Consider the following 49090-nt stretch of genomic DNA (forward strand, 5'->3'; position numbering starts at 1 on the left):
TCCCACGCTGGGTACGGAAGGCGTGCTGACCGCCTATTACGGCAATCCGCGCCAGGTGTTCGTCACGGGGACGGTGAAGTTCTGAGGACGACGCCAACCACATGATCCTCGTCATTCCCGCGAAGGCGGGAAGCCATTGGCCTGTGCGCTGGGGAAAGGACCGTAGCACCTGCGCGAATGGATCCCCGCCTTCGCGGGGATGACGATGGATCTCGACTTCCCTCCGAACAACGAGGGCCGCTAGGCAGCGTTCACCATCTCCGGCCGAGGACTCACCATGCCCCCGCACCCCAACCGTCCCGCTGCCCCACGCGGCCTCGTCCTCGCGATGCTGCTGCTCGTCTACATCTTCAACTTCCTCGACCGGCAGATCCTCTCCATCCTCGCCCAGCCGGTGAAAGCGGATCTGGGGCTCGACGACGGGCAGCTCGGCATGCTCGGCGGCTTTGCCTTCGCTTTGCTCTATTCCACCCTCGCCATCCCGCTGGCGATGCTGGCCGACCGCACCAGCCGCAGCTGGGTGATCGCCGTCTCGCTCGGCGTGTGGAGCGCCTTTACCGCGCTGTGCGGCACCGCGCAGACCTTTGCGAGCATGTTCCTCTACCGGCTCGGTGTCGGCGTCGGGGAAGCCGGCGGCGTGGCACCCAGCTATGCCCTGATCGCAGATGCGTACCCGGCCGAGCGCCGGTCGCGCGCGCTGTCGATCTATTCGCTGGGCATCCCGCTCGGTTCAGCGGGCGGGGCGCTGCTCGGCGGGTATATCGCCCAGACGGTGGAGTGGCGCACCGCCTTCCTCTTCGTCGGGCTCCTCGGATTGCTGATCGCCGTGCCGTTCAAGTGGATCGTCCGCGATCCGCCGCGCGCTGCGCCCGCCAAGGACGCCGTTCCCCTTGGCCGCGTCTTTGCTATCCTCGCCGCAAAGCCCAGTTTCTGGCTGCTCGCCTTCGGCGCGGCGGCGGGGTCGATGTGCGGCTATGGTGTCGCCTTCTGGCTACCGAGCCTCATCCTTCGCAGCTTCCAACTCAATCTGGCGCAGGTCGGCCAGTTCTTTGGCGGACTGCTGCTCACCGGCGGGGTGGCCGGCATCCTGCTCGGCGGCTGGCTGGGGGACCGGCTGGGGCAGCGGAATCGCAAATGGTATGCGCTGGCGCCTGCGATCAGCTACGTGATCGGCCTGCCGCTGTTCGTGGCCGGCGTGCTGGCGCAGAGCTGGCAGGCGGCGTTCCTGCTGTTCCTCGTGCCGCAGGCGCTGGTCTATGTCTGGCTGGGGCCGGTGCTCACCGCCGTGCAGCACCTCGTGCCGTCGCACCTGCGCGCCACCGCCTCGGCCTCGTTCCTGCTGATCAACAACCTGATCGGCCTGGGCCTGGGCAGCTGGGTGATCGGCCTGCTTTCCGCAAGGCTGACCCCGGCCTATGGGCCTGCGGACGGCCTGCGCTATGCGATCGCGGCGGGGCTTGGGCTGTATCTCGTCGCCGGCATCCTGATGGCGCTGGCGAGCCGGCGGCTGGCGCGCGACTGGGTCGATTGACGGCCCGATTCCCGCTCCCGCGTGGTTACTTCTATAATAACCACATGAGCTATACCCCGACCGACCTCGTCAAAGCCGAGAAGAATGTGGTGCTCGCCGAGCGCCACATTGCCGCCCAGCAGGAAGTCCTCGCGATGATGCGCGCCGCCGGCAGCCCTACCGAGGGCGCGCAGGAACTGCTCGCCAAGTTCGAAGCCGATCTCGGCCGCGCAGAGCGCATCCGCGACTGGATCGCCAGCGGTCTGGGCGAGCGCGGCCGCGAGCAGCGCGCAGCGGCCTGATTACCGCTCGCGCGTCGCGGCGAACTTCACCTTGTTGTAGCGCTCCGCAATATATCCCACCTCCCAGGCCGATTTGGCCAGGAACACCGGATTGCCGTCGCGATCCTTGGCGAGCGCGCCGCGATTGAGGTCCAGAAACTCCTTCATCGCGGCGGGATCGTCGGACGAAATCCAGCGCGCGGTGTCATAGGGCGAAGGCTCCAGCACCGCGCCGACCTTATATTCGGCATCGAGCCGGCTGAGCAGCACGTCGAGCTGCAGCTGGCCGACCACGCCGATGATCCAGTTCGATCCGATCTCCGGATAGAAGACCTGGATCACGCCCTCTTCGGACAGATCGTCCAGCGCCTTGCGCAGCTGCTTGGTCTTGGTCGGGTCCTTGAGCGCCACGCGGCGCAGGATTTCCGGCGCAAAGTTGGGCAGCCCGGTGAAGCGCACTGCCGCCCGCTCGGACAGCGTGTCGCCCACCCGCAGCGTCCCATGGTTGGGGATGCCGATGATGTCGCCGGGAAACGCCTCGTCGGCCAGTTCGCGCTCGCGGGCGAAGAACAGGATCGGCGAGTGGATCGCGATCGGCTTGCCGTGCCCCGTCGGCGTCAGCTTCATGCCGCGCTTGAAGGTGCCCGAGACCAGCCGCATGAAGGCGATACGGTCGCGGTGGTTGGGATCCATGTTCGCCTGGACCTTGAACACGAAGCCCGTCACCTCGTCGCGGGTCGGCTCCACCGGCGCCGGTTCGGCCGGCAGCGCGTGCGGCGGCGGCGCGAACTCGGCGATCGCCGCGATCAGCGAATCCACCCCGAACTCCTTCAGCGCCGAGCCGAAATAGACCGGCGTCATGTCGCCGTTGCGATAGGCCTCGCCGTCGAATTCGGCATAGCCCGCCTGGGCGAGCTCGACATCCTCGCGCAGCTTGGCGAGATTGTCGGCGGAGACGATCGCATCGAGCTGCGGATCGTCGAGTCCGGTCGTCTGGATCACCTTGCCGTGGAATTCTCGGGCATCGCCCTCGGGGAGCAGCAGGCGCTTGGTTGCGAGGTCGTAGATGCCCTCGAAGGTGCCGCCCATGCCCACCGGCCAGGTCATCGGCACCACGTCGAGCTGCAGCAGCTCGGCCACCTCGTCCAGCGTCGCGAACACCTCGCGGCCCTCGCGATCGACCTTGTTGACGAAAGTGATGATCGGCACGTTGCGCAGACGGCAGACCTCGAACAGCTTGCGGGTCTGGCTTTCGATGCCCTTGGCGACGTCGATCACCATCACCGCCGAGTCCACCGCCGTCAGCGTGCGGTAGGTGTCTTCCGAGAAGTCCTCGTGGCCCGGCGTGTCGAGCAGGTTGAAGGTGATGCCGTCGCGCTCGAACGTCATCACCGAGCTGGTGACCGAGATGCCGCGCTGCTGCTCGATCTTCATCCAGTCCGAGCGGGCACGGCGGGCAGCGCCGCGCGCCTTCACTTCGCCGGCAAGGTGGATCGCGCCGCCGAACAGCAGCAGCTTTTCGGTCAGCGTGGTCTTGCCCGCGTCCGGGTGCGAGATGATGGCGAACGTACGACGATCGGAGGGGGACATACGGGTGCTTCGAACGGGAGGGAGAATCGCGACGCCTTAGTCGGTGGCGGGATTTTTAGCCAGCGGTGCGTGCTGGCCCGGTTGTCCCTCAGTCGACCAGCGTGACATCCATTGCGAAGCGTCGCGTCTCGCCGGGGGCGAGCCGCTGGATGCCGGGCTTGTCCCAGATCTCGCCATCAAAGCCCGCCGGGTCGGCGAGGCCCCACCAGGGCTCGACGCAGACGAAGCGCGCACCCGGCTTGGTCCAGATGCCGAGCAGGCCGGCATCCGGGAAACGGATGCGCAGCTGCGGCCCGTCCTCCGCGCCGTACAACAGGCCGCGGCTGGCGAGCTGGTCCCAGATCAGCGCATCGGCGGTGAACAGGTCGTCGGACAGCGGCAGATTCTGCCCCTGCACCGGGCTGGTCCGGCGGTCGGACGCGATGCCGCCCTCGCCGATGTAGCGCAGCCCGGAGAATTCGGGTTCGTCGAACAGGATGCGATGCGCGGAGCGGGGGCGGCCATAGGGCAACGGCCAGGCAAAGGCGGGATGGAAGCCAAAGCTGGCCGGCATGTCGCGTGTATCCTGGTTGGTCACCGCGATCTCGATCCACAGGGTCGCCTCTTCCAGCCGGTACGTCGCATCAAGTGCGAAGGCGAAGGGATAGACGACGCGCGTGTCCGCATCGTCGACCAGGCGGAACGTGACGCGGTCGGCCGCCTGTGCCACCAGCGCGAAGGGCCGGCGCCGTGCGAAGCCGTGCTGCGGCAGGCTATAGTCCCGCCCGTCAAGTCGGTAGCGATCCCCCACCAGCCGCCCGACGATCGGGAAGAGGAGCGGTGCCCGCCCCGACCAGAAGGCGGGGTCGCCATCGGTCATCAGTTCACGCCCGGCCGGATCGCGCAGCGACGAGAGTTCGGCCCCATGCGGGTTGATGGCGGCGGTCAGCCGCGCGCTGGCAATGTCGATCATGTCGCTCGAATAGCCGGTGCCCGCCGCCAGGGGAAGCGCTCAGAACCCCCAGCTCAGCCGCACCGCGCCGCCGATGTCATTCGGCACATTGGCGAAATTACCCGGCTGCCGGCGCAGGAACAGATTGCTGCTGATATCCCCGTCCAGCACGTTCCAGCGATAGCGCAATTCGTAATCGATCTCGCGCCCGACGGGAGCGAGATTGATCCGCGCGTTGCTCCAGCTGGTCACGCTCTGCGTCCCGTAATCCCAGCCCTGCGGCAGGCGCACGCCGATCCCGCCCTGTGCCACGCGCAGCGGCTGCGCGACCCGCAGGCCGATCGAATCGTCGCCGAACACACCGTCCTTGCCCAGATCGGCCGCCCAGGCGTTGGTGCGGATCAGGCCCGATCCCTGGAACCCGCCGCGCAGCTGCGCATCGGTCCAGCCCTTGCGCAGCGCCCCGCCCAGGCTCCAGCCTCCGCCCAGCCCCCAGCGCAGGCCCAGATCGGCGAACAGGCTGCTCGCCCGCGCGGCACCCAGCCCGGCGCCGAAGCGCGCGCCGAGCACGGTGCTGTTCTCCGCCAGCCGGGTGAGGCCAAGGCTCGCGTTCAGTCCACCGAAGCGCCGGTCGACCGCGATGCTGGCGCGGCCATAGCCGAACCGCTGCCAACGCCCGCGCAGCGCGGCGATCTCGGTCGCATCCTGGCTCAGCACATCACCATATTCGCTGGCCATGGTGATGCCCCAACTGCCCAGCGCCTGACGTACCGCCGCCGATCCACCGACGGCCACGTCGAACCCGGCGCCGCTCAGCGGATCGCGCGCGATCAGGAAGGCCGGATCGGCGCGTCCGGCAAGCTGCGCGGTCAGGGCGTTCCCGCTCTGCGAGGCACCGATTGCGAACTGCACCCTGGCGCCCAGCCGGCCGCTTACTGTCGTCGCGAGCATCCGGGCGATTCCGGCATCGCGGGTGGTGATGCCAAGCCGTTCGATTCGCACCGAATCGGTCGTCGGCACCAACGAAACGGCGACGTGCATGTCGCTCATCCCGACCGAAAAACTGCGGTCGCGCGTCGCCATCAGCGTGGAAAGATTGCGGGCCATCGGCTGGCGCTGGATCGTGCCGCCCACATCGGTTTCGAACGCACGCTGAAATGCATCGAGCACCACCATGCCCAGTGCGCCCTGCACCGCATCGCCCATCGGCGCAGAAAGCGTGCCGTTCACCGTCGTCGATACGGCAGCCGTGCTGCCGGCGACCGACATGGTGCCGACGGGCTGGAAGGCCCGCGTGAGATCCAGCACGCCACGGCCATAGATCGCGTCCGTGCCCGGGTCGCCCATATCGCGTGCGGTGGCGTAGAGCAGATCGACGATCTGCTTGCCGGTAAGGTTTGGAAAGGCCTGGGCCAGCAAGGCGATCGCCCCGGAGATCTGCGGCGCGGAGAAGGAGGTGCCCGACCAGAGAAAAGCGACGTTGTTGGCATCCGGGGCGCGGACCTGCTCGCCCACCGCCGCCAGGTACACGCTGGCCGAAGATCCGGCGCGGTTGGAAAAATCCGAAATCACGTCGCTGGCATTTACCGATCCGGCGATAATCACCAGCCCGCGCGCGATCGCGGCGTTCATCGCAGGCGAGGTGAAGGCATCGGGATTGGCCGCCCCGTCATTGCCGGCGGAGAGCACCACGATCACGCCGGCCGCGGTAGCGCGATCGATTGCCGCGCTCAGCGACGTCGATGCGCTTTCGCCGCCGAGCGAGATGTTGACCACGCGCGCGCCGGCGGTGCGGGCACGGTCCAGCGCGGTCGCGATTGCGCTGGAATCGAATTTGCAGGTCGAGGTGTCCGATCCGTCGCAGCTGCCCGCCCGGTCGGCTCGCTGCACCACCAGCTGCGCATCGAAGGCGACACCATGCGAACCGCTCGCATTGCGCCGTCCCGCGATCGTGAAGGCTACGGCGGTGCCGTGCCCCCCGACATCGTCGATCGTGCCATTGCCTCCCGTGTCGCTGGAACTGGCCAGGATGCGGCAGCTGCCGGTCCCTACCCCGCCGGAGCAGTCGCCAAATTCAAGGCTTTGCAGATCGATGCCCGAATCGATCACCCCCACCTTCACGCCATTGCCGGTGGCGCCGGCATTATAGGCCACCAGCGCGCGCATCGACAGCGCTCCCACCGAAGCGCGATATTCGCTGGTATCGTAGTTCGTAGACGTCGGCGTCGGCGTCGGTGTTGGTGTTGGTGTCGGAGTGGGCGCCGGTGTGGGTGTGGGTGTAGGCGTAGGCGTAGGCGTAGGCGTTGGCGTTGGTGTTGGTGTTGGTGTTGGTGTTGGTGTTGGTGTTGGCGTTGGCGTTGGCGTTGGCGTAGGCGTAGGCGTCGGAGTGGGCGCAGGCGCAGGTGCCGGCGCGGGCGAAACACCGCCGCCACTGCCACCACCGCCGCTGCACGCGCCCAGCGCCACCAGGCCGCCGACCGCTGCCGACTGCATCCATCGCATACCCAACGCCACGCGCTTACCCCATCCTCTGCCGCATCGGCCCATGCATAGCCCAGCAATGGTTGCGGCTTATTTACCAACGTCAGCCTCGCGCTGCTGGCGTCTTGCGGCCGGGCAGCCCACCCCCTACAGGCCGCGGCGATGCTCGCCCAGCTCTCTCACATCCGCAACTGGATCTTCGATCTGGACAACACGCTCTATCCCGCGAGCGCCAACCTGTTCGCGATGATCGATGCGCGGATCGGCGAATATGTGCAGCGCCTGCTGCATTGTTCGGCGGAAGAGGCGCACAAGGTGCAGAAAGCCTATTTCCACGCCCATGGCGCCACGCTGTACGGCCTGATCGAAGAACATGGCACCGATCCGCACGACTATCTCAATTATGTCCATGACGTGGACATGAGCGTGCTCGAGGCGAACGAAGCGCTGGTCGAGGCGCTGGCCCGCCTGCCCGGCCGCAAGCTGATCTTCACCAACGGCGATGCGCCCTATGCGCAGAAGGTGCTCGACCGGCTGGGCCTGGCCGAGACGTTCGAGGCGATCCATGACATCCACGCCACCAGCTATCGCCCCAAGCCGGAGCCCTTGGCGTACCAGGGCCTGTGCGATGCCTATGGCCTGGACCCCCGCGAATCGCTGTTCGTCGAGGACATGGCGCGCAATCTCGGGCCGGCCAAGGCGATCGGCATGACCACCGTCTGGATCGACAATGGCTCGGAACAGGCGCCCGACGCCGACCGCAGCTTCATCGACTATACCATCACCGATCTCGGAGCCTGGCTCCACAGCATCTTGGAGAGCTGACATGACCGATCTCGCCGCGACGATCGACGCCGCCTGGGAAGACCGCGCGAACCTGAGCTTCGCCACCGAAGGCGCCGTGCGCGAAGCCGTTGCCGAAGCGCTGAACCTCCTCGACCGCGGCGAAGCCCGCGTCGCCGAGCCGACCGCGGAGGGCGGCTGGCAAGTCAACCAGTGGCTGAAAAAGGCAGTGCTGCTCAGCTTCCGCCTCAACGACAATGTCGTCGTCCCCGGCCCCGAAGGCACCGCCTGGTTCGACAAGGTGCCCTCCAAGTTCACCGGCTGGGGCGAGGCCGCGTTCCGCGACGCCGGCTTCCGCGCGGTGCCGGGCAGCATCGTCCGCCACGGCGCACATATCGCCAGGGGCGCGGTGCTGATGCCCAGCTTCGTCAATATCGGCGCCTATGTCGGCGAAGGCACGATGGTCGATACCTGGACGACGGTGGGCAGCTGCGCGCAGATCGGCAAGAACGTCCATCTCTCGGGCGGCGTCGGCATCGGCGGCGTGCTCGAGCCGCTGCAGGCCGATCCCGTCATCATCGGCGACGGCGCGTTCATCGGCGCGCGCTCGGAAGTCGCAGAGGGCGTGCGCGTCGGCGAGGGCGCGGTGCTGTCGATGGGCGTCTATCTCGGCGCCTCGACCAAGATCGTCGATCGCGCGACCGGCCAGGTCTATCGCGGCGAAGTGCCGCCCTATGCGGTGGTGGTGCCCGGCACGTTGCCGGCCGAAGACGGCAAGCCCGGCCTCTACTGCGCGGTGATCGTCAAGACGGTCGACGCCCAGACCCGCAGCAAGACCGGGATCAACGAGCTGCTGCGCGACTGATCGCGAACGCCCCCTCGCACCGGCGAGGGGGCGTCTCGCTCATTCCATCTGATCGATCAGTGCCTGGATCGGCGCGAAGGCGAACGCGACCGAGCTGTCCGCGACGCCGTACGGAATGAACAGGCTGTCGCCGTGGCGGATCGCGCCGCAGGTGTAGACGACGTTCGGCACATAACCTTCGCGATCCTGATCGGCGGCGGCGAGCAGCGGCGCCTTCGAACGGGCCAGCACCTTCGACGGATCGTTCTTGTCGAGCAGCGCCGCGCCGATCGAGTATTTGCGCATCGCGCCCACACCGTGGGTCAGCACCAGCCACCCGTCATCGGTTTCGATCGGCGGGCCGCAATTGCCCATCTGCACCAGCTCCCAGGGGAAGCGCGGCTTGATGATCAGCTCGCCGCCTTCCCAATGGGTGATGTCGTCCGAGCTGTGGAGGAAGATGTTCTCGCCGTCCTGCCGGCCGAGCATCATATATTTGCCGGCCACCTTGCGCGGAAACAGCGCCATGCCCTTGTTGCGCGCGGCAGTACCGCTCATCGGCACCAGGTCGAGCGCGCGCCAGTCGCGGGTGCGCAGCAGCTCCGACTGGATCACCGATCCGTTATAGGCGGTATAGGTCCCGATCCATTCGGGCGTGCCGTCGTCATGGGTGAAGTGGCAGATCCGCAGATCCTCCAGCCCGTTCGATTGGGCACGGGTGATCGGGAAGATCACGGTGCCCGACAGCGTCGAATCGCGGTGGCGATAGACCGTCACCGGCCCTTCCGGGGCGCGCTCATCCGGCTCGCGGGCATCCGCGGCGGTGGCGAAGGGCGGCTCGGGCGCCAGTGTCAGTTCGTTCTTGTCGGTGATGATGCCTTCGCGGAACGCGACCGAGGAGATGTGCCCTTCCCCGACCGCGCGCAGCGACATCAGGATGCGCATGCTGCCCGCGGGCATGCCGGACTGATCATAATGCGGCACGGCGCTGGGGTTCATCAGCGCGGCGGCGGCATAGCTGTACTCGTGGCAGAAATAGGCGCCGAGCAGCTGGCGCTTTTCATCGCCGATCGCGGCACCGTCGAGCTTCAGCATTGCCTCGATCTCGTCGTAGCGCGTCATGAACACGCGGCGCGTCTGCCAGTGGCGCGCCTCGAAGTCCTTGAGCACCAGATCGAGTTCGGCGCGCGCCTCGCTTGGCGACAATGCGAGCACTTCGTTGACGATACGCTCGGTGCGGCTGGGCGCGCCGCTGCTGTTGGAGGCCCAGGCGATGTGAAACGGGCGCACCACGACGCGCGAAGGATCGGCGCGCAGGCGCAAGCTATGGTAAAACAGTTCCGGCATCAGCAACCCCCGGGGAACGCACGCTTATCGAGCGCCGCCCCCCGTATCGGTTCAGGCGACGGCGAGTTCCGGTCCTGCCACGCTTTTATTGCCCTTTGAAAGGGCCGAGATCGCACAATTCGCCAATTGGAGCGCCAGAATCGACTCCGCCCCCTGGTTGCGGTTGAGCCCGGTGGGCATCAGCCCGTCGAAACAGCCGCCATCGGCGACGCTGGCCAGCGGCGTATCGAGATCGTTCGCCCCCAGATACCAGCGATAGGCACGCATCGCCTCGTTTGCCCAGTGCCGGTCCTCGGTCACGTCATGCGCGGCGAGGCAGGCGTCGATCGTCGCCTGGGCTTCCAGCGGCTGCTGGTCGAACGGCAGCGGATCGGCATATTCGCGCCCGAAGCTTTCGGTGCCTACGGCGCGGAAACGGCCTTCGGGCGAGGTCTGGCGCTCGACGATCCAGGCCAGCGTTTCCAGGCCCGTGTCGATGAAGTCGCGCCGCCCGAGCACCTGGCCGGCGCGCAGCAGCGCTTCGGGCAGGCGCGCATTGTCATAGGCGAGCACGATTTCGAACCAGCGCCATTCGGGGCGACGCGCGGTTTCCAGAAGCGCGATCAGCTCGTTGCCGAAGCGCGTCAGGATCTCGCGCGACAGCGGATGGCCCGGATGTGCCTCTGCCATCGCTGCGGCGCCCAGCATGGCGAAGGCGTGCGCGCGCGGGCTGCCCAGATCGAAGGCGATCGAGGCGGTTTCGTCGAACAGCACCGATGCCCAGTCGCGATGCTTCTGCGCCCGCGCATCGCGCGCGGTGACGCCCAGCGCCCAGATGGCACGGCCGTTCGAATCCTCCGAACCCTCGTCCTCGCACCAGCTGCGATCGAAGTTCATGAAGTTTCGAAACTTGCGCTTGTCGGCATTCCACGCATGCTGGACGAAGCCGCCAAAGATGGCGGTCCAGCGATCGCGCACGGTCTCGTCGATGCCGTCGATCTTGCTCATCAGGATCAGCGCGCGGGCATTGTCGTCGATGCAATAGCCATGGCGGCGATCGGGCACCGAATAGATCGAATGCTGGAGCATGCCGGTCGCGTCGCTCATCCGCTCCACCGCCGTGAGGACGGGGTGGAGCGGCGCCAGTTCAGTGGACGATCGGGCGATGCGGCTCGGCTTGTCGTCCAGGATTGCGTCGATCTCGCCCAGCGCGCGCTCGGCGAGCCGCGCCCACAGCATCGTGCGGCCGCGCGCATAGGCACGCTCCGCCAGCGCGTGTCGGCCCGCCTCGTTGCCCAACAGGCGATTGATTTCGCGGGCGAACGCCGCGCTGTCGCCGAAATCGACGGTGACGCCGTGACCGTCGGCGAGGATCTCGGTCGCGTGGATGTACGGCGTCGAAATGACAGGCTTGCCCATGCTGACGGCATAGGAAAGCGTTCCCGAAGTGATCTGCGCCGGGTTGAGATACGGCGTCACGTACAGATCTGCCGCCTGGAGGTAATCGAGCAGATCGCTCTGCTCGACGAAGCGATTGACGAACTGCACGTTGCGCCCCAGCCCCGCCGCTTCCACCTGCGCGGCCAGCCGCTCGCGATAGGCTTCGCCTTCGTGCAGGACGAGATTGGGGTGAGTAGCGCCGAGCAGCACGTACAGCGCCTGCGGATGTTCGGCGACGACCGCGGACATCGCTTCGATCATCGTCTCGATGCCCTTGTTGGGCGCGAGCAGGCCGAAGGTGAGCACCACATCGCGCCCTTCCCAGCCGAATCGGCCCTTGAACGGCGCAGTGTCGCAGAAGGGGCGATCCGGCACGCCGTGCGGAATGTTCACGATCTTGCTGTCTTCCACGCCATGCACACGCGTCAGGATTTCGCGGCCCTTTTCGGCCATGACGATCAGCGTCGAGGCGCGCCGGATCAGCGCTTCCATCACCCGACGCTCGTCGGCGCTCGGCCGTTCGAGAATGGTGTGCAGCGTAACGATGACGGGGATCGACACGCGATCGGTAAGCGCGAGCAGCAATTCGCCCGCGGCGCCGCCGAAAATGCCGTATTCGTGCTGGATCCACAGCGCCTCGGCGCCGCTCGCCTCGATCGCGCGGGCAGCGTCCAGATAGGCGGCGCGATCATTCTGGGCGATCGCGCCGGTCACCTGCGGCGGATAGGCATAATGGCCGGGCCGGTCGTCCATCGCATAGACGTCGACCTGAATCCCCGGATAGCGCTCGGCAAGCGCGGTGTAGGTGTCGGTAGTAAAGGTGGCGATGCCGCACTTGCGCGGCAGGAAGTTACCGATCAGGGCAAGATGCCGGATCCTCGGATGAATCGGAGACCGTGCCATGGCGGACCTTTCGCTAGTGCATGATGGACTTGGCTCGCAAGCGAGCCTAATGTCCCGTTAAACTCCCGTTTTTCGAATAAGTTGCAGTTCTGCTGCAACGCACAACTCTATACCTGATGAACCGTGCTGTAAATCTGCCGTTCAGCCGCGGCCGCGATATCCGCTAACCCCCTGATCGGGGATCCAGACATCCTCGGGCGGCTTGCCCGATTGCCAGAATATGTCGATCGGAATGCCGCCGCGGGGATACCAGTATCCGCCGATTCGCAGCCATACGGGTGCCATTTCGCGAAACAGCCGCTCGCCGATGCCCACGGTGCAATCCTCGTGGAAGGCGCCATGGTTGCGGAAGCTGCCAAGGAACAGCTTGAGCGACTTGGATTCGACGATCCGCTCGCCCGGCACGTAATCGATCACCAGATGCGCGAAATCGGGCGCGCCGGTGATCGGGCACAGCGACGTGAACTCTGGTGCCGCGAAGCGCACCAGATAGCGGCTGCCGGGCCGGGGATTGGGCACATAATCGAGTTCCGCTTCCTCCGGCGTGGCGGGCAGGGCGGATTGTTTTCCGAGATGCTTGGCGTCCATGCACGCCATGTAGGCGTTTGCCGTGCGGTTTCCATAGGGCTAGAGGGACGGGTAACATCGCATCTCCTCGCGTGGCGAGGCGTCGCTTTGGGGATTTGTCCCCCTCGCCCTTCCCACCGCTTGCGGCGGCGGGCTCCTCCCTCTCCCCTCGCGGGAAAGGGGAGCCGCGCAGTGGCGGACGGGTGAGGGAGGACAAAGGCGCAAAGGCGGCCGCGCTCGCGTGTGCGAAGGCAAACATCGGGACGCCCATGGACGGATTGATCACCACCGAAGCGCTCGCCGCGATACTGGGCGAAGACGACCTGCTGGTCCTCGACGCGACGTACACTTCCACGATTCCCGGCGCGGCCAAGCAGGATCCGGGCGCCGAGTTTGAGGCGGGCCACATCCCCGGCGCGCGGCTGCTCGATCTGGATACGCTCGTCGATGCCGAAAACCCGCTGCCCTCGATGCTGCCGAAGCGCAGCGTGTTCGAGGCGCGGATGGCGGAGCTGGGCGTAACCGCTACCAGCCGGATCGTGCTCTATGATAACAGCCCGCACCATACCGCCTGCCGCGCCTGGTGGGTGCTGCGGATGTTCGGCGTCAATGCCGCGATCCTTGACGGGAACATGGGCCATTGGCGCGCCGAGGGGCGACCGGTGCAGACCGGGCCGCAGCTTGCCGCCGCCACTGCCTTCACGGCCGGCGCACCCGCCGCGCAGATCCGCACGCTGGACGAGATGCGCACGACCACCGAACAGATCGTCGATGCCCGATCGGCCGCACGCTTTACGGGCGAAGAAGCCGATCCCCGCCCCGAATGCGCCGCCGGCCACATGCCCGGTGCCAAGAACATCCCCTATGGCCGTTTCTTCGCAAGCGATGGTCACTGGAAGTCGCCGGAAGCCATCCGCGCCGTGTTCGACGATGCCGGGCTCGACCTGAAGCAGCCGCTGGTCGCGACCTGCGGATCGGGCATCACCGCGGCCGTGATTGTGTTTGCCGCGCATCTGCTGGGCCACGACATCGCGCTGTATGACGGAAGCTGGACGGAGTGGGGCGCGCAGCCCGACACCGCCAAGGCGCTCGGCGCATGAGCGAACAGGACGACAAGGACGCGACCCGGCTCGTCCAGGCTGGCCGTCGTCCCGAATGGACGCAAGGCATCGTCAACCCGCCGGTGTGGCGCGCCTCGACCATCCTGTACGACAATATCGCTGAGATGCGGGCGCGCGGCAGCGCCGATACCCACCACAAGCTCTATTATGGCCGGCGCGGTACGCCGACCCAATGGTCGCTCGCCGATGCGCTGACCGAATTGGAGCCGGGCGCCGAGGCGACCCTGCTCTATCCTTCCGGTGTCGCCGCGATCACCACGGCGCTGCTGGCCGTGCTCTCCCCTGGGGACGAGGTGTTGCTGCCCGACAGCAGCTACGAGCCGACCCGCGCCTTCGGCAACGGGATGCTCAAGCGCATGGGCATCACCGCCACTTATTATGATCCGCTGATCGGTGGGGGCATCGCCGGCCTGTGCGGCGAGCGGACCAAGGCGATCTTTCTGGAAAGCCCGGGCAGCCTGACCTTCGAGGTGCAGGACGTTCCCGCCATTGTCGCGGTGGCGAAGGCGCGCGGCATCACCACGCTGCTCGACAATACCTGGGCCGGGCCGCTGTTCTTCCCCGCGATCGCGCAAGGCGTCGACTACACGATCCTGTCCTGCTCGAAATATGTCGTCGGCCATTCGGACGTGATGATGGGTTCGGTCACTGCCGGACCGGGCCAATATGAACGACTGCGCGCCGCCACCTATCAGTTGGGCATGTGCGCCAGCCCCGACGACGCCTATCTCGCCGCGCGCGGCCTGCGGACGATGGAGGTGCGGCTGCGCCAGTCCGGCGCCAGCGGACTGAAGATCGCCCAGTGGCTGAGGACCCGGCCGGAAGTCGCGCGGGTGCTGCACCCGGCGCTGCCCGACTGCCCCGGCCACGATCTGTTCCTCCGCGACTTTCGCGGTGCCTGCGGCCTCTTCTCCTTCGTCCTGCACGGCGGCGACGATGCCGCCCGCACCGCGCTGATCGACGGCCTCCGCCATTTCGGCATCGGGTTCAGTTGGGGCGGCTATGAAAGCTTGGCGATCCCCGCCGATCCGCAGCGCATCCGCACCGCCGGACGCTGGCAGGCGGAAGGGCCGCTGGTTCGGCTGTATGTCGGCCTGGAGGATCCGGACGACCTGATCGCCGATCTCGAGGCCGGCCTTGCCCGCTTCGCTGCCGCGCGCGGATGATGCTCGAACAGATGGCCGAACTGGGGATCCGGATGCCCTCGCCCGCCGAACTGGGCGAGATGGCGGTGGCGCTCGGCCTTTCCGTACTGGCGCTGGCGATCGGCGTGCTTGTCGGCCAGCGCGTCGGCACGCAGCTGGCGGGGCTGTGGCACCGTGTCGTCGGCGAGCATGCCGAAGGCATCCAGCCGCGCCTGTGCCGGATCACGCGCTGGTTCACCACGGCCTTGCTGCTCTCGCCGGTGGCGAACGGCTGGGCATGGCATCCGCCGGCGCAGCTGCTGCTTGGCATCGTGCTGGGGGTGGTGATGGCGCTGGCGGTGGTGGAGGTGCTGCGAGGACTCGGTCTGCCGCGGCTCGCCACCTGGCCGATGGGCGCCATCGCCTTCACCTCGCTGCTCAGCAAGACGATGGGCGGGCTGGGCGTCATCGAGACGCTGCTGGCGGGCATCGGCGTCGATATCGGCACGCGGCGGCTATCGCTGCTGTCGCTGCTCAGCGTCGCGGTGACGGTAACGATCATCTTCGCGCTGGTGCGGCTCGCCAATCGGATCCTTGGCCAGTGGATCGGCCGCGCGCGCGGGCTGGATGCGACGCAGCGGCTCCTGGTGCAGAAGCTCGTCAGCATCGCGATCGTGTCGGTCGCCTTCTTCGTCGGCATCGATCTGCTCGGCATCGATCTGACGAGCTTCGCGGTGTTCTCGGGCGCGTTCGGCCTGGCGATCGGCTTCGGGCTGCAGAAGACCGTCGGCAATCTGATCGCCGGCATCATCCTGCTGATGGATCGATCGATCAAGCCGGGCGACGTGATCGTGGTGGGCGACAGTTTCGGCTGGGTGAACAAGATCGGCGTGCGCGCCGTCTCCGTCATTACCCGCGACGGCAAGGAGCATCTGATTCCCAACGAGAATCTGATGACCCAGGAAGTCGAGAACTGGTCCTACACCGATCGCAACGTGCGCGTGCGCATCGCGGTAACGGTGGCCTATGGCTGCGATCTGGAATTGGCGCAGGCGCTGATGCTGCGCGCCGCCACCGAAAGCCCACGCGTGCTGGATATGCCGGCGCCGAACGTGTGGCTGACGGCGCTGGGCGAAAACGGCGCGGCGCACGAGATCCTGGTGTGGATCACCGATCCCGAGAGCGGCGTGGGCAATGTCCGCAGCGATGTGCTCAACCGTCTGTGGAAGCTGTTCGGTGAACACGGCATCACCGTGCCCGCCCCGCGTCGCGACGTGCAGCTGCGCGCCCTGCCTCCAGCGGAATAGGGGCTGGCGGCGGCGTCCAAGCGCATTATCTTGGGGGCGTGCGATCCCCTTCCGTCACCGCCCGCCTCGCCGATGGCGTCGCCTCGATACCCGCGGCGCAGTGGGATGCCTGTGCCGGGCCGGACAATCCCTTCCTGTCCCACGCCTTCCTCTCGATTCTAGAGGCTTCGGGATCGGCGACGGCGCAGGCGGGGTGGCAGCCGCTGCCGATCGTGGTCGACGATGCGCACGGCATGCCCGCCGCCATCGCGCCTGCCTATGCCAAGAGCCACAGCCAGGGCGAATATGTCTTCGACCATAGCTGGGCCGATGCCTGGGAGCGCGCGGGCGGTCGCTATTATCCCAAGCTGCAGGTGGCCGTGCCGTTCACGCCGGTGCCCGGCCCGCGGCTGCTGCTGCGCGATCCCGCGCTTGCCCCGGCGCTGATCGGCGCGATCGAAGCGGTGGTGGATCAGCACCAGCTGTCCTCCGGTCACGTCACCTTCGTGTCGGCCGAGCAGGTGCCGCTGTTCGAAGCCGCCGGCTGGCTGATCCGCTCCGGCACGCAGTTCCATTGGCACAATGATGGTTACGACAATTTCGACGAATTCCTTACCGCCCTCACCAGCCGCAAGCGCAAGGCAATCCGCAAGGAACGCGCCGCTGCGGTGGAGGGGCTGACCATCCGCCATCTGACCGGCGCAGAGATCACCGAAGCCCATTGGGACGCGTTCTGGATATTCTACCAGGATACCGGCAGCCGCAAATGGGGCCGCCCTTACCTCACCCGCCCGTTCTTCTCGATGCTGGGGGAGGCGCTGGGCGACCGCGTGCTGCTGATGTTCGCCGAACGCGACGGTCGCCCGATCGCCGGCGCGCTCAACCTGATCGGCGCGGATGCGCTGTACGGCCGGTATTGGGGCTGTGTGGAGGACGTGCCGTTCCTCCATTTCGAGCTGTGCTACTATCAGGCGATCGACGCCGCGATTCAGCGCCGCCTGCCCCGCGTGGAAGCGGGTGCGCAGGGCGAGCACAAGCTGGCGCGCGGTTACGTGCCGGTGACGACCTGGTCGGCACATTATTTGCCAGACCCCGGCTTCCGCCGCGCCGTCGCAGACTTTCTCGTACGCGAGCAGCACGCAGTGGAGCGCGAGCAGGAATATCTGGACGAACTTACGCCGTTTCGGAAGGCGGAGTAGGCGCGTCCACTTTCCTCAAGAAGGTGGTGCCGTCCCGTTCCCCGGCAATTCCCCCGCAGCCTCGGCTTCGCGAATCAGCACGGCTTCGGGCCGCGGGATCGGCAGGTCGCCGGGGTTCAGGCCCGGTCCCGGCATGCTGTGGTCGACGCGGAACAGCGCACTCGGCCCATCCCGCCAGACAGGCACCAGCCCCTGCTCATAACGTTTGTCATACGCCGGCGGGCGGATCAGCCAGACATAGTCGAAGGCATCGCGCGGGAAGATCGCCAGACTGCGCGCTATCGGCCGCCACCATTCGCGCGGGCATTGCACGCTCGTCACCAGTTCGGACGGATCATGCGCAAAGCGCTTGGCCGCGCGGTACCGCACCGTCAGCAACTGCCCGCCCGGCATCGACCATTGATCGTTGGTATAGGCCAGCTTGCGTTCCAGCGCGAGGCCGGGGACGTGCTGCAGCCGCGTCATTGCCCATTCGTTATAGCAGGTCTCGCCCACAAAGCTCACCAGCCGCGCGCCGACCGGCAGGTGATCGAGCGCCTTCAACTCGCGATCATAGGCGCGGTCGTACAGATAGAAGCTCGCCGTCGTCGCGCCGATGCGGCCCAGAAAAAAGGCCAGGCCCAACGCCGCCACCACCGTCGCGCCGCGCATCGACAGGCCCGGCTTGGGCCGGATCGCCAGGATCGCGATGGCGATCAGGAACGGCACCAGCCGCATATCGGCATAAGCCGATCCGAACACCACGCGCGGCAACAGGATATAGACGAGCAGCAGGAACAGCGCCGACAGGCTCAGATTGCGCGAATATTGGATATTGGGATCGCGGATCGCGCGCAACATCAGCAGGAAGATCACGCCCACGCTGGCCAGATCGAACAGCTGCCAGCGATCGCGGAACACCTGCGTCACCCACAAGGTCTTGGCGCGCCAGTTGAACCAGTCGAACGTCTGGCCGGTCACATGCTCGCCGCCGCGCCACAGCACCATCAGCACCGCCGGTAATGCCATCGGCACGCACTGCAGGCCCGCGAAGAAGATGGGCGCGATCCAGCCGTTCTTCAGGTCGCGGTGCCAAGGCAGCGCGCGATTGCGGCGCAGATCATGCTCGCGGATCAGCTCGGCGGAAAAGGCCAGCACGCCCAGCACGCCCCAGCCAAAGGTGTGCGCCACCCAGATCAGCACCGAAATCGGCACGAACAGGATTGCGCGCAGCCGCAGCTTACCCAGCCGTCCCAGCCGCAGCCACAGCCCGAAGGCAAGCATCGCCAACCCCATCGAGAAGGCAAAATTGACGAAGCCAAAATGAAAGGGGAACGCATAGGCCAGCGGCAGCGCGAACAGCGCGGTCGCCGGGATGCGGCCATGCACCTCGCGCGCGATGAACAGGAACCCCGCCACCGTCATCGCCGGGATGGTGATCACGATCAGCTTCACGCCGAGTTCGAGGCCGAACAGCTTGGCCATGGGGATGATCGCCAGGTCGACCCCCAGATTGCCCATCAACTGCCAGCGGAAATCATACCATTCGCGCAGCCACGGCACCGAATCATAGGTGAGCTGGACGCGGTAGCGCCCCATATGGCCGGGCAGATCGACCAGCGGCGGGATCTCCGGCCACAACAGCGGCACCATGGCCACCAGCGTCGCGAAGAGCACAAACCAGCGTGTCTGCCACCAGTGCAGCCGATCCCCTTGTTCCATCGCGCCGCTTTAATGCGCGCGCGGCGGGTACGGCAAGCGCTAGTCGGACGAAGCGGTGACGCGGTAAAGCGTTGACGGGCCGTCCTGCGCCACCGGCTGCAGGTCGGGAGCAGGCGGCTGGAGGTTAGGGAAGCCGATCGTCCAGACATAGCGGAAGGCGCGGCGGTTGAACCGGCGGGCCAGCGTCGGCAGGTCCGCCGATGGCAACTCGCACCGTGGATCGTAGACCAGGTGCGAGGGATCGCCACGATCCGGACCTGCATCGGGGCGCAGGTCGCGCAGCAATTGCTGGCCGGGCAGCGTCCATTCGCTGTTGTCGAAGATGTCGCGACGGGCGAGCACGAGTCCGGCAACATGCGTCAGCCGATCGTCGCTCCAGGCGGGGCAGGTCACCCGTACCGCCACCAGCACCGATGCGCCGCGCGGCACCAGCGCGCCGATCGCGGCGGCGCGTTCCTGCCCGGCCGCGATCTGGGCGAAAGCAATCGTGGTCGTCGCTATCCGAACCCCAAAGAACGCGACTCCCGCCAATGCTAGTCGACCGGCAAGCCGCTCACGGCCAGGCCGCACGGCAATGGCGACGATCAACAGCGCGATGACCATGGGTACGATCCGCATGTCGACATAGGCGCCACCCATCAGCCGATAGGGCAGTGCCAGCCAGGCTAACGCACCCATTGCGGCGGCCGCGGCAAGCTGCCGGTTCGTGGTCAGCGCGGCGGTGCGCAGCCCTGCCCAGCACAGCAACACGAGCAGCGTCGCGCCAGCCACGTCATAAGCCCCCCAGCGCTCACGCAGCAGCGAGGCGACCCAGCCCGGTTTGGCCAGCCATTCCCAGCTCACAGCTGACCCGCCCGCGCCCGCCGCCCCGCCGCCCAGCATCAGCAGCAGCGGCGGCGCCAGCGGCAGGCAGCGCAGCCCGGCGTGTAGCACGGCCCGCCGCCAGCCCTGCCCCGCAAGCCGCAGCACCGTCAGTTCGCTACCGAAGGCGAACAGGCACAGCATCGCCCAGCCGAAGCAATGCGCCACCCACAGAAGCAGCGCGATCGGCACGAACAGCGCTCCCCGCCAGGGCCCCGGCCGCATTCGGATCCACAACGCCAGAGCCGACAGCGCGAGCGCCGCCGACAGCGCGAAGTTGACGAATCCCAATTGAAACGGGAAGCCATAGGCCAGCGGGAAAGCGAAGGGCGTCACCGGCGACATCCGGCCGTGCACGGTGCGCGAAAGGAGGATCAGCCCGGCGACGGTCAGCGGCGGGATCAGCGCCACCACCAGCTTCGCCGCACCCTCCACCCCCAGCCAGGGCACCAGCGGCAACACGGCGAGGTCGACGCCGAGATTGCCGATCAGCTGCCAGTCATAGCGCCAATGCCGCTGGAGCACCGGCGAATCGGCCAGGCTCGCGGCGACATGGTAGCGACCGATATGACCGGGCATATCGGTGAGCGGCGGCACCGCCGGCCACAGCAAGGGGACGGCGGCGAGCAGCACCGCCGCCAGCGCGAACCGGCGCGTTTCCCACCAACGCCTGGCGATCAATGGCGCGTCCCGCGCCCTACCAGCCGATAGACGCGCGGCGTCTCGCCGGGTGCGGAGACCTGCGCCAGCCAGCCTGGCACCTGGCCCGCGCGCAGTGCGCCGGCGAGCAGATCGGGAGCGCGGCCCTTGGCGCCCAGCTCATCGAATCCATCGGGACACAGCGCGACATAGTCGACGCCCCAGCGCCGCGCGATCGTCTCGGCAGGCGCAGGCGGGGTCAGGAACAGGTCGACCATAGCACGATTTCCTTGCGTATTGCGGTGATACGGGCCGGCGAGGAGCCGATGGCGGGTGGCCGGAAGCGCGAAGGCGCTGAGATCAACGGGCGCGGCGAGCAGACCTGGTGGCAACGCCGCGATACGGGCCAACGTCGCCGGCGCGGTGCAGGCGGCGGCATCAGGGCCAGTGCGCGGCGCCAGCGCGTCGCCGGCCAACCCATAGAGGATGCCCGCCGATGCGGGCCAAGCGAGCGCCAGCGCCAGCGTGCTCCGTGCGCGAGCCGCCGCGATCATCGCCGCTAAAGCGGGCGTCGCCAGGATCGCGGCGGCAGGGGCGCCACGCAGCTGCACCAGCAGCACCAGCATGGCAGTTATCTGAAATCCCAGCAGCACGGCCCAATCCGCGCTTCGCCGCCGCCACGCCAGCCACAGCGCCGCCGCCAGCCCGATCAGCGCCAGACCGGCCTGGGCCAACCCATGCCCGAACGGTATCGCGAACAGCGGCTGCGCTTCGGCGACATTCGCCAACCAGCGTCGGGCCAGCACAGGATCGACGTCGCCATAAGGCGACAGGCACGCTGGCGAGATCCACAGCGCCGCCACCAGGGCGCCGCAGCCAACACCGAGCAACACGACACATCGAATGGCGCGCGACTGGATTGCGAAACCCGCCAGCGCGATCGCGGCCGGTGCCATCGCGACGCACATCGCAGCACGCCACAACACTGCGGTGAACCCATCACAGGCGGAATAGCGCCATCCAAGGTTCGCGAACCCCGCACGTTCGGCCGCCAAAGCCAGCAGCAGCGCGACGGCATAGCCCGCCAGCCGCGCCTGCCCTCCCTGCTCGCCACCGAGCCAACGCAGCGAAAGCGCGACGCCCCCGGCGGCGAGCAGCGGTGCCGTCTCCAGCCCGATCGCCAGCGACAGGGCGGTGGCCAGCCCGGCCACCACCCCGTCCCGCAAGCTGCCAGGCCCGATTGCCGATCGCAGCAGCGCGAGGACCAGCACCAGCTGCAGCCCGTGATGATCGATCCGACCCGGCAGAAACAGCGTCGTCGCCGGGAAAGCGAGCCCACCGATCACCATGGTTCCGATCGCGGAAAGACCGAGGCGGCGGCCGATCGCCGCCAGCAGCAGCAGGGCAAGCGCGAAGTACAGGATCGGAACGACAATCACCGCCGTGACCGTCGCAGTCGTTGGGTCGAGCAGCGCAGACAGAATCAGGATCAGCCCGGCGGGAAGCAGATCGGCGACGCGCGACCAGTGCATGGTCAAACCGGGCGGCGGTCCCAGTCGGTGCTGGGAAAGATCGGCAAAGGACTGACCGGCCAGCCAGTCGCGAACCTGCTGCAGGCGCATCCCGTCGTCAGTATCAGGCAGGCGCAGCACGGCGAGATGAGGCCAGTCGCGGATGGTCCAGGCGAGGCCGAGCAGCAACGCCAATGCCAGCGCGACACCGATGTCGCGCCTGGCATCGAAGAGGCGTCCCGTTCCCATGGGAAACGGGTTACGCGATCGTGGTTAATGGCCGGTTAGACCGGCACTAGGGAAAGCGCCCGCGCTTGGCCTTTGCCCTCAGCCCCCGCGGCGGCCAAGCAGGCGCAGGCGCAGCGCGTTGAGCTTGATGAAGCCCGCAGCGTCACGCTGGTCGTATGCGCCCTGGTCGTCCTCGAAGGTCACGACCTTCTCGCTGTATAGCGTGTACGGCGACTTGCGGCCGGTGACGATCACGCTGCCCTTGTACAGCTTCAGCCGCATGGTGCCGGTGACCTTCTCCTGGCTGTAATCCACCGCAGCCTGCAGCATCTCGCGCTCGGGCGAGAACCAGAAGCCGTTGTAGATCAGCTCGGCATAGCGCGGGGCCAGCTCGTCCTTGAGGTGCGCGGCGCCGCGATCGAGCGTGATCTGCTCGATGCCGCGATGCGCGAGGTGATAGATGGTGCCGCCCGGCGTCTCGTACATGCCGCGCGACTTCATGCCGACGAAGCGGTTCTCGACCAGATCGAGCCGGCCGATGCCGTGCTTGCGGCCGAGCTCGTTAAGCGCGGTGAGCAGCGTCGCCGGGGACATAGCCTCGCCGTTGAGCGCCACGCCGTCGCCGCGCTCGAAGTCGATGGTGATCGTCTCGGGCTGGTCGGGCGCGTCTTCCGGATTCACCGTGCGCGAATAGACATAGTCGGGGACTTCTTCCCACGGATCCTCGAGCACCTTGCCCTCGGACGAGGTGTGGAGGAGGTTAGCGTCGGTCGAGAAGGGCGACTCGCCGCGCTTGTCCTTGGTGACCGGGATCTGGTGCGATTCGGCGAACTCGATCAGCTTGGTGCGGCTGGTAAGGTCCCATTCGCGCCACGGCGCGATCACCTTGATGTCCGGGTTCAGCGCATAATAGCCAAGCTCGAAGCGGACCTGGTCGTTGCCCTTGCCGGTGGCGCCATGGCTCACCGCGTCGGCACCCACCATCTTGGCGATCTCGATCTGGCGCTTGGCGATCAGCGGCCGCGCGATCGAGGTGCCGAGCAGATAGAGCCCCTCGTAGAGCGCGTTGGCGCGCATCATCGGGAACACATAGTCCTTCACGAATTCCTCGCGCACATCCTCAATGAAGATGTGCTCGGGCTTCACACCGGCCATTTCGGCCTTCTTGCGCGCGGGCTCCAGCTCCTCACCCTGGCCGAGATCGGCGGTGAAGGTGACGACCTCGCAGTTATAGGTCTGCTGCAGCCATTTCAGGATCACGCTCGTGTCCAGCCCGCCCGAATAGGCGAGGACGACGCGATTGATCTTATCCGACATGGGGCAGCGACTCCGGGGTAAAAGGGATTGTTGGATCGCGGGGCCTCTAGGGTTCCCGCGCCCGCCGCGCAATATCCGCTTATCCCTGCGCCGCCGCGGCTAGACCGAACGGAGCCGCATCGATGGGCCCGCCTCGGTCTGCAGCGCCGCTTCCGCCTCCAGCATATAGTCACGCGTGATCGGCAGCGCGGTGCGCGAACGGGCAAACTGCAGCTGGTAGTTGACCAGCCCGCCATTGACGAAGCTCACATAGGATCCGGCGAGATAATAGGTCCACATCCGGAAGAAGCGTTCGTCGTAGAGATCGACGATCGCGTCGTGCGCGGCAACGGTGCGATCGTACCAGGCCTTCAGCGTATACGCGTAATGCAGCCGCAGCACTTCCAGGTCGGTGAGGAAATAGCGCAGCCCCTCATAGCCGCGGGCAATCTCCGACAGCGCCGGAATATAGCCGCCGGGGAAGATGTATTTGAGCGTGAACGCATCGGTATAGCCGGGCGCTCCCGCCCGCCCGATCGTGTGCAGCAGCATCACGCCATCGGGCGTCGTCAGCTCGCGGCACTTCGCGAAGAAGGTGCGATATTGCGGCGTTCCGACATGTTCGAACATGCCGACCGAGACGATCCGATCGAAGCGGCCGGTGAGTGCGCGATAGTCGATCAGCTCGAACTTCACCTTGTCCGAAACGCCCGCCGCTGCCGCACGCTCGCGCGCGATCTTCAGTTGCTCCTCGGACAGGGTGATGCCCAGCACCTCGGCGCCGGTCGTTGCATGGATGTAGAGCGCCATGCCGCCCCAGCCGCAGCCGATATCCAGTACGCGCATGCCCGGTTCGATTGCCAGCTTGGCGACGATATGCGCCTTCTTGTCGCGCTGGGCCTGTTCGAGGCTGTTGGTGGGATCGGTGAAATAGGCGCAGCTATATTGCCGATCGGCGTCGAGAAACAGATCGTAGAGCCGAGCGGAAAGATCGTAATGGTGCGCCACGTTCCGCTTGGATTTTCGCGCCATGTTGGTGCGGCCGATCCAGTGCGAGACCTTGCCTGTCATCAGGCGCAGCGGCGAGGGATGGAGCACGGTGGCGCTCGCTTCCCAGCGGTTGTTGGCGGTGACCAGCGTCAGCAGGTCGAGTATGTCGCCTTGCTCCAGGTTCAGGCTGCCGTCCATATAGGCTTCAGCGGTTCCGAGCGCGGGATCGCGCACGATCCGTGCTTCGGCGCCCGGCCCCAGCCGCATCGCCACCGGTGCGAGCGCTGGATCCGGCACGCCGAACTGGCGCGACGCGCCGTCGGCGCGGACAAGGGTAAGCTGGCCGCGCTTCACTGCACGGTCGAGAAAATGTTCAATCAGGGCCATCGCGATCCCGTACTGCGCTCATGTTTCGTCGGTACCCGCCTCGCGTTTCCGCCATGTACCGGCAGCGGAAGGCGTTACGGGAAGCCAACGAAACGCAGCCTGAACGGGGTAGTTCACGCTTCCCACAAAAATGTTCCCGCGACCCGCCTCATTTCGGACAGCGTGCGGTAACGCGATTGCAGGTCCAGTTGCGCCCCCGGAGAGAGACGCGGAAGTTCAGCGCGCGCGGATCGGGCGCACCTTCATAAAAATCCGTGCTGATGAACTGCGCGCCCGATCCGATCGCCGCCGCCAACCGGCGGGTGTCGTGGGTGCGCGCCTCGATTGTTTCCGCATCGGCGCGCGTGCGGACCATGAAGCCTGCGCGGACCCGGGCGGTGATCGTCGCCTGCTCCTGCAACGGGTTCTGCATGTTGAAGAATGCGGCCTCAGGCGCGGCTTCCGGATACCAGCCGAACATCATTCGACCCTTCAAGCTGGCATGGCCGGTGCGGTAGCGCTCCGCATTGGCCTCGGACGTATCGAGTACGAACAGGAACTTGCCGCGCGCGGCGCCGACCGTAGGCCAGCGATGCGCCAGCACCGCCTCGCGCAATGTCGGGACGGTGCCGCGGACATCGTCGGGCGATATCACGCGGTCGCGGCCGATCGCAGCGGTAATATCGCCGTCCAGCGCGTCGAGCGCCGCCGCGTCGAAGCTGAGATCGGTAGTGCGCAGGCCTGGAATCGGCCGCACGTCGCTGGCGTTGACCAGAATGATCATCGGAAGGTGCCGCGGATGCGCATCGGACCAGCGGCGAATGATTTGCAGGCAGCTGCGAAAGGTGCGGCAGTGCGTCTGCCAGTCGAGCCCCGGAATATGGATCGTCTTGGCGCCGGGCGCCGCCATCTCCGCCCGAATCTCCGCAGTGCCATCCGCATAGGGCGCGGCATAGGCGCCGCCCTCGGGATCGGGGGCAACGTCGATCTCCAATTGGCGCAGGCCAAGTGCCAGCTGGCTTTCTAGCGGCGGATGGCCATAGGCCAGCCCCTCCCAGCTCTTCGGCGTCAAAGTGCGGATCCGAGCCTCCACCTGCGGCAAGGGATAGGGGCGATAGCTATTGTGCGAGCCCAGCACCTGCACCTGATCGAGCCGCAGGGAATCCAGGCGGCTGTCACCCTCGGGCGCCGCTCCGCCCGGCGCCATCGCCATCAACAGTGCCGCAGCAGCGATCGCAAACCCCTTACCCATCATCCTGCTTCCTTGTGAAACGAACCCGTGGCGGAGCCTGTGGCGCGCTTTCGTTCCGGAAGCATGACAGTAGAGCATACAAAAACGGCGGCGGTCCATCAGGACCGCCGCCGCCATAGGGAGCTATTCGATCAGTTGCCCGAAGGGCCGCTCGGTGTGCTCGCCTGAGCGGACTGGCCGCTGGTCTGCACCTGCGCCGCGGCGGCCTGGATCCGCTGATTCAGCGCGGGATCTGCGGCCATCGCCTGGCTGATCTCGTTGAAGCGCTGCGGTTGCAGGCCCGACGTGGTGATCGCGGCGACGAAGCGAGTGTTCTTCTCAGCTTCCGGCACAGTCGTATCGGTGCTGATCTTATTCACGGCGAGCGCAGCAGCGGCATATTGCTTCACCTCGGTGTCACTGACGGCGCTGGTCGCCGTCGTGGCCGGTGCCGCAGCGTCCGGTGCCGCCTGGGTGGGCGCCGTCTGCGAAGGCATGCTTTGCGAAGGCATGGTCTGCCCGGGAGCCGTCTGGCCCATCGGCGGCTGGGCGGGGGTGGTCTGAGCCATCGCGCCGGTCGCCATCAGGGCGCCTGCGGCGGCCATGGTCGAAAACAGCATTTTCATCATCATCTCCTCGCAACAATGAAACTCTCTACGAAGGGAGTAACGTTCAGCTGGGGCGTGGGTTCTGGCCCACCAGGCTGATCACGACAGATCGTGGCACGGACGGGACGGCGCGAACGATCGCACAGCGCAATGCTGCCGCTGGAAACCGCATGGTTTTTCGACTATATGCACGCGATGCAGACAGTGTCGGCCGCTCCCATGCCCATCCCGGGGCACATTGATCCCGTGCCCGTTCCGCGTGCCGAAAGCGTGCGCCCCGATGGTCGTGTCGACCTGATCGGCCTGCCGCGCGAGGGCATCCGCGCCGCACTGGAGACAGCTGGCATGGAGCCGAAACAGGCCAAGCTGCGCGCCAAGCAGCTATGGCACTGGATCTACAATCGCGGCGCCACCGAATTTTCGGCGATGACCGATATCGCCAAGGCACAGCACCCTTGGCTGGCAGAGCGTTTCGTCATCGGCCGCCCCGACGTCGTCGAAGCGCAGGTTTCGAACGATGGCACCCGCAAATGGCTGCTCCGCTCGCCCGACGGGCAGGATTACGAGATGGTGTTCATCCCCGACGCCGATCGGGGCACGCTCTGCGTCTCCAGCCAGGTGGGCTGCACGCTCAACTGCCGCTTCTGCCACACCGGCACGATGCGGCTGGTACGCAACCTCACCGCCGGCGAGATCGTTGGCCAGGTGATGCTCGCGCGCGACTCGCTCGGCGAATGGCCCAGCCAGCCCGAGGGGCGCCTGCTCACCAACATCGTGATGATGGGCATGGGCGAGCCTCTCTATAATTTCGACGAGGTGAAAGCCGGCCTGCAGATAGTGATGGACGGCGACGGCCTTGCGCTGTCCAAGCGCCGCATCACCCTCTCCACCTCGGGCGTCGTGCCGATCATGGCGCGCGCGGGTGAGGAGATCGGCGTAAACCTCGCGGTGTCGCTCCACGCGGTCACCAAGGAAGTGCGCGACGAGATCGTGCCGCTCAACAAGAAGTACGGCATCGAGGAGCTGCTCCAGGCCTGTGCCGATTATCCTGGTGCCAACAATGCCCGGCGTATCACGTTCGAATATGTGATGCTGAAGGACAAGAACGACAGCGACGCCGATGCGCGCGAGCTGGTCCGCCTGCTGCGCAAGTACAAGCTGCCGGCCAAGGTGAACCTGATCCCGTTCAACCCCTGGCCGGGCGCAGCCTATGAATGCTCAACGCCGGAGCGGATCAAGTCCTTCTCCAACATCGTCTTCGAAGGCGGCATCTCGGCACCGGTCCGTACCCCGCGCGGGCGCGACATCGATGCCGCGTGCGGCCAGCTGAAGACCGCATCGGAAAAGAAAAGCCGCGCGCAGCTCGATCGCGAAGCCGAAGAAAAATTCGCCGCGCTCGATTGAGGGCATTCATAGGGTTCGACTAGGATCGTCGCCATGCTGCCAATTCTGCTGAGTATCGCAATCGCCGCTCCGGTTGGTCCCTGCCCCGAGGCAAAGACCACCGTGGAGATGGACACCTGCCTCGGCAAGGTCAGCAACGCCGCCGATGTCGAACTGGCGCGCTATCTTGCAGCCGCCCGGAAGCAGGCCGCTGCCGACGGCCTGGCCGTCGGCCAGGCATTCGACGATGCGCAGGCGCGCTGGGTCGCTTGGCGGAAGGCCGAGTGCGACACGCTGTACCTGTATTGGCGGAGCGGCACGATTCGGGGCGCCAAATATCTCAGCTGCCGCATCGACCTCACGCGGGCACGCACGCGACAGCTTTGGCAGAACTGGCTGACCTATCCGGATTCGACCCCGCCGATCCTGCCGGAGCCGCCGCTCAGCGCGGACGCTCCATCCTGAACAGCGCGGCCTGGCCGATCTCGAAGTAATCAGCAGGTCCGCCGCCGCGCAGAATCGGGCCGGCGCGGCCGGTCTGATACGCGCCATCTTCCAGCATCGCCGAATCGATGTGGATGCCGATCGCTTCGCCCAACACCAGCCAGCTGTCGATCGGTTCCGCGTCCTTTGTCTCCAGGCGGATCAACTGGGTCAGGCGGCATTCAAACTGCGCCGGGCTTTCCGCCACCCGATCCGGTCGGACCAGGCGCGACGGCAGTGCCGCAAGGCCCGCCAGCGCGAACTCATCGACCTCCGGGGAGACCATCGCTGCGCTCGCGTTCATCGCTTCGGCCTGCCGGCGCGTCGCTAGGTTCCAGACGAACTCGCCGGTATCCGCGATGTTAGCGACGCTATCCTTCCATCCGATCGAAGCGAAACCCAGGATCGGCGGGCGATAGTTGAACAGGTTGAAGAAGCTGTATGGGGCAAGGTTCCGCACGCCCCCGGTCGAAACCGTGCTGATCCAGCCGATCGGCCGCGGCCCGACGATTGCGTTTAACGGATCGTGTGGCAGGCCATGGCCGGTAGCGGGTTCGTAGAAATGATAATCGGCAGACATCAGGGCTCCGGCATTTTTGCAGCGGACGTGAAACCAATGTCGCTTGTCCGCCGAATCTCCTATTGTTGAAACCGCGCACTTGCACAGCCTTGCGCCCTCTCTCGGGAGGAGCGCGGATCGGGACCGAACAGGGACAAGCAGATGGCCGAAGACTCCCGCAGGATCTACCGTCACCGGTTGTTCACGCGCCTGTGGCACTGGATGAATGCCGCCACGCTGCTGGTGATGGTGGGTAGCGGCCTGATGATCTTCAATGCGCATCCCCGGCTCTACTGGGGGCAATATGGCGCGAATTTCGACCATGCCTGGCTCACCCTGCCGCGCTTTCCCGGGTGGGTGACGATCCCGTCCTACTACAGCCTGGCCGGCGCGCGGCACTGGCACCTGTTCTTCGCGCTGGTGCTGGCGTTCGGCCTGCTTGCCTATCTGCTGTGGAGCCTGGCGAGCGGCCATCTTGCCCGCGACCTGCGCATCCGTGCCCGCGAACTCGGGCCGCGCCACCTGTGGGACGATCTGAAGGCGCATCTTGCCCTGCGCTTCCACGATCCGGAAAACCCGCGCGCCTACAACATCTTCCAGAAGCTGGCCTATGTCGGCACGCTCTTCGTGCTGCTGCCCGGCGTGATCCTGTCTGGCCTTGCGCTTTCGCCCGGCATGGACGCGGCCTGGCCTTGGCTGACCGCCATGTTCGGCGGGCGCCAATCGGCGCGTTCGGTGCATTTCATCGTGATGGCGCTCATCCTCGTCTTCGTACTTGTCCACGTCGTGCTGGTGCTGCTCGCCGGGCCGATCAATGAGATGCGTTCAATGATCACGGGATGGTGGCGCGTGCCCAGGGAGAAACGGCCATGATCCTAACCCGCCGCAACCTGCTCGTCGCCGGCACCGCCGGGTTGCTCGCCAGCTGCGATTCGTTCACCGACAGCCCGGTCCTGGCCAGCGCCGAGGAGGCACACCGCTTCCTCCAGCGGTCGGTCGGCCGCGGCGCGCTCGCCACCGAATTTCGCGCGGACCAGCGCAGCCCCCGCTTCCGCGTCAACGGCACGCACCATCCCAATACGCCGGAATACAACATCCACGCCGGCACCCGCTTCGTCGATTGGCGGCTGGCGGTGGAAGGCATGGTCGCTCGTCCGCTGCACCTCAGCCTCGCGCAGCTGCAGGCGATGCCGCAGCGCGCGCAGATTACCCGGCATGATTGCGTGGAAGGGTGGAGCGCGATCGGCAAGTGGCAGGGACCGCAGCTCGCCACGGTGCTGCAGGCCGCCCAGATCAGCCCGCTGGCACGCTACATCGTGTTCCACTGCGCCGATCGATACGGCAACACCAATTATTACGAATCGATCGACATGGTCGATGCACTGCACCCTCAGACGATTCTCGCCTGGGCGCTCAACGATCACCTGCTCGATATTGGCCACGGCGCGCCGCTGCGACTGCGGGTCGAACGCCAGCTGGGCTACAAGCACGCCAAATATCTGATGCGGATCGAAGCGGTCGCCTCGCTCGCCAGGATCGGCCAAGGCAAGGGCGGCACCTGGGAGGATACCAACGGCTATCAATGGTATGCGGGGATCTGAGCCGATCGGTCAGCGCAGGCAGGCGAGCGCCGCCGCGTCGATGGCGCTGGCCGCTCCTTCCAGAGCGTAGCTGTCGGCGAAGGGCGCGCCATTCGCCCCGACGCTCTCGACGCTGAGTGCACGCCCGCCGCGCATCGCCGCGACGATTACCGCATCGGTGCGGGCATCGGGCGCCCATGCGTCGCGCGGCCCGGCGAGCAGGGTGAAGCGCCGCTCGCCGGCGGTCAGCACCACGCGTGCGCCTTGGCTGCGGGCGCGGCTCAGCCGCACGTGCAGCTGGTTGCGCAGCCCCCGGCCCGGCCAGCTGGCGATGCTGACAAAGGCATCCCGCCGCAGCGTTCGATCGATCGGCTGTGCGATGGCGAAGCAATGCGCCGGCGCCGCCTCGCGAAATGCGCCCCAGCCTTGGTAGATGCCGATCGCCGATCGCCCCGCCGGCGCCTGCCACGCCGCCAGCAACAGGGCGAGCAGCGCGATCATGCCGGCGCGGCGCCGCGCCCGGTTCCCAGATGCACCACCGTCTCCACCCCGGCTTCGATACGGACGATCGATCCCTGCGGCAGGTCGGGCGCCACTGGTGCGTTGAACTGCGGCAGAACGTCGCGCCCGGTCATCACCCCGCGCAGTATGCGGCTGGACATGCCGTGCATGATGACCAGCCGGTCACCCGGATCGTCCGCGGTATCGGCCAGCCAGCCCGAGACGCGCGCGGCGATCGCGTCATACCATTCGCCGCCTTCAGGCGGACGGCTGTACAGCCCATGCTCGGGATCGAGGAACGGGCCGACTTCCCGCTCCAGATCGGCATAATAACGGCCGCTCCATCGGCCCATGCCGATTTCAATCAGCCGGTCGTCGGTTCGCGCCTGGTGCCAGTCGAGCTCGAGATGCTCGGCGATGATCGCCAGCGTCTGCAGCGCGCGGCCGGCGCTGGACGCCCATAGCGTCAGCTTCGGGCGCGACCCGAGCATCTCACGGAGCGCGGCACCCATTGCGTCCGCCTGGGCAAAGCCGGCACGCGTCAACGGGGTGTGCGGATGATCGCCCTGCATCCGGCGGGCGATGTTGAACACGGTCTCGCCATGCCGCGCGATGAAATCGCGGCCTTTGCGCTTGTTCGGCATGCCGCATCTCTCGGTCGAAATTCCGCGAAACGCAATGTCCCATTTTGGCCCGATTTCGTTCAGCGGCGCGACAGCGAGCATGGCGCAACGGTCGTTTCGCTCGCGAACGACGAGCGCCGGAACGAACGAGGGAGGCACAGAACGCCGGGCGTCGCACTGCATCGCCCGGTCGTGGACGCGCTTTGCCCCCGCCGTTCCGAAGATCGCGCAGCCGAGGCGTGTCGCCTGCGGCTGCAATCCGGCCGCTTTCCGAAGCGGCCTTAGTGAGGAGTATGATATGCGTATCAAGATCATCGCCGCCGCGCTCGTCGCATCGTCCGCCATCGCCGCACCGGCCTTCGCACAGGATTCGAACTTCTCCGGCTCGCATGCCGAAGCGATCGTGGGCTGGGATCGGGTGAACGACAAATCGTCCTATGACGCCTCGCGCGACGGCGTCACCTTCGGCGGCAATATCGGCTATGACGTGCAGCGCGGCAGCACCGTGTTCGGCGTCGAAGGCGAAGTGACCGGATCCAGCATTAGCGATCGCACCAGCAACGTCATCAATCAGGGTGATCGGCTGCGGGTAAAGGCCGGCCGCGACCTCTATGTCGGCGGTCGCCTCGGGTTTCTCGCGGGCCCGCGCACGCTGATCTACGCCAAGGCAGGCTACACCAACGCCCAGTTCATCACCGACTATACTTCGCCGAACAGCACGCCCGCGCTCGATCTGCGCTCGCGCGACAATCTCGACGGCTGGCGGCTGGGTGCTGGCGCCGAGTTCAAGCTGACCGACAAGGTGTTCGCCAAGGCGGAGTATCGCTATTCCAACTATGGCTCGCAGTCGAACGGCGTCGATCCGGAACGCCACCAGATCGTCACCGGCGTCGGCGTGCGCTTCTGATCGCCGAAAAGGCGTCTGGACTGTGGAAAAGGGGGCCGGAGCGGCTTGCTCCGGCCCTTTTTCGCGTTAAGGGTACAGCATGGCGCACTGCCACCGGCCGGGTCGCGCCGGGTAAAAGCTAGGGCGACGGCCCGGGGGTTTGAGGTACATGAAGGCGACGATCGAACGCGCAACTCTGTTGAGGGGCCTGAGCCACGTCCAGTCCGTGGTCGAGCGGCGCAACACGATTCCGATCCTGTCCAACGTGCTGATCGATGCACAGCTCGGCGGATCGCTGCGGCTGATGGCCACCGATCTCGATCTGCAGATCGACGAAACGATTCCCGCCGCAGTCGACCAGGTCGGCGCGACGACGGTGTCGGCGCACACGCTGTTCGACATCGTCCGCAAGCTGCCCGAAGGTTCGCAGGTGGTGCTCACCGCGGCCGAGGGCAAGCTGACGGTGGTGGCCGGCCGCGCCCGCTTTCAGCTCGGCACGCTGCCGCGCGACGATTTCCCGATGATCGCCGAGGGCGAGCTGCCGACCACGTTCGAGCTGCCGGCCGAAACGCTGAAGCAGATCATCGACAAGACCCGCTTCGCGATCTCGACCGAAGAGACGCGCTATTATCTGAACGGCATCTTCTTCCACGTGACCGACGATGCCAATCGCCTGCTACGCGCCGCGGCCACCGACGGCCACCGGCTGGCGCGCGTCACCGTGCCCTGCCCCGAAGGCGCCGATTCGATGCCGGGCGTGATCGTGCCGCGCAAGTGCGTGGGCGAACTGCGCAAGCTGCTCGACGAGGTCGACGGTTCGGTGGGCGTGTCGCTCTCGCCGTCGAAGATCCGCTTCGATCTGGGCCAGGCGATCCTAACATCCAAGCTGATCGACGGCACCTTCCCCGATTACAGCCGCGTGATCCCGACCGCGAACGACAAGCTGCTCAAGCTCGATCCGAAGAGCCTGATGCAGGGCGTCGACCGCGTCTCGACCATCGCGACCGAGAAGACCCGCGCCGTGAAGATGGCGCTGGAACGCGACAAGGTGGTACTCTCGGTCACCAGCCCCGAGAACGGCGTCGCGGCCGAGGAAGTCCCTGGCGAATATGCCGCGATGGGCTTCGAGATCGGCTTCAACAGCCGCTACCTGATGGACATTCTCGGCCAAATCGAGGGCGATCTAGTTGAAGTACATCTCGCTGATGCCGCCGCACCGACGCTGATCCGCGAGAACGATACATCGCCTGCACTCTACGTACTGATGCCGATGCGGGTTTGACCGGGTTGTAAAAACCCGTTCATCGACAAGCGCTTGCCGTGGTTTACACGGGCTTTCCGAAGCCTTCCGCGCTTTCCCCGGCTTGGCCACGGCACCGCAGCGCGGCATTACATGGTCATGCCCCGAGGGTCGCACTTACGGGACTTGGGTCGGGCGGCGGATCTCCCTGGGTTCGTCGTCCGGCTCGGGCCGCTTGAAACGCGAAGTCGCCTCCTCTATTAACACTTATGTCAGTTAATAGGATCGGATGGCATGGCGACGCAGCCCCCCCAGACGCTCAATCCCGGTGTGCCGCTGCGGCGGGAATGGGGCACGGCCTTTGCGGCCCTTCGCCGTCTGCTCGCCAATGGCGATGATACCGAACAGGTCTTCCGGATCATGCGCGCGCTCAATGGCGACGTCACGCAGCGCAATTATCGCAAGCTCCTGCGCGTCCAAGGCGGGGGCAAGCTCGCGTATCGCCGGCTGGAACTGGCACAGCGGCTGTCCGATCGGACGTGGATCGACAGTTTCGCACCCAATACGTTGGGCGCAGCCTATCGCAACTTCCTCGATAGCACCGGCTATTCGGCCGATGGGCTGGTGCAGGTCAGCATGGTCGAAGGAGGCTTCCAGGGCATCGATGTCGAGCATCCTTATGCCTGGATGGGCCGGCGCGAGCGCGACATCCACGATATCTGGCACGTGCTGACCGGCTATAAGGCCGACGAGCATCTGGGCGAACTGTGTCTGGTGGCATTTTCCTATGCGCAGACCGGCGGCCTTGGCTGGGGGTTCATCGCGCTGGGCGGTGCGCTGAAGAGCATCCGCACCACCGGGCGCTTCGATTGCATTCGCGCGATCTGGGAGGGATATCGCCACGGCAAGCGCGCCCGCTGGCTGCACGGCGAGGATTATGAGGCACTGCTGCAGGAGCCGCTTGCGGCGGCCCGGCGGCGCCTGGGCATCGCCGATCCGGCGCGCTACCGCACCGCACAGGCACGGCTCGCTGCGGCGGGAATCAGCGCGCTGTAGCCGCCGCCTCGCCGTCGAATCCGCCAAAGAAAAGGCGCCCCGGCCGAAGCCGGGGCGCCTTTTCTGTTGCGCAGCGGAGCGCTTACTTGGCGGCGGGGCTCGCTTCGGGAGCCGGGGCCGGCGCAGCGGTCGCGCCCGGTGTCGGTGCCGCACCTTCCTTGTCGCCCGCAGCCTTGGCGGCTTCGAGGGCCTTATTGGCCTGGTCCATGATCCGCTGGCGCAGCGCCGCGCGGTCGAGCACCTTCGGCAACGCGAACTCGCTTGCGGGGATCGCGCCCGCCTTCACGTCCTGCAGCGTCAGCGCGTCGCCCAGGCGCAGCACCATGCCCTTTCCGATCACGTCTTCCAGCGTCTTTTCCGCCTTGGGAATGCTGGTGAACATGGTCGCCATGCGGGCGCTGGTCAGGCGGGTCTGCATGCCGATCGCCGCCGCGACATTGGCGTAGCGCGAATCCTTGCTCACCACGATGCGGATCGAATCGCCATTAGGGTTGCCCTTGGGCTGGATGCTCCAGATCGTGCCCTTCTGGTCGGCTACCTTCTCCTCGCCCACTTCCACCGCCTCATATTCCGGATCCTGGGGCAGCGGCTGGGGCTTCATGCCCTTTTCCTTGGCGATGTCCTGCGTCGCCCCTACGAAATCGTTGAAGCTAGCGGCGAACTTCTCGCTGCCTTCGGTGATCACGACATAATCGGTACCGCCCTTGCGGATCAGCGTCTGCGGGCCGGCTTCTACCTTGGCGTCGCCATTGGCGGCGGCCTTCACGGTGATCGTGCCGCGGCCACCGGCAGCGGCATAGCGCGCCGTCACATCCTCGGGCGCCTTGGAGCAGGCCGCAACCAGCGCGAGTGCGGCAATGGTGAGTGTCTTGCGGATCATGTGTTTCTATCCCTTCGCCCCGGTCTATCGGCCAAGCGGTGTTCGTGGGCAAGGTGCTGCGCTACAGCCGCTTTCATGGCCGTCAAGCGTCTCCTGCTCACCGACTTCCGCAATCACGCCGATGCGCTGCTCGCACCCGGTGCCGCGTTTGTCGTGCTCAGCGGCGAAAATGGTGCGGGAAAGACCAATATCCTGGAGGCGGTGTCTCTGCTCGCGCCCGGGCGCGGCCTGCGCGGAGCCCCCTTGGGTGAGATGGCCCGACAGGGCGGCCCCGGCGGGTTCGGCGTCGCCGCGACGCTCGACGATGCCGAGATCGGCACCGGAACCAGGCCCGATGCGCCGGAGCGCCGGATCGTCCGGATCAACGGCGCCACGGCGGCGGCGACCAGTCTGGCGCAGTGGCTGGTGGTGCTGTGGCTCACGCCCGCGATGGACCGACTGTTCCTGGAAGCGCCGGGCGACCGCCGCCGTTTCCTCGACCGGCTGACTCTGGCACTCAACCCCCGTCACGCCCATGAAGCGACCCGCTACGAAGCGGCGATGCGTGAACGCAATCGGCTGCTTGCCGACGAACTTCCGCCCGACCCTGCCTGGCTCGATGCACTGGAAGCGCGAATGGCCGAACATGGCGCCGCGATCGATACCGCGCGACGAGAGGCCGTCGCGGCCTTGGGCGCGCGGCTCGCCGATCAGCCTCCGGGCCCGTTCGCCCGCGCCGGGCTGGCGCTCGAAGGCTGGCAGGGCGACGCGCCGGCGCTCGCCGCCGCGCTTCGCGAAAGCCGCCGCCGCGATGCCGCCGCCGGCCGAACCTTGGTGGGTCCGCACCGCGCTGATCTGCAGGTGAAGCATCTTGACAAGGCGCAGCCGGCGCATCTCTGCTCCACGGGCGAGCAGAAAGCACTGCTGCTCGGCATCGTGCTGGCCCATGCCGAGTTGGTGGCAGACCGCGCCAGCCGCAGCCCGATCCTGCTGCTCGACGAAGTCGCCGCGCATCTCGATCCCGGCCGCCGCGCCGCGCTGTTCGATCGGCTCGCCGGGCGCGGTCAGGTTTGGATGACTGGCACCGAACCGTCGCTGTTCGAAGCGGTGCCTGCCACCGCCGCCCGGTACCGCGTAGCTGATGGCAGGATCGAACCCGCCTGAGCCCTATTCCTGCTCCGCATACGCCTTCACCAGATCGTACAGGTAATCGCGGCCGGTATAGAGCGAGCGGATCTCCACCCGCTCGTTGAGGCCGTGCACCCCGTTGCCGTCTGGATCGCCCCAGCCGCCGGGCACGCCATAGGTCGGAATGCCGACAGCGGCGAGAAAGATGGCGTCGGTCGCGCCTGTCGACATGGTCGGTACCAGCGGTACGCCGGGGAAGTACTTCGCGACCAGCTTCTCCGCCGGCCCGACCACCTTGGGATCGAGCGCGGGCGGCTTGGCGATCGGCCGCACCGGCGGCACCATGGTGATCGACACCTTCGCATCGCCGATCGCCGTCGTCAGCGCTTTCAGCGTCTCCTCGCTGCTGTGGCCGGGGAAGATGCGGCAGTTGATGTTGGCCGCCGCGCGCTGCGGCAGCGCGTTGTTGGCATGGCCACCTTCCAGCAGCGTGGCGACGCAGGTGGTGCGCAGCATCGAATGGAAGATGCGATCGGTGTTGAGCAGCGATTCCGCCGCCTTGTCCGCCGGGTTTGCGGCGATCGCCGCCATTGCCTTGCCCATCGCGTCGCTGCGCGCAGCGCCTGCCTTTGCGAAATAGGCCCGGGTGGTGTCGGACAACTCTAGCGGAAAGTCATAGGCACGGATCCGCACCAGTGCGTCCGCCAACTGGTAGATCGCATTGTCCGGCACCGGGATCGAGCTGTGGCCGCCGGGATTGGTCGTCTCCAGCCGATAGTTCTGCACTGCCTTTTCGCCGACCTGCATTTGCTGGACGAGCACCTTGCCCTTGCCGTCGGATTTGCCGCCGCCGCCTTCGTTGAGTGCGAATTCGGCATCGATCAGATCGCGCTTGTTCTTCGCCAGCCATTCGGCGCCGTTGAACGCCCAGGTGGTTTCCTCACCGCAGGTGAGCGCCAGCTTGACCGTCCGCTTGGGCTTGTACCCGGCTTGCTGGAATCGGATCAGCGTGTCGGCCCAGCTGGCTGCCATCGCCTTGTCGTCGACGGCGCCGCGGGCATAATAATAGCCGCTTTCCTCGACCAGCTTGAACGGATCACGGGTCCAGTCCTCGCGCTTGGCGGCGACCACATCGATATGCGCGAGCAGCAGGATCGGCTTCGCCTTTTTCGACGTGCCCGGATAGACTGCGACCAGCCCGCCATCCTTCGGGTGCTCGGGCGTGGAGAACAGCGTGAGCTGCTCGTCCTTGAAGCCGGCCGCTTTCATCCGCGCGGCGATCTGCTCGGCCGCCTTAGTGCAGCTGCCCTCGTTCACCACCGTGTTGGTCTCGACCAGTTCCTTGTAGAGTTCCAAGAACCTGGCCTGATCCGGCCGCAATGCCGTAGCCTGCTGCGCGTCGGCGGGAAGAGCGGCGAACAGCGTTGTCGCTGCTGCGGCCGCACGAAGGAACGTCATGCCGGAACCCCCATGTTCGATTGTTGCCCTGACCCGCAGTTGAGCATGGCGCGCCGCCGAAGGGAAGCCGCGCTCACCGCCCATTTTGCTTTCGTTCCGGCGTCTGAATCCCTATATCCTCGGCATGGCAGACACTCCGAAGACGAACGATCCCAACGCGAACGAGTACGGCGCAGATTCCATCAAGGTTCTCAAGGGCCTCGACGCGGTCCGCAAGCGCCCCGGCATGTATATCGGCGACACCGACGATGGCTCGGGCCTCCACCACATGGTGTTCGAGGTTTCCGACAATGCGATCGACGAGGCGCTGGCCGGCCACTGCGACCTGATCCAGATCACGCTCAATCCGGACGGGTCGGTCTCGGTCGAGGATAACGGCCGCGGCATTCCGACCGGCATCCACTCCGAAGAGGGCGTGTCCGCCGCCGAAGTGATCATGACCCAGCTCCATGCGGGCGGAAAGTTCGAGAACACCTCGGACTCGAACGCCTACAAGGTCTCGGGCGGTCTGCACGGCGTGGGCGTGTCGGTGGTCAACGCGCTCAGCGAGTGGCTTGATCTCAACATCTGGCGCGACGGCGAGGAGCATTACATGCGCTTCCGCCACGGCGACGCCGAAGCGCCCTTGAAGGTGATCGGCCCGGCCAACGGCAAGAAGGGCACCCGCGTCACCTTTCTCGCCAGCCCGGAAACGTTCAAGATCACCGAGTACGATTTCGAGAAGCTCGAGCATCGCTACCGCGAGCTCGCCTTCCTCAATTCGGGCGTCCGCCTGTTCCTGCGCGACGCGCGGCACGAGGAAGTGAAGGAAATCGAGCTGTTCTACGAGGGCGGCATCGCCGCGTTCGTGAAGTATCTCGATCGCAACAAGGTCGCGCTGATGCCCGATCCGGTGGCGATCAGCGGCACCCGCGACGACGTGACGATCGACGTCGCGCTGGAGTGGAACGACAGCTATTACGAAAACGTCCTCTGCTTCACCAACAACATCCCGCAGCGCGATGGCGGCACCCACCTCGCGGCCTTTCGCGCGGCGCTGACCCGCACGCTCAACAGCTATGCCGACAAGTCGGGGATGCTGAAGAAGGAGAAGGTCAGCCTCACCGGCGACGACATGCGCGAGGGGCTAACGGCGATCGTCTCGGTCAAGCTGCCGGACCCCAAGTTCAGCAGCCAGACCAAGGACAAGCTGGTCTCCTCCGAAGTCCGCCAGCCGCTTGAAAGCCTGATGGCGGACAAGCTGGCCGAATGGCTGGAAGAGAACCCCGCCGTCGCGAAGCAGATCATCCAGAAGGTGATCGACGCGGCCGCCGCGCGCGAGGCCGCCAAGCGCGCCCGCGAGCTCACCCGCCGCAAGGGCGTGATGGACATCGCCAGCCTGCCCGGCAAGCTCGCCGACTGCCAGGAGCGCGATCCGGCCAAGTCCGAACTCTTCTTCGTCGAGGGTGACTCGGCCGGCGGATCGGCCAAGCAGGGCCGCGATCGCCACTTCCAGGCGATCCTTCCCCTGCGCGGCAAGATCCTCAACGTCGAGCGTGCGCGCTTTGACCGGATGCTCGCCAGCCGCGAAATCGGCACGATCATCACCGCGCTCGGCACCGGCATCCGCGACGATTTCAACATCGAGAAGCTCCGCTACCACAAGATCGTCATCATGACCGACGCCGACGTGGACGGCGCGCACATCCGCACGCTGCTGCTGACCTTCTTCTACCGCCAGATGCCCGAGATCATCACGGGCGGGCACCTCTATATCGCTCAGCCGCCGCTCTATAAGGCGACCAAGGGCCGCTCTGAGGTGTACCTCAAAGATGATGCGGCTCTCGACCAGTATCTGGTCGATGCGGGCGTGGGCGGCACGGTGCTCGACACCAATGGCAGCCAGCGCTCGGGCGAGGACCTGCGCACGCTGGTCGAGCATGCCCGCCGCATGCGCACGCTGATGCGCTACGTGCCGCGCCGCTACGATCCGATGATCATCGAATCGCTAGCGTTGGGCGGCGCACTCGATCCGTCGGTGAGCCGCGAGCAGCATGCCGAGGAACTGAAGACCGTCGTCGACCGGCTCAACGCCGCCGACACCGAGGCCCGGTGGAGCGCGCGCATCACCGAGGATGGCGGCTATCATTTTGAGCGGCTGTGGCGCGGCGTGACCGATCACCACATCGTCGAGGCGAACTTCCTCGTATCCGCCGAGGCGCGCAAGCTCCACACGCTGGCAAGCGAGCAGGCAGCGGCGTATCTGACGCCGTCCAAGCTCGTCTCGAACAAGGGCCTCGCGACCGATATCGACGCGCCGGTGCCGGAGGAAGAGGCGCCGGTCGCGGTCGGCAAGGGCGAGAGCCTGGTGTCGCGCCCGTCGCAGCTGCTCGACGCGATCCTCGCCTTCGGGCGCAAGGGTCTGGCGATCCAGCGCTACAAGGGTCTGGGCGAGATGAATGCGGAGCAGCTGTGGGAGACCACGCTCGATCCGCAGAACCGCTCGATGCTGCAGGTGGCGATCGACCAGGCCGACGTGGCCGACGCGATCTTCACCCAGCTGATGGGCGACGTCGTCGAACCGCGCCGCGACTTCATCCAGGAGAATGCGCTGAGCGTCGCCAATCTCGACGTCTGATCGCTCGTCCGGCCGCGGGAGCTTCCGCACCGCCAAGTGGGGCAGTTGCAATCTTCAACTGCCCCGCTTGGCGGGAGGCTCAGTCGACAATGCGCTCCGCGAGCGCCGCGATGCCTTCGCCTTCGAAGCGATTCAGTGCCGCGCCATCGATATGCACCGGATGGTCGAGGATCAGCACAGCATGCGCCCGGTGGTCCGGATCCAGCTCGCGCCACGCGCGCACCGCCTCGCCCAGATTGGTGACCTCGGCGATGTCCCCGCCGCCGCGCACGACATTCTCCAGCGCCGCGCTCATCGTCCAGTCGATCGGCGGGTTCTTGGCGTCGTCGCCCCAGCGTGCTTCGGTCATGCCTGATCCTCGCGGTCGAGGTTGTTCTCGCTTATCACGATGATTGGCCGGTCGGGGCCGTTGGCAAGCGCGGCGAGGGCGGCCTGCGCGATCGGGTCGCGGTAGCGGCGGAAGCTCTCTTCGGCATCGCCGTCGGGCTGGCTGCCGCCCAGCGCCTCGATCACGCTGTACTGCACCGCGAACTGATACGCCTCGCCGTCGACTTGGCCGTCGAACTCGAGCTGGCGATCGTCGAGATTGTCGAAAAGGGTGGCGTCGTCGATTTCCAGCTGCTGTGCGGCCATGCCAAATACTCCATCGCTTAGGGATCGAAACCGCACGGGCATGGGCGCGGTTCCGCTGCCGGCAATTTCGCCCCGCTTGCTGCCCCGCTCGCAAAAAGCTGATCCAAACCGCGTTGGCGTGCGTATAGGAGGGGACACCCGTTACGCTCAGGAGTTGCCATGCCTACCGTACTCATCACCGGCGCCACCGCCGGGATCGGCGAAGCTTCGGTCCGCGCCTTTGCCGATGCCGGCTGGCATGTCGTGGCGACCGGCCGCCGCGCCGATCGGCTGGAGAAGCTCGCGGGCGAGCGCGTCCACATCCTTGCCTTCGACATCCGCGACGAAGCCGCGCGCGACGCCGCGCTGGACAGCCTGCCCGCACCCTTTGCCGAGATCGACCTGCTGATCAACAATGCGGGCCTAGCACTCGGCCTGGAGCCGGCGCAGCAGGCGTCGCTCGATAACTGGCGGACGATGATCGACACCAATGTGACGGCGCTGGTCTCGATCACCCACAAGCTGCTACCGGGCCTGGTTGCGCGCAAGGGCGGCATCATCAACCTGTCCTCGGTGGCGGCGACCTATCCCTATCCGGGCGGCAATGTGTACGGCGCGACCAAGGCGTTCGTCCGCCAGTTCACGCTCAACCTGCGCGCCGACCTGATCGGCACCGGGGTGCGCGTCACCTCGATCGAACCGGGCATGGTCGAAACCGAGTTCACCCTGGTCCGCACCGGCAGCCAGGAGGCGTCGGACAAGGTCTATGCCGGCGTCAACCCGATGACTGCCGAGGACATCGCGGAGACGATGCTGTGGGTGGCGACGCTGCCGCCGCATTTTGCGGTCAACACGCTGGAGCTGATGCCGGTCAACCAGGCCAACGGTCCTTTCGCGGTGCATCGCGAAGGCTGAGCGGCGCCGACACAGCTCTAAACTTCTGCTTGCACCCCACCAACCCGAACCCCCTGGCATGGCCAGAAATGCCCCCCATCTTCCTTCTATGACAGCCTATTCCCTTCTCGATCTCGTGCCCGTGGTCCAGGGCGGCACGGTCGCCCAAGCGTTGGCCAATGCCGCCGATCTAGCCGCCCATGCCGAACGGCTCGGCTTCCAGCGCTATTGGGTGGCGGAGCATCACGGCATGGAAGGCATCGCCAGCGCCGCCACCGCGGTGGTGATCGCGCATGTCGGCCAGGCGACCAGCACCATCCGGATCGGTGCGGGGGGCATCATGCTACCCAACCACTCGCCGCTGCAGGTGGCGGAGGCGTTCGGCACGCTTGACGCGCTGTTCCCCGGCCGGATCGATCTGGGTCTGGGTCGCGCGCCAGGATCGGACCAGCGGGTCGCCGCCGCGATCCGCCGCAACCTCGACAGCGACGGCAACGAATTCCCCCGCGACGTAATGGAGCTGCAAAGCTATTTCGCCGATGACGGCCGGACCGGCATCCGCGCCACGCCCGGCGCCGGCGCGGACGTGCGACTGTGGATCCTCGGCTCCAGCACTTTCGGCGCACAGCTCGCCGCTGCGCTTGGTCTGCCCTATGCCTTCGCCTCGCATTTCGCGCCGGGGCTTATGGAGGAGGCGATCGCCGTCTACCGCCGCAACTTCCGCCCGTCGGCCGTGCTCGACAAGCCGCACGTCATGCTCGGCTTCAACGTCTTCGCCGCCGATAGCGATGAAGAGGGTGAATATCTCGCCACGTCCCAGCAACAGGCGTTTGTGGCGATTCGCGCCGGGCGCGGCATCCAGCTGCCGCCGCCCGTGCAGGGCTATCGTGAAAATCTGGGCGTTCAGGGCAATGCCATGCTCGATCAGGTGCTGTCCGCTTCCGCGATCGGCGGCCCGGCCAAGGTTCGGCGCGAGATCGAAGCGTTCCTGGAGCGCACCCGAGCAGACGAACTGATGCTCACCAGCGCCATGTACGATCCCCAGGCGCGCAAGCGTAGCCTGGAGATCGCGGCGGAAGCGATGCGGGCGGTGGAGCCAGCCTGAGCCTTTGGGCGGCGCTCGCCCTCAGCAGCGCTGCCCGACCGGCTTTACGCACGCGTATCGACAACAAGGCCGGTAGATTTGGTGCTGCAGCTCTTGCTGGTGTCGCCGGAGGCCGCATAGCTGGTCGTATCCTCGTTCGCTTCGCGCAACTGCTGCAGGAACAGCGAAACCGTGTCGAGGGCGGCCGATGCGGCGTCGCTGGTGACACTGGTCGTGGTGATGCTGTCGCTCTCGTCCTCCGATGCGGCACCGGCTTCCTGAGGCGGCGGGAGGCCATCCGGACCCTTGGGACCGCCTGCGCCCTTGGCGAACATGCCCTTGAGTTCCGTTGCCTGCTCCTCGGTAAGTGTACCGTTGTCGACCTGGGCTTGGATCAGCGACTCCATCTTCGCCTTCATGTCGCCCGATGGCTTGGCACCGCGGCTGCGCTCGGCTGAAAGCGTCGAATCGATCGAATCGAGCGCCGTCGAAAAGGCGCTTTGATCGGCAGCGCTGATGTCGCCTGAGGAAACTGCGGCGGAGATTCGCGCGTTGATCCGGTCGCGTGGTGATTGCGACATCATGGCGCTGGTTGAAAGTGCAGAGATGCTGCTCATGTGTATCCTCCTATGGGGTTAATCCCCCACGGTAGTTTACACCATTTAGGTTAACTTTCTGCTTAGCGCTGTCTGGCGAATCTTCTACACCAAGGACGACGCGCAACCACGCTCGCTCGAATGCCCAGCGTGCGTCTCACAATGATTTCACTTTATTGCGGTATCGAAATTTCAGCCCGCCGCCGGGAGGCGCAGGCGGACGAGCAGGCCGCCCAGATCCTCGCTCTCTTCCAGGCTGGCGGTGCCGCCATAGATTTCGGCCACGTCGCGCACGATCGCCAAGCCCAGGCCGGTGCCCGGCTTGCCGGTGTCCAGCCGCACCCCACGATCGAAGATGCGGATGCGATCGGCTTCGGGAATGCCCATGCCGTCGTCCTCGACGAGGATCTCGACATAGCCGGCCTCCAGCCGCGCCGTGACGAACACGCTGCCGCCGCCATATTTGGCCGCGTTCTCAACGAGGTTGCCCAGAATTTCGTCGAGATCCTGCCGTTCGATATGGGCAACGGCATCCTTCACCCCGTCCACATCGATGCGGACATTCGGATAGAGCCGCGCCACCGCCCGCTCCACCGCTTCGATCGAGGGCCACACCTCCGCCCGGCTGTGGGCACTGCCCCGGCGGCCCACTGCTCGCGCCCGCGCAAGGTGGTGATCGATCTGTCGCCGCATCGTTCGCGCCTCACGGATCACCGTATCGGGCAGATCCGCCTGCCCCGCCGCCGCCGCGTTCATGATCACGCTCAGCGGCGTCTTCAGCGCATGCGCAAGGTTGCCGGCATGGCGCCGCGCCTCCTCCGCCTGGCGGTCGTTATGCTCGACCAGCGCGTTGAGCTCGTCCCCCATCGGCCCAACTTCCGCCGGCAGCGGCCCCGCCACTCGCTTGGTATGGCCCGCGCGCAGGCGGGCGATTTCGCGCCGCACCTTGCGTAGCGGCCGCAGGCCATACCAGGTCTGCAGCGCCGCCATCGCGACCAGCCCCAGTCCGAGCAGCGCGAAGCTGCGCACCAGCGTGCGGCGCACGGTGGCGATCTGCGCGTCCAGCGTCTCGCGCGTCTCCGCCACCTGGAATCGCCAGAGCACCGGCGATCCCGGCAGCGTCAGGTCGCGCTCAGCGATGCGCAGCCGCTGGTTGCCCGGGTCGTCGCGGTTGGCGCCCGGGCGCTTGTCGACGAACTCGTCGCTATCGTAGAAGTGAATGTTGCGATCGTTATAGACCTTGTCGGCCTTCAGGCGGCGATCCCATAGCGACATCGACGGGAACGCTTCGTAGCCATCGCCGCTGATCTGCCAATAGGCGCCCGAATTGGGCTCGAGGAAGCGCTGGTCGGCAAGCTGGCGGTTCAGCACCACCTCCCCGCGTGAGCCAAGCTCGGCCGAGACGATCAGCGACGAGACGAGATAATCGAGCTGGTCGTCGAAGTTGCGGGTGATCGCTCCCGTCAGCACGCGGTCCAGCGCAAGGCCGCCGCCGACCAGCAGCAGCAGGATCCACGCGGTCGCGACCAGCAGCATCCGCCGGCTGACCGATCCGGTGACGCGCACCGGCCGCCGGTCGCGCAACTCCGCCTCGGCCAGGCCCGACGCGGCATCGCGCGCCTCCTCCGGCGTTGAGATGGGCTGCGCGTCCACGCGCCTTTCCTCAGGCGAAACCGGATTCGTCGAGGCTGTAGCCCAGGCCACGGATCGTCGTGATCACATCCGCGCCCAGCTTCTTGCGGATGCGCGTCACGAACACTTCGATCGTGTTCGAATCACGATCGAAATCCTGGTCGTAGATATGCTCGATCAGCTCGGTGCGGCTCACCACCTTGCCCTTGTGATGGAGCAAGTAGCTGAGCAGCTTGTACTCCTGCGCGGTCAGCTTCACCGGCTCGCCGGCCTTGGTGACCTTGCCGGAGCGGGTATCGAGGCGGATATCGCCCGCGGTCAGTTCGGCCGAGGCATTACCCGAGGCGCGGCGGATCAACGCGCGCAGGCGGGCAATCAGTTCCTCGGTCTGAAACGGCTTGGCGACATAGTCATCGGCGCCCGCGTCGAGCCCCGCCACCTTGTCCGACCAGCTGTCGCGCGCAGTCAGCACCAGCACCGGCATGGTGCGCCCTTCCTTGCGCCAGCGATCGAGCACGGTCAGCCCGTCGATCTCGGGCAGGCCCAGATCGAGGATGATTGCGTCATACTGTTCGGTCGAGCCGAGGAAGTGCCCTTCCTCGCCATCGGTCGCGAGATCGACGGCATAGCCCGCACCTTCCAGCGCGGTGCGCAGCTGGATCCCGAGATTGGGTTCGTCCTCGACGATCAGAAGTCGCATGTACCGTTCCGTCCTTCCCTTGATCTGCTCAGCTGCCCATGCGGCGCAGGATCTGGCCGCTATGGCCATCCACCTCCACCCAGATCACCGACCCATTGCGCAGGAACTTCAGCGTGTAAATGTCGGTGCCGGGATCATAGTCGAATCCCAGATATTGCGCGCCGGGCATGCGGGGGATTACCCGCCGCTCGATCTCCCGCGCGGGCAGATTCTGGCCACGAAGCCGCCGTTCGCGTGCCGCACGCTGGCCGTCATCCTGCGAGGCGTCGAGCGGGCGCGCCACGACCGGGCTCGTGAGCGCGAGGCTCGCAAGACACGCGATCAGAACAGGTTTGACCAACATCGCCATCGGCATGGCATAGGGTCCGGGCATTGAATAGCCCCTGAACATGCCGCTCATCCATGGTTCGGGAATTGTGGCTTTTGCGCATCGCCCGGCGCTTGCCGGAGCGGGTTCTGGCCCCTAGGTGCTGGCGCATGGCTGCTCCGGTGCTCTCCTATGAAGGGCTGGGTCTCGTTCAGGGATCCGGCTGGCTCTTCCGCAATCTCGACATCCATGTCGGCGAGCGCGATCGTCTCGCGCTCATCGGCCGCAACGGCGCGGGCAAGACGACGCTGCTCAAGCTGATCGCCGGCGCGATCGACAGCGACGAGGGCCGCCGCACCATCGTGCCCGGCACCCGCGTGATCCTGCTGGAGCAGGAGCCGCGCATGCTCGGCTGCACCACCCTCATGGACTATGTCCTCTCCGGCGACGATGCCCCCGCCCGGCACGAGGCCGAGGCGATCGCCGACCAGCTCGGCATCGACCTGTCGCGCGAGGCGGCGACCGCGTCGGGCGGCGAGCGCCGCCGCGCTGCCATCGCCCGCGCGCTGGCGCAGGATCCCGACGTACTGCTGCTCGACGAGCCGACCAACCATCTCGATCTCGGCGCGATCGAATGGCTGGAAGACTGGCTGACGCGCTACAAGGGCGCCTTCGTCGTCATCAGCCACGATCGTACCTTCCTCACCCGCCTGACCCGCCAGACGCTGTGGCTCGATCGCGGTTCCATCCGCCGCGCCGAGATCGGCTTTGGCGGGTTCGAGGCATGGACCGAGCAGGTCTATGCCGAGGAGGAGCGCAACGCCCAGCGGCTCGATGCCAAGCTCAAGATCGAGGAGCATTGGCTCCAGCGCGGCGTTACCGGCCGCCGTCGCCGCAACCAGGGCCGCCTCGCCAAGCTGAAGGAAATGCGGGCCGAGCGCGCCGGCATGGTGGGCCCGCAGGGCACCGCTGCGCTCGCCACCGCCTCGGACGGCAACCAGACCAAGGTGGTGATCGACGCCAAGCACGTCACCAAGCGCTTCGGCGAGCGCACGATCATCAAGGACCTGACCTTCCGCGTCACCAAGGGCGACCGGATCGGCATCGTCGGATCGAACGGCGCGGGCAAGTCCACGCTGCTCAAGATGCTGACCGGCGAGCTCCAGCCCGACGAGGGCAGCGTGAAGCTCTCGCAGACGCTGGATGCGATCATCATCGACCAGCAGCGCAGCCTGATGGCGCCGGACAAGCGGGTGCGCGACGTGCTGGCAGACGGCGGCGACTGGATCGACGTGCAGGGCGCGCGCAAGCACGTCCATGGCTATCTCAAGGAATTCCTGTTCGACCCCAGCATCGCCGAGGCGAAGATCGGCACACTTTCGGGCGGCGAGCGCTCCCGCCTGCTGCTCGCGCGGGAATTTGCTCGCCCTTCCAACCTCTTGGTCCTCGACGAGCCGACCAACGACCTCGATCTGGAAACACTCGATCTGCTCCAGGAAGTGATCGCCGACTATGCCGGCACTGTGCTGATCGTCAGCCACGATCGCGACTTTCTCGATCGCACCGTCACGGTGACATTGGGGCTGGACGGCAGCGGCATGGTCGATGTCGTCGTCGGCGGCTATGCCGACTGGGAAGCCAAGCGCCGCCCGCGCAACGAAGGCAAAAAAGCCAGCAAGGCAGCGCCGGTCGTGGAAGCCCCCAAGGCCCGCACCAAGCTGAGCTACAAGGACCAGCGCGACTACGAGTTGCTGCCCAAGCGCATCGAGGAAATCGACCAGACGATCGCCCGCGACGAAGCCGCCATGGCCGATCCCGCGCTCTACACCCGCGATCCCGCCAAGTTCGCCGCACTAAGCGACGGCATCGCCAAACTACGCGCCGAAAAGGACGCGGCCGAGATGCGCTGGCTGGAACTGGCGGAGATGGTGGAAGGGCTGGGTTGAGGGGGATCGCCCCCAACGAAACGCCCCCTCCGTGCTCCTGCGAAAGCAGGAGCCCAGGGGCAGGTCTCGCCCAACTATGGACGTTTAGCGGCTCGCGATGATGTGCTTAATCGTGAGAGTGGAGGCTTC

The 49090-nt window shown here is 66.4% G+C and carries 46 protein-coding genes (1 of these 46 cut by a window edge); 21 read left to right on the forward strand and 25 right to left on the reverse strand.

The genetic code is table 11. From position 1 onward, the window contains the following. The 3 genes from B215_RS0100265 to B215_RS0100275 all read left to right on the forward strand — a co-directional run. Nucleotides 1–85, forward strand: the final stretch of a protein-coding gene (locus tag B215_RS0100265) for a TonB-dependent receptor (RefSeq protein WP_026008788.1). It extends 2249 nt beyond the left edge of the window; the window shows 85 of its 2334 coding nt (coding positions 2250–2334); the start codon falls outside the window, past its left edge; it ends in the stop codon at nt 83–85. 192 nt (nt 86–277) lie between these two features. Beyond that, nucleotides 278–1531, forward strand: a complete 1254-nt coding sequence (locus B215_RS0100270) for a spinster family MFS transporter (RefSeq protein ID WP_026008789.1) — start codon at nt 278–280, stop codon at nt 1529–1531. Between the two features lie 44 nt (nt 1532–1575). Next, nucleotides 1576–1812, forward strand: coding sequence for a hypothetical protein (locus tag B215_RS0100275; RefSeq protein ID WP_019367619.1), 237 nt, complete (start codon nt 1576–1578; stop codon nt 1810–1812). On the opposite strand, the gene B215_RS0100280 is transcribed toward B215_RS0100275, so the two are convergent. The 4 genes from B215_RS0100280 to B215_RS21115 all read right to left on the reverse strand — a co-directional run bounded on the left by B215_RS0100280 (nt 1813) and on the right by B215_RS21115 (nt 6809). Further along, nucleotides 1813–3381, reverse strand: a complete 1569-nt coding sequence (locus tag B215_RS0100280) for a peptide chain release factor 3 (protein WP_019367620.1) — start codon at nt 3379–3381, stop codon at nt 1813–1815. A gap of 88 nt (nt 3382–3469) precedes the next feature. Beyond that, nucleotides 3470–4333, reverse strand: coding sequence for an aldose 1-epimerase family protein (locus B215_RS0100285; protein ID WP_019367621.1), 864 nt, complete (start codon nt 4331–4333; stop codon nt 3470–3472). A gap of 39 nt (nt 4334–4372) precedes the next feature. After that, nucleotides 4373–6478 (reverse strand): S8 family peptidase, encoded by a 2106-nt coding sequence (locus B215_RS0100290; RefSeq protein ID WP_019367622.1) that lies wholly within the window; start codon nt 6476–6478, stop codon nt 4373–4375. Next, nucleotides 6456–6809, reverse strand: coding sequence for a hypothetical protein (locus B215_RS21115; protein WP_019367623.1), 354 nt, complete (start codon nt 6807–6809; stop codon nt 6456–6458). Before B215_RS21115 ends, B215_RS0100290 begins: the two co-directional genes overlap by 23 nt. Before the next feature lie 146 nt (nt 6810–6955). Here B215_RS21115 and B215_RS0100300 point away from each other — a divergent pair, with 146 nt between their 5' ends. Together B215_RS0100300 and dapD are read left to right on the forward strand one after the other, a co-directional pair. Continuing rightward, a complete protein-coding gene (locus B215_RS0100300) occupies nt 6956–7618 on the forward strand; it encodes a pyrimidine 5'-nucleotidase (RefSeq protein ID WP_019367624.1) in 663 nt (220 codons plus the stop codon). Between the two features lies 1 nt (nt 7619). Continuing rightward, entirely contained in the window at nt 7620–8441 is an 822-nt protein-coding gene (dapD, locus tag B215_RS0100305; protein ID WP_019367625.1) for a 2,3,4,5-tetrahydropyridine-2,6-dicarboxylate N-succinyltransferase, read from the forward strand. Nucleotides 8442–8480: 39 nt separating this feature from the next. Here the strand turns inward: dapD and B215_RS0100310 are convergent, their stop codons facing one another. The 3 genes from B215_RS0100310 to queF form a co-directional block, all read right to left on the reverse strand. Further along, nucleotides 8481–9767 carry a glycoside hydrolase family 130 protein gene (locus B215_RS0100310; RefSeq protein WP_019367626.1) on the reverse strand — a complete coding sequence of 429 codons (1287 nt, stop codon included), beginning with the start codon at nt 9765–9767 and terminating at the stop codon, nt 8481–8483. 51 nt (nt 9768–9818) lie between these two features. Next, nucleotides 9819–12089 (reverse strand): glycosyltransferase family 4 protein, encoded by a 2271-nt coding sequence (locus B215_RS0100315; protein ID WP_019367627.1) that lies wholly within the window; start codon nt 12087–12089, stop codon nt 9819–9821. Between the two features lie 141 nt (nt 12090–12230). Beyond that, nucleotides 12231–12677 carry a preQ(1) synthase gene (queF, locus tag B215_RS0100320; RefSeq protein WP_019367628.1) on the reverse strand — a complete coding sequence of 149 codons (447 nt, stop codon included), beginning with the start codon at nt 12675–12677 and terminating at the stop codon, nt 12231–12233. 248 nt (nt 12678–12925) lie between these two features. Between queF and B215_RS0100325 the strand changes: the two genes are divergently transcribed. Genes B215_RS0100325 through B215_RS0100340 form a run of 4 tightly spaced genes read left to right on the forward strand, consistent with a single transcriptional unit; the run spans nt 12926 to nt 17386 of the window. Then, nucleotides 12926–13756, forward strand: a complete 831-nt coding sequence (locus B215_RS0100325; protein ID WP_019367629.1) for a sulfurtransferase — start codon at nt 12926–12928, stop codon at nt 13754–13756. Next, nucleotides 13753–14943: a cystathionine beta-lyase gene (gene metC, locus B215_RS0100330; protein WP_019367630.1), complete on the forward strand. Its 1191-nt coding sequence runs from the start codon at nt 13753–13755 to the stop codon at nt 14941–14943. Before B215_RS0100325 ends, metC begins: the two co-directional genes overlap by 4 nt. Further along, nucleotides 14940–16208, forward strand: a complete 1269-nt coding sequence (locus B215_RS0100335) for a mechanosensitive ion channel family protein (protein ID WP_019367631.1) — start codon at nt 14940–14942, stop codon at nt 16206–16208. Before metC ends, B215_RS0100335 begins: the two co-directional genes overlap by 4 nt. A gap of 38 nt (nt 16209–16246) precedes the next feature. Further along, entirely contained in the window at nt 16247–17386 is a 1140-nt protein-coding gene (locus B215_RS0100340; RefSeq protein ID WP_019367632.1) for a GNAT family N-acetyltransferase, read from the forward strand. Nucleotides 17387–17401: 15 nt separating this feature from the next. Here B215_RS0100340 and B215_RS0100345 read toward each other — a convergent pair whose 3' ends face one another. The 7 genes from B215_RS0100345 to B215_RS0100375 form a co-directional block, all read right to left on the reverse strand. Further along, nucleotides 17402–19087 carry a hypothetical protein gene (locus B215_RS0100345; RefSeq protein WP_019367633.1) on the reverse strand — a complete coding sequence of 562 codons (1686 nt, stop codon included), beginning with the start codon at nt 19085–19087 and terminating at the stop codon, nt 17402–17404. A 39-nt stretch (nt 19088–19126) separates the two neighbouring features. Further along, nucleotides 19127–20629: a hypothetical protein gene (locus B215_RS19305; RefSeq protein ID WP_019367634.1), complete on the reverse strand. Its 1503-nt coding sequence runs from the start codon at nt 20627–20629 to the stop codon at nt 19127–19129. Next, nucleotides 20626–22347 (reverse strand): hypothetical protein, encoded by a 1722-nt coding sequence (locus tag B215_RS0100355; protein ID WP_019367635.1) that lies wholly within the window; start codon nt 22345–22347, stop codon nt 20626–20628. Before B215_RS0100355 ends, B215_RS19305 begins: the two co-directional genes overlap by 4 nt. Before the next feature lie 78 nt (nt 22348–22425). Continuing rightward, nucleotides 22426–23643 carry an argininosuccinate synthase gene (locus B215_RS0100360; RefSeq protein ID WP_019367636.1) on the reverse strand — a complete coding sequence of 406 codons (1218 nt, stop codon included), beginning with the start codon at nt 23641–23643 and terminating at the stop codon, nt 22426–22428. A gap of 99 nt (nt 23644–23742) precedes the next feature. Then, a complete protein-coding gene (locus B215_RS0100365; RefSeq protein WP_019367637.1) occupies nt 23743–24999 on the reverse strand; it encodes an SAM-dependent methyltransferase in 1257 nt (418 codons plus the stop codon). A 148-nt stretch (nt 25000–25147) separates the two neighbouring features. After that, nucleotides 25148–26230, reverse strand: coding sequence for a Ca2+-dependent phosphoinositide-specific phospholipase C (locus B215_RS0100370; protein ID WP_236704522.1), 1083 nt, complete (start codon nt 26228–26230; stop codon nt 25148–25150). A gap of 131 nt (nt 26231–26361) precedes the next feature. Next, nucleotides 26362–26835, reverse strand: a complete 474-nt coding sequence (locus B215_RS0100375; RefSeq protein WP_152997896.1) for a DUF4168 domain-containing protein — start codon at nt 26833–26835, stop codon at nt 26362–26364. Nucleotides 26836–27012: 177 nt separating this feature from the next. Between B215_RS0100375 and rlmN the strand changes: the two genes are divergently transcribed. Continuing rightward, nucleotides 27013–28221: a 23S rRNA (adenine(2503)-C(2))-methyltransferase RlmN gene (gene rlmN, locus B215_RS0100380; protein ID WP_026008792.1), complete on the forward strand. Its 1209-nt coding sequence runs from the start codon at nt 27013–27015 to the stop codon at nt 28219–28221. Between the two features lie 33 nt (nt 28222–28254). After that, entirely contained in the window at nt 28255–28665 is a 411-nt protein-coding gene (locus tag B215_RS0100385) for a lysozyme inhibitor LprI family protein (RefSeq protein ID WP_019367641.1), read from the forward strand. On the opposite strand, the gene B215_RS0100390 is transcribed toward B215_RS0100385, so the two are convergent. After that, nucleotides 28643–29263 carry a flavin reductase family protein gene (locus B215_RS0100390; protein WP_019367642.1) on the reverse strand — a complete coding sequence of 207 codons (621 nt, stop codon included), beginning with the start codon at nt 29261–29263 and terminating at the stop codon, nt 28643–28645. The two genes, B215_RS0100385 and B215_RS0100390, sit on opposite strands and share 23 nt — an antisense overlap. 141 nt (nt 29264–29404) lie before the next feature. Here B215_RS0100390 and B215_RS0100395 point away from each other — a divergent pair, with 141 nt between their 5' ends. Then, on the forward strand, nt 29405–30115 hold the full coding sequence (locus tag B215_RS0100395) for a cytochrome b/b6 domain-containing protein (protein WP_026008793.1): 711 nt from the start codon (nt 29405–29407) through the stop codon (nt 30113–30115). Beyond that, nucleotides 30112–30843: a molybdopterin-dependent oxidoreductase gene (locus B215_RS0100400; RefSeq protein ID WP_019367644.1), complete on the forward strand. Its 732-nt coding sequence runs from the start codon at nt 30112–30114 to the stop codon at nt 30841–30843. The genes B215_RS0100395 and B215_RS0100400 overlap by 4 nt, the downstream gene beginning before the upstream one ends. A gap of 9 nt (nt 30844–30852) precedes the next feature. Here B215_RS0100400 and B215_RS0100405 read toward each other — a convergent pair whose 3' ends face one another. Together B215_RS0100405 and B215_RS0100410 are read right to left on the reverse strand one after the other, a co-directional pair. Beyond that, nucleotides 30853–31323 (reverse strand): hypothetical protein, encoded by a 471-nt coding sequence (locus B215_RS0100405; protein ID WP_019367645.1) that lies wholly within the window; start codon nt 31321–31323, stop codon nt 30853–30855. Then, nucleotides 31320–31967 carry a histidine phosphatase family protein gene (locus B215_RS0100410; RefSeq protein WP_026008794.1) on the reverse strand — a complete coding sequence of 216 codons (648 nt, stop codon included), beginning with the start codon at nt 31965–31967 and terminating at the stop codon, nt 31320–31322. The genes B215_RS0100405 and B215_RS0100410 overlap by 4 nt, the downstream gene beginning before the upstream one ends. 277 nt (nt 31968–32244) lie before the next feature. Between B215_RS0100410 and B215_RS0100415 the strand changes: the two genes are divergently transcribed. The 3 genes from B215_RS0100415 (at nt 32245) to B215_RS0100425 (ending at nt 35128) form a co-directional block, all read left to right on the forward strand. Beyond that, nucleotides 32245–32853, forward strand: coding sequence for an outer membrane protein (locus B215_RS0100415; RefSeq protein ID WP_019367647.1), 609 nt, complete (start codon nt 32245–32247; stop codon nt 32851–32853). Nucleotides 32854–33001: 148 nt separating this feature from the next. After that, nucleotides 33002–34114: a DNA polymerase III subunit beta gene (dnaN, locus tag B215_RS0100420; RefSeq protein ID WP_019367648.1), complete on the forward strand. Its 1113-nt coding sequence runs from the start codon at nt 33002–33004 to the stop codon at nt 34112–34114. 252 nt (nt 34115–34366) lie between these two features. Then, nucleotides 34367–35128 (forward strand): Coq4 family protein, encoded by a 762-nt coding sequence (locus B215_RS0100425; RefSeq protein ID WP_019367649.1) that lies wholly within the window; start codon nt 34367–34369, stop codon nt 35126–35128. Nucleotides 35129–35210: 82 nt separating this feature from the next. Here the strand turns inward: B215_RS0100425 and B215_RS0100430 are convergent, their stop codons facing one another. Beyond that, nucleotides 35211–36008 carry a hypothetical protein gene (locus B215_RS0100430; protein ID WP_019367650.1) on the reverse strand — a complete coding sequence of 266 codons (798 nt, stop codon included), beginning with the start codon at nt 36006–36008 and terminating at the stop codon, nt 35211–35213. 75 nt (nt 36009–36083) lie between these two features. On the opposite strand from B215_RS0100430, the gene recF reads away from it, so the two are divergent. Beyond that, nucleotides 36084–37151 carry a DNA replication/repair protein RecF gene (recF, locus tag B215_RS0100435; RefSeq protein ID WP_019367651.1) on the forward strand — a complete coding sequence of 356 codons (1068 nt, stop codon included), beginning with the start codon at nt 36084–36086 and terminating at the stop codon, nt 37149–37151. A 3-nt stretch (nt 37152–37154) separates the two neighbouring features. On the opposite strand, the gene B215_RS0100440 is transcribed toward recF, so the two are convergent. Continuing rightward, nucleotides 37155–38573, reverse strand: a complete 1419-nt coding sequence (locus B215_RS0100440; protein WP_019367652.1) for a M20/M25/M40 family metallo-hydrolase — start codon at nt 38571–38573, stop codon at nt 37155–37157. 124 nt (nt 38574–38697) lie between these two features. Here B215_RS0100440 and gyrB point away from each other — a divergent pair, with 124 nt between their 5' ends. Next, complete coding sequence (gyrB, locus tag B215_RS0100445; protein WP_019367653.1) at nt 38698–41190, forward strand: DNA topoisomerase (ATP-hydrolyzing) subunit B; 2493 nt, start codon at nt 38698–38700, stop codon at nt 41188–41190. 79 nt (nt 41191–41269) lie between these two features. On the opposite strand, the gene B215_RS19310 is transcribed toward gyrB, so the two are convergent. Further along, on the reverse strand, nt 41270–41539 hold the full coding sequence (locus B215_RS19310) for a hypothetical protein (RefSeq protein ID WP_019367654.1): 270 nt from the start codon (nt 41537–41539) through the stop codon (nt 41270–41272). After that, complete coding sequence (locus B215_RS0100455) at nt 41536–41823, reverse strand: DUF1488 family protein (RefSeq protein ID WP_019367655.1); 288 nt, start codon at nt 41821–41823, stop codon at nt 41536–41538. The genes B215_RS19310 and B215_RS0100455 overlap by 4 nt, the downstream gene beginning before the upstream one ends. A 159-nt stretch (nt 41824–41982) precedes the next feature. Here B215_RS0100455 and B215_RS0100460 point away from each other — a divergent pair, with 159 nt between their 5' ends. Then, on the forward strand, nt 41983–42717 hold the full coding sequence (locus B215_RS0100460; protein ID WP_019367656.1) for an SDR family NAD(P)-dependent oxidoreductase: 735 nt from the start codon (nt 41983–41985) through the stop codon (nt 42715–42717). A gap of 88 nt (nt 42718–42805) precedes the next feature. Further along, on the forward strand, nt 42806–43801 hold the full coding sequence (locus B215_RS0100465; RefSeq protein WP_019367657.1) for an LLM class flavin-dependent oxidoreductase: 996 nt from the start codon (nt 42806–42808) through the stop codon (nt 43799–43801). 44 nt (nt 43802–43845) lie between these two features. Here the strand turns inward: B215_RS0100465 and B215_RS0100470 are convergent, their stop codons facing one another. The 4 genes from B215_RS0100470 to B215_RS0100485 form a co-directional block, all read right to left on the reverse strand. Then, complete coding sequence (locus B215_RS0100470) at nt 43846–44397, reverse strand: hypothetical protein (protein WP_026008795.1); 552 nt, start codon at nt 44395–44397, stop codon at nt 43846–43848. 171 nt (nt 44398–44568) lie between these two features. Next, the gene (locus B215_RS0100475) at nt 44569–45912 is read right to left on the reverse strand and encodes a sensor histidine kinase (RefSeq protein ID WP_026008796.1); all 1344 of its coding nucleotides are present in this window, start codon (nt 45910–45912) and stop codon (nt 44569–44571) included. Nucleotides 45913–46039: 127 nt separating this feature from the next. Further along, a complete protein-coding gene (locus B215_RS0100480) occupies nt 46040–46708 on the reverse strand; it encodes a response regulator transcription factor (RefSeq protein WP_019367660.1) in 669 nt (222 codons plus the stop codon). 28 nt (nt 46709–46736) lie between these two features. Next, on the reverse strand, nt 46737–47081 hold the full coding sequence (locus B215_RS0100485; protein ID WP_026008797.1) for a hypothetical protein: 345 nt from the start codon (nt 47079–47081) through the stop codon (nt 46737–46739). 104 nt (nt 47082–47185) lie between these two features. Between B215_RS0100485 and B215_RS0100490 the strand changes: the two genes are divergently transcribed. Continuing rightward, nucleotides 47186–48961 carry an ABC-F family ATP-binding cassette domain-containing protein gene (locus B215_RS0100490; RefSeq protein ID WP_019367662.1) on the forward strand — a complete coding sequence of 592 codons (1776 nt, stop codon included), beginning with the start codon at nt 47186–47188 and terminating at the stop codon, nt 48959–48961. The last annotated feature ends 129 nt before the right edge of the window (nt 48962–49090 follow it).

This window comes from Sphingomonas sp. ATCC 31555 (assembly GCF_000282895.1).
In the GTDB taxonomy this organism is placed as follows: Bacteria; Pseudomonadota; Alphaproteobacteria; order Sphingomonadales; family Sphingomonadaceae; genus Sphingomonas.

Bases quoted from the DNA above. Each gene is read 5' to 3' on its own strand.
- B215_RS0100455 (WP_019367655.1), bottom strand. From the start codon at position 41,823: ATGGCCGCACAGCAGCTGGAAATCGACGACGCCACCCTTTTCGACAAT.
- B215_RS0100310 (WP_019367626.1), bottom strand. From the start codon at position 9,767: ATGCCGGAACTGTTTTACCATAGCTTGCGCCTGCGCGCCGATCCTTCG.
- B215_RS0100280 (WP_019367620.1), bottom strand. From the start codon at position 3,381: ATGTCCCCCTCCGATCGTCGTACGTTCGCCATCATCTCGCACCCGGAC.
- B215_RS0100475 (WP_026008796.1), bottom strand. From the start codon at position 45,912: ATGCTGCTGGTCGCGACCGCGTGGATCCTGCTGCTGCTGGTCGGCGGC.
- B215_RS0100425 (WP_019367649.1), top strand. From the start codon at position 34,367: ATGGCGACGCAGCCCCCCCAGACGCTCAATCCCGGTGTGCCGCTGCGG.
- B215_RS0100485 (WP_026008797.1), bottom strand. From the start codon at position 47,081: ATGCCCGGACCCTATGCCATGCCGATGGCGATGTTGGTCAAACCTGTT.
- B215_RS0100355 (WP_019367635.1), bottom strand. From the start codon at position 22,347: ATGGGAACGGGACGCCTCTTCGATGCCAGGCGCGACATCGGTGTCGCG.
- B215_RS0100490 (WP_019367662.1), top strand. From the start codon at position 47,186: ATGGCTGCTCCGGTGCTCTCCTATGAAGGGCTGGGTCTCGTTCAGGGA.
- B215_RS0100415 (WP_019367647.1), top strand. From the start codon at position 32,245: ATGCGTATCAAGATCATCGCCGCCGCGCTCGTCGCATCGTCCGCCATC.
- B215_RS0100300 (WP_019367624.1), top strand. From the start codon at position 6,956: ATGCTCGCCCAGCTCTCTCACATCCGCAACTGGATCTTCGATCTGGAC.
- B215_RS0100345 (WP_019367633.1), bottom strand. From the start codon at position 19,087: ATGGAACAAGGGGATCGGCTGCACTGGTGGCAGACACGCTGGTTTGTG.
- dnaN (WP_019367648.1), top strand. From the start codon at position 33,002: ATGAAGGCGACGATCGAACGCGCAACTCTGTTGAGGGGCCTGAGCCAC.
- B215_RS0100370 (WP_236704522.1), bottom strand. From the start codon at position 26,230: ATGGGTAAGGGGTTTGCGATCGCTGCTGCGGCACTGTTGATGGCGATG.
- B215_RS0100290 (WP_019367622.1), bottom strand. From the start codon at position 6,478: ATGCGCGCGCTGGTGGCCTATAATGCCGGCGCCACCGGCAATGGCGTG.
- B215_RS0100335 (WP_019367631.1), top strand. From the start codon at position 14,940: ATGATGCTCGAACAGATGGCCGAACTGGGGATCCGGATGCCCTCGCCC.
- B215_RS0100390 (WP_019367642.1), bottom strand. From the start codon at position 29,263: ATGTCTGCCGATTATCATTTCTACGAACCCGCTACCGGCCATGGCCTG.
- B215_RS21115 (WP_019367623.1), bottom strand. From the start codon at position 6,809: ATGGATGCAGTCGGCAGCGGTCGGCGGCCTGGTGGCGCTGGGCGCGTG.
- B215_RS0100465 (WP_019367657.1), top strand. From the start codon at position 42,806: ATGACAGCCTATTCCCTTCTCGATCTCGTGCCCGTGGTCCAGGGCGGC.
- dapD (WP_019367625.1), top strand. From the start codon at position 7,620: ATGACCGATCTCGCCGCGACGATCGACGCCGCCTGGGAAGACCGCGCG.
- B215_RS0100395 (WP_026008793.1), top strand. From the start codon at position 29,405: ATGGCCGAAGACTCCCGCAGGATCTACCGTCACCGGTTGTTCACGCGC.
- B215_RS0100460 (WP_019367656.1), top strand. From the start codon at position 41,983: ATGCCTACCGTACTCATCACCGGCGCCACCGCCGGGATCGGCGAAGCT.
- B215_RS0100360 (WP_019367636.1), bottom strand. From the start codon at position 23,643: ATGTCGGATAAGATCAATCGCGTCGTCCTCGCCTATTCGGGCGGGCTG.
- B215_RS0100385 (WP_019367641.1), top strand. From the start codon at position 28,255: ATGCTGCCAATTCTGCTGAGTATCGCAATCGCCGCTCCGGTTGGTCCC.
- B215_RS0100270 (WP_026008789.1), top strand. From the start codon at position 278: ATGCCCCCGCACCCCAACCGTCCCGCTGCCCCACGCGGCCTCGTCCTC.
- rlmN (WP_026008792.1), top strand. From the start codon at position 27,013: ATGCAGACAGTGTCGGCCGCTCCCATGCCCATCCCGGGGCACATTGAT.
- recF (WP_019367651.1), top strand. From the start codon at position 36,084: ATGGCCGTCAAGCGTCTCCTGCTCACCGACTTCCGCAATCACGCCGAT.
- B215_RS0100325 (WP_019367629.1), top strand. From the start codon at position 12,926: ATGGACGGATTGATCACCACCGAAGCGCTCGCCGCGATACTGGGCGAA.
- B215_RS0100285 (WP_019367621.1), bottom strand. From the start codon at position 4,333: ATGATCGACATTGCCAGCGCGCGGCTGACCGCCGCCATCAACCCGCAT.
- B215_RS0100315 (WP_019367627.1), bottom strand. From the start codon at position 12,089: ATGGCACGGTCTCCGATTCATCCGAGGATCCGGCATCTTGCCCTGATC.
- queF (WP_019367628.1), bottom strand. From the start codon at position 12,677: ATGGACGCCAAGCATCTCGGAAAACAATCCGCCCTGCCCGCCACGCCG.
- B215_RS19310 (WP_019367654.1), bottom strand. From the start codon at position 41,539: ATGACCGAAGCACGCTGGGGCGACGACGCCAAGAACCCGCCGATCGAC.
- B215_RS0100400 (WP_019367644.1), top strand. From the start codon at position 30,112: ATGATCCTAACCCGCCGCAACCTGCTCGTCGCCGGCACCGCCGGGTTG.
- B215_RS0100275 (WP_019367619.1), top strand. From the start codon at position 1,576: ATGAGCTATACCCCGACCGACCTCGTCAAAGCCGAGAAGAATGTGGTG.
- B215_RS0100480 (WP_019367660.1), bottom strand. From the start codon at position 46,708: ATGCGACTTCTGATCGTCGAGGACGAACCCAATCTCGGGATCCAGCTG.
- B215_RS0100430 (WP_019367650.1), bottom strand. From the start codon at position 36,008: ATGATCCGCAAGACACTCACCATTGCCGCACTCGCGCTGGTTGCGGCC.
- metC (WP_019367630.1), top strand. From the start codon at position 13,753: ATGAGCGAACAGGACGACAAGGACGCGACCCGGCTCGTCCAGGCTGGC.
- B215_RS0100470 (WP_026008795.1), bottom strand. From the start codon at position 44,397: ATGAGCAGCATCTCTGCACTTTCAACCAGCGCCATGATGTCGCAATCA.
- B215_RS0100375 (WP_152997896.1), bottom strand. From the start codon at position 26,835: ATGAAAATGCTGTTTTCGACCATGGCCGCCGCAGGCGCCCTGATGGCG.
- B215_RS0100440 (WP_019367652.1), bottom strand. From the start codon at position 38,573: ATGACGTTCCTTCGTGCGGCCGCAGCAGCGACAACGCTGTTCGCCGCT.
- B215_RS0100365 (WP_019367637.1), bottom strand. From the start codon at position 24,999: ATGGCCCTGATTGAACATTTTCTCGACCGTGCAGTGAAGCGCGGCCAG.
- B215_RS0100405 (WP_019367645.1), bottom strand. From the start codon at position 31,323: ATGATCGCGCTGCTCGCCCTGTTGCTGGCGGCGTGGCAGGCGCCGGCG.
- gyrB (WP_019367653.1), top strand. From the start codon at position 38,698: ATGGCAGACACTCCGAAGACGAACGATCCCAACGCGAACGAGTACGGC.
- B215_RS0100410 (WP_026008794.1), bottom strand. From the start codon at position 31,967: ATGCCGAACAAGCGCAAAGGCCGCGATTTCATCGCGCGGCATGGCGAG.